The following is a 57,671-nucleotide window of genomic DNA, read 5'->3' on the forward strand; positions in this document are numbered from 1 at the left end:
GGGGTCGGCGTAGGGGAGGAACCGCCAGGAGTCCAGGGCGAGGACGTAGTCGCGGTAGGCGTCCTCGGGGTCCAGTGTCCCGAGGTCCGGTGTCCCGGATTCCGGTGTCCCGGATTCCGGTGTCCCGGATTCCGGCGCGCCGCCGCCCGTCCAGCGCTCCAGCACCGGCTCCCGGGCGTCGAGGAAGGCGCGGTGCAGCGTCGCCAGCTCGTCCAGGTCCCACCAGCGGCGCACCGACCGCGCCGTCGGCTCGAAGCCCGCGTGGGCGCCGCGGAAGAGGTCGACGTACGAGGAGAGTTCGAGGCGGGCCAGGGTGTGCCGGGTCTCCTCGTAGAGGTGGTCGGGGGCGATCCACACCCCGGGCGCGGCGGTGCCGAAGCCCAGCCGGGCCAGCCGCGAGCGCAGCAGATGCCGCTTGTTGCGCTCCTGTTCCGGGACGGAGAAGACGGCGAGCAGCCAGCCCCCCGCGGCCTGTCCCGTGCCGTGACCCGCCCCCGGGCGGCCGTAGATGCGGCGGTCGCCGTCGTCGAGCAACTGGCGCGCGTCCTCGGAGAGGGCGTATCCGGCGGCTCCGGCGTCCGTGCGGTCGGGGACCAGCAGCCCGCGCCGCTTGAGGCGGGAGACGGCGGAGCGCACGGAGGGCGCGTCCACGCCCACCGCGCCCAGCAGCCGGATCAGCGCGGCGATGGGGACGGGGCCGGCCGGGCGGCCGGCGCCGCCGCGGCCGTAGGCGCCGTAGAAGGTGACGATCAGGGAGCGAGGGGTGTGCTGGCCGGTCACGCGCTTACTCTAGGGCGCCGCTCGTGCCCAGCTCACCGCGCTGCGCCTCCCCGTTCCGCAGCAGATAGCGCTGGAGCTTGCCGGTGGCGGTGCGGGGCAGGGCGTCCAGGAAGACGAACTCGCGCGGGCACTTGTACGGGGCCAGCTCCGCGGCGGTGAACTCCCGCAGCGCGGCCACGGCTTCGTCCGTGCGCGAGGCGCCCGGCCGCAGCACCACATGCGCCACCACGACCGTGCCCCGCCGCTCGTCCGGCCGCCCGGTCACCGCGGCCTCCACCACATCCGGGTGGCGCAGCAGCGTTTCCTCGACCTCCGGGCCCGCGATGTTGTACCCGGCCGAGATGATCATGTCGTCGGCGCGTGCCACATACCGGAAGTAGCCGTCCGGGTCGCGGATGAAGGTGTCCCCGGTGAGGTTCCAGCCGTCCCGGACGTACTCGCGCTGCCGCTCGTCCGCCAGATAGCGGCAGCCCGTGGGCCCGCGCACCGCCAGCAGCCCGGGGCGGCCGTCCGGGACCGGCCGCGGCCAGGCGGCCATGTCCGTGTCCGAGAACTCCACCACCCGCGCCTCGTAGCCGGGCACCGGGACCCCGGTCGTGCCCGGCCGGATCGCGTCGTCGGCGGCGGAGATGAAGATGTGCAGCAACTCGGTCGCCCCGATGCCGTTGATGATCCGCAGCCCGGTGGCCCGGTGCCACGCGTGCCAGATGCCCGCGGGCAGGTGTTCGCCGGCCGATACGCAGCGGCGCAGCGAGGAGATGTCGTACGCGCCGCCGTCCGGCGCCGCGCCGTCCAGCCGCGCCAGCATCGCCCGGTACGCGGTCGGCGCGGTGAACAGCACGGAGACGCGGTGGCGCGCGATGTCGGCCAGCAGCCGTTCGGGGCCGCCCCAGTCGCCCAGCAGCGCGGAGGCGCCCGCGCGCAGCGGGAAGACGACCAACCCGCCGAGGCCGAAGGTGAAGCCCAGGGGCGGGCTGCCCGCGAACACGTCCTCGGGGCGCGGCCGGAGCACCTGCGCGGAGAAGGTGTCGGCGATGGCCAGCACATCGCGGTGGAAGTGCATACACCCCTTGGGCCGCCCGGTCGTCCCCGAGGTGAAGGCGATCAGCGCCACGTCGTCGGCTGAGGTCGCGACGGCCTCGTACGACGCGGGCGCGGTGGCCGCGAGCCGCAGCAGGTCGCCGGGCCCGTCGCCGCCGTAGTACGTCGTCCGCAGCCCCGGCACCCCGGCCCGCACCAGGTCGTCCACGCAGCGGATGTCGCACAGGGCGTGCCGTATCCGGGCCAGTTCGCAGATCGTCGCCAACTCCCGGGCCCGGTGGGCGGCCAGCACGGTCACGGCGACCGCCCCCGCCTTCATCACCGCCAGCCAGCAGGCGGCCAGCCATGGCGAGGTGGCGCCGCGCAGCAGCACCCGGTTGCCGGGCACCACGCCGAGCGGGCCGGTGAGCGTGTGCGCGATCCGGTCGACGTGGGCGCGCAGTTCGCCGTACGTCCATGTCTCGCCCGTGGCGGCGCGCACCGCGACCCGGTCCGCGCCGTACCGCTCGACGGTGCGGTCCAGCAGCTCGGCGCCGCAGTTGAGGCGGTCGGGGCGGGGCGGCCCGGGCAGGTCGAGGAGGAAGTCGGGCCACTGCCCGGCGGGCGGCAGATGGTCCCGGGCGAAGGTGTCGGTGTGCGCCGAAGGCCTGAGCTCCATCGAGGACGCGCCCCCTATGCCTGCACATGCCGTGCCTGAAGTCGCCCTGTCAGCGTAACGTGATGGTGACGACAGTCAACAGATCGCGATAAACGCCCGATCGGAGAGTGGCCGGTGCCGTCGTTCGCACTCGATCCGAAGCAGCGGCGCTGGTGCGCCGAAGTGCGGTCCCTCGCCCGCGACCTGCTGCGCCCGCTCGCCGACAGCGGCCCGCCCGGCCGGGTCAACCGGCCGCTGACCGAGGCCCTCGGCGAACTCGGCCTGCTGCGGCGGCTGTTCCCCGACGACGGGCCGGTGCGCGCCCTCGACCTGTGCCTGCTGCGCGAATCGCTCGCCCGCGAGTGCACGGAGGCCGAGACCGCGCTCGCCCTCCAAGGCCTCGGCGGCTACCCGATCGTGCTGTCCGGCAGCCCCGAGCAGTACGCGCGCTGGCTGCCCGAGGTCCGGGCGGGCCGCGCGGTCGCCGCCTTCGCGCTCAGCGAGCCCCAGGCCGGCTCCGACGCCGCCGCGCTCGCCCTGCGGGCCGACCCGGACGGGGCCGGCGGCTGGCGGCTGGAGGGCGAAAAGCGCTGGATCTCCAACGCCCCCGAGGCCGACTTCACCGTCGTCTTCGCCCGCACCACCCAGGGCGCGGGCTCGCGCGGGATCACCGCCTTCCTCATCCCCGCCGACCGGCCCGGACTCACCGGCGAGCGGCTTGAGATGCTCAGCCCGCACCCCATCGGCAGCCTCGCCTTCGACGGCGTCCCGGTCACCCGCGAGGACGTCCTGGGCACGCCCGACAAGGGGTTCGGCGTCGCCATGCGCACCCTCAACCTGCTGCGGCCGAGCGTCGGCGCGTTCGCCGTCGGCATGGCCCAGGCCGCGCTCGACGCCTCCGTGGCCCACGCCGGGGAGCGCACCGCCTTCGGCGGGCCGCTGAAGGACCTCCAGGCCGTTTCCCACCAGTTGGCCGAGATGGCCACCCGGACCGAGGCCGCCCGCCTCCTGGTCTACGCGGCCGCCACCGCGTACGACGAGGGCGCGTCCGGTGTCGCGGGGAGCTCGGCGATGGCCAAGCTCCTGGCCACCGAGACCGCCCAGTACGTCGTGGACGCCGCCGTGCAGATCCACGGCGCGCGGGCGCTGCGCCGCGGCCATCTCCTGGAGCACCTCTACCGCGAGGTCCGCGCGCCCCGGATCTACGAGGGGGCGACCGAGGTCCAGCGCACCATCATCGCGAAGGAGCTGTACCGGTGACCGAGCTGCCCGAGCTGCCCGAGCTGCCCGAGCCCCCCGAGCCGTCGGAGCGCTCCGGCGCCGCCTCCCGCCCGTCCCTGTCGCGTGTCAACCCGCCCGAGCTCTCCCCGCCCACCGGCTTCAGCCACGCCGTCACGGCCACCGGCGGCCGCCTGGTCTTCCTGGCAGGCCAGACCGCGCTCGACGGCACGGGCGCGGTCGTCGGCGCCACCCTCCCCGCCCAGTTCCGCCGCGCGCTCGTCAATCTGCTCACCGCCCTGGCCGCCGTCGGCGGCGCCCCCGCGGACCTGGCCCGGCTCACCGTGCACACCACCGACGTCGCGGCCTACCGTGCCGCGGCGCCCGAACTCGGGCGGATCTGGCGGGAGCTGGCGGGGCGCGACTACCCCGCGATGGCGGTCATCGGCGTCGTACGGCTGTGGGACGAGGCGGCGCTGGTCGAGCTGGACGGCATCGCGGTGCTCCCGTAGGGGCGTGGGCGCTGTTCTTTCGTGCGTGCCCCAGCCCTACCTGGTTCGGTAGGCCCGGAGAAAGGTCCGCACTCCCTCGACGACGAGTGGCCGGACGCGGGCGTCCTCCGCGGCATTCGCGGAGCCGAGCCTGTCCAGCGCGACGCCGAAGGTCAGCGCGATGAACTGGTCGGCCGCGAGCCGGGGGTCGGGGACGTGGAGCAGCCCGGCCGCGGCGAAGGCGGCGAACCGCTCGGCGAGTGCCTCTTCGGGGGTGTCGGCCAGGGAGTTGTAGCCCCGGTGCGGCAGGTGGCCGGATTCCGCCCGGACCAGTCGTCGCAGCGTTGCGTACTCCGCCGAGTCGAGCATGTCGGTCGCGATGCGCATCGAGAACGTGACCAGGGCGTCCTCGAGGTCGGTGGCCTCGGTGGCCTCGGTGAGGGTGTCGTCGAGGGTGTGCCGGATCGTGCTGATCAGTGACTCGCCGATGGCGTCGACGACTGCTTGCAGCAGCGTCTGCTTGTCGCCGAAGTAGTCGTAGACCGTCCGCTTGGACACCTCGGCCCGGGCGGCGACCGCGTCGACGCTGGACCGGTCGAAGCCGTCGGCGAGGAACAGTTCCCGGGCTGCCGAGAGGATCGCGGCCCGCTTCCGCGTGGACCCCTCGCGCAGTGTCTTCGTGGTCGGCATGGGCACATCCTAACTCTCCTACACTGCACGGTGTAGTGTAATCTCGAGTCGAGTGAACGGCCGCTGTGCCCGCGCCGGGCCCGGCACGGCGGCAGCGCTCCGCGTACGGCCGACCCCTTCCTCGCCCGGCAATGACGGAAAGGACGTCCATGACCGCAACTCTGGCTCCCCCGGTTCGCATCGGGAAGGCCGCTGTCGCAGCCCTCGGCATGCTGGCAGTCGCCACCGGTGCCCTGGAGTCGGTGGTGACGCCGACGCTCCCGCTCCTGCAACGCGAACTGGATATGAGTCCCGCCGAAGGGGCGTTGCTCAGCATCGTGCTCCTCATCACCGGCGCGCTCGTCACACCGGTCGCAGGCAAGTTAGGCGACCGCTACGGCGGGAAACGGGTCCTGATCCGGCTGATGGCGGTGGTCTGTGCCGGTGGTCTGGTGTCCGCCCTGGCGTCGAACCTGCCGGTGCTGCTGCTCGGTCAGGTCCTGCAAGGGGCGATGGTGGGCGCGCTGCCCCTGTCGTTCATCCTGGTGCGCAAACACCTCCCCGCGGGAGAGTCGAAGGTGGCCATCGGGACGGTCAGCGGGTTGTTCGTGGGCGGCGGGATGGCGGGAACGCTGTCGGCCGGGCCCGTGGCGGAAGGGCTGTCCCGACACTGGATGTTCGCGCTGCCGACGTTCGCGGTCATCGGGGCCACCCTGCTGGTGAACAGGCTGATGCCGGATGATCCGCCGGGCCGGCCGGACGACGGCGGGATCGACTGGCCCGGCCTGGTTCTCCTGAGCGGGACGCTGGTCACGCTCATGCTCGTACTCGCGCTGGCGCCCGACATCGGCTCACAGCCACTCGTGCTCGGCGCCCTCATCGTGGTGCTGGCCGCCTTCGTGACCGGATGGACAGCCGTTGAGCGCCGTGCGGCCTCGCCGATGGTCGATCTGCGCATGCTGGCACGGCCCGCGGTGTGGAAGTCGTGTGTGCTGACGTTCGTGATCTGCGCCGGTACCTCGATGGCGGTCTATCTCGTCCCACAGCTGTTCGCGGTGGACGCCGACGAGTACGGGTTCGGGGCCAGCGCCACCAAGATCGGCTTCTTCCTGCTGCCCGGCGCCGTGGCCGCGTCGCTGGCCGGGCCGATCAGTGGCATCGGGGCGCGGCGTTTCGGCTCGCGTGCCGTGGTCACCACCGGGATCGTCATCATGGTCACCGCCCTGACCGCCCTGGCGGCCGTGCACAGCGAGGTCTGGCACCTCATCATCGGCAAGGCGATGATCGCGCTCGCCAACGGCCTGTGCGTCACGGCGATGGTGACCAGCACCGCCACCTCCGTCGACCAAGGTGACACCGGCATCGCCACCAGCCTGGTCCTGGTGACTCGCGTGCTCGGCTACGCCGTGGGTGCGCAGGTCAGCGGAGCGATGCTCACCGCCGCGACCCCTTCCGGCTCGGATGTCCCGGCCGAATCGGCCTTCGTCACCGGCTTCGTCATAGCCGGCGCCGTCACGGCGCTGTCCCTCCTCGTCACCCGGACCATGAGCAAAGGAGTCAAGGAATGACCCGCACCGAACCGCTGAGAGATATCCGCACCACGCCGAGGCGCAAGGTTCTGATATCCGGGGCCAGCATCGCGGGGCCCGCCCTCGCGTTCTGGCTGAACCGCTACGGGTTCGCCGTCACGGTAGTCGAGAAGGCGGGCACCATTCGTGACGGTGGCTATCCCATCGACGTGCGGGGCACCGCACTCGAGGTCGTCCGGAGGATGGGAATCCTGCCGCGACTGCGGGACGCGCACATCGACCTGGGCCGGCTGACCTTCCTCGACGAGGACGGCGGCAAGGTGGCCTCGGTCAATCCGCACACCCTCACCGGCGGTGTCGCGGGACAGGACCTGGAGGTGCGGCGCGGGGATCTGGCCGGCGCCCTCTACACGGCGGTCCGTGACGACGTGGAGTTCCTGTTCAACGACTCCATCGACACCCTCGACCAGTCCGGCCACGGGGTCGACGTCACCTTCCGCGGGGGTGGCAGGCGTACGTTCGACATGGTGTTCGGCGCGGACGGACTGCACTCACGCACCCGCGAGTTCCTGTTCGGCCCCGAAGAGCAGTTCCACCGGTACCTCGGCTACTGCTTCGCCGGGTTCACCATGCGCAACACCTTCGGGCTCTCCCACGAGGTCATGATGTGGAACGCCCCGGGCACGGCCGCGGCACTCTACGCCGTGGGGGACAACGACGAGGTGCACGCCTTCCTGCCCTTCGCCCACCCGGAACCGCCGTACGACGCGTTCCGGAACCCGGAGGCCCAACGGGACTTGGTCGCCGCGGTCTTCGCCGACGCGAAATGGGAGGTCCCCGGCATGCTTTCCGCCATGCGCGACGCGGATGACCTGTTCTTCGACGCGGTCAGCCAGATCCGCATGCCCCGCTGGTCCAGCGGCAGGGTCGCACTGGTGGGCGACGCCGCGTACGCGCCCTCGTTCCTCACCGGACAGGGCTCCAGCCTCGCGCTCGTCGGCGCGTACATGCTCGCCGTTTCCCTGGCCGACCGGGACCACGCCGCGGGCTTCGCCGCCTACGAACACAACACCCGTGAGTTTGTGACCCTGAATCAGGACCTGGTCGGCGACGGCGACGCCACACTCTTCCCGACCACCGCCCGGGCCCTGAAGCAGCGCAACGACATGCTGCGCAATCTCACCGCCATGCCCCCCGCGGAGGGACGACCGGCCCATTCGGCCCTCACCCTGCCCGAATTCATGCCCATGACGGGAGGAGTCGGCGGTCGGGAAGCCGGTGGCGCAGCTTGGCCCACATCCGGCCTTCGGACCACTCGGTGAAGCGCCGGAAGGCGGTGACGCCCGAGGGGCCGCCCCGCCGGCCGGCGTTCCGGCCGGCGGGGAGGGGCGCGGGCGCGCTCCCCGGTCGGCCGGTCAGATGTCGCGGAAGGTCTCGATCTGCGCGCCGATCGAGTTCAGCCGCTCCGCAAGGTCCTCGTAACCGCGGTTGATCACATACACATTGCGCAGCACCGACGTCCCCGGGGCCGCCATCATCGCCAGCAGCACCACGACCGCGGGCCGCAGCGCCGGCGGGCACATCATCTCGGCCGCCCGCCACCGGGTCGGGCCCTCGACCAGCACCCGGTGCGGGTCGAGGAGCTTGACGTGGGCGCCGAGCCGGTTCAACTCGGTCAGGTAGATGGCCCGGTTGTCGTAGACCCAGTCGTGGATCAGCGTGGAGCCCTGCGCGGACGCGGCGATGGCCGCGAAGAAGGGCACGTTGTCGATGTTGATCCCCGGGAACGGCATCGGGTGGATCTTGTCGATGGGGGCCTGGAGCTTGGAGGGCCGCACGGTCAGGTCCAGCAGCCTGGTGCGGCCGTTGTCCGCCCGGTACTCGGCGCTGCGCTCGTGGTCCAGGCCCATCTCCTCCAGCACGGCCAGCTCGATCTCCAGGAACTCCACCGGCACCCGCCGGATCGTCAGCTCCGACTCCGTCACCACCGCGGCGGCCAGCAGGCTCATCGCCTCCACCGGGTCCTCGGACGGGGCGAAGTCCACGTCACGGTTGATCTCGGCGAGGCCGTGCACGGTGAGCGTGGTGGTGCCCACCCCCTCGACCTTGACCCCCAACTCCTCCAGGAAGAAGCACAGATCCTGGACCATGTAGTTGGGGGAGGCGTTGCGGATCACGGTGACTCCGTCGTGCCGCGCCGCGGCCAGCAGCGCGTTCTCGGTGACGGTGTCGCCGCGCTCGGTCAGCACGATCGCGCGGGTGGGGGCCACCGCGCGGTCCACCCGGGCGTGGTACATCCCGTCCGTGGCGGTCACTTCGAGGCCGAAGTGGCGCAGCGCGGTCATATGCGGCTGCACGGTGCGGGTGCCGAGGTCGCAGCCGCCCGCGTACGGAATCCTGAACTGCCCCATGCGGTGCAGCAGCGGGCCCAGGAACATGATGACGCTGCGGGTCCGGCGGGCCGCCTCGGTGTCCATGGCGGCCAGGTCCAGCTCGGCGGGCGGCACGATCTCCAGATCCGCCCCGTCGTTGATCCAGCGGGTGCGGACGCCGATGCTGCCCAGCACCTCCAGGATCCGGTAGACCTCCTCGATCCGGGCGACCCTTCTCAGGGTCGTACGGCCCGAGTTGAGCAGCGTCGCGCACAGCAGGGCGACGCAGGCGTTCTTGCTCGTCTTGACGTCGATGGCGCCCGAGAGACGACGGCCGCCGACGACCCGCAGATGCATCGGACCCGCGTATCCGAGCGAGACGATCTCACTGTCGAGCGCCTCGCCAATCCTGGCGATCATCTCAAGACTGATGTTCTGGTTGCCTCGTTCAATACGGTTGACCGCGCTCTGGCTGGTCCCGAGCGCCTCCGCGAGCTGCGTCTGGGTCCAGCCACGATGCTGTCGCGCGTCGCGGATGAGCTTGCCGATGCGAGAGAGGTAGTCGTCAGTCATACGGCAGAGGCTATCTCAGATATGAGATGCACGCGCGACGGGAGCGGCGTTCGGGTGAGCGTGTCGGAAGCGGGCCACTCCCGGGAATATTGTTCTACTAGCATGCGAACAACTAATATGCAGGCAGTCGACGAATCGGAGGCAGCCGTGAATGACTCCCAGCGCCGCACCCTGGTGATCGGCCTCCCCTCCGCCCTCGCCTGCGCCGCCGTCCTCACGACCTACGCGGCCCTGCGCGACCGGCTCCCGGATCCGCTCGCCACCCACTTCCCGGCGAGCGGCAAGGCCGACGGCTTCGCCGGCGCGGGCTCGTTCCTCGCGGTGGCCATCACCCTCCTCGCGGTCCAGTGCGCGGTCTTCGCCGTCCTCGCCCATCGCTCGAGCCGGGGCCTCGGCTCGCTGCGCCTGATGGCCGCGTTCGCATACGGGGTGTCGGGGCTGCTGGGCTACGCGTTCCCCGCCACGCTCTTCGTCAATGCCGACGTCCCCGACGCCGCCGACGTCCGCTTCCCGATGTGGCAGCTGGCCGTGGCCCTGGCCTGCGCACTGACCGCCGGAGGGGTGGGCTGGCTGCTGGCCGGGGCGGACGCCGCGCCCGCGCCCGGCCCCGCAGGTGTGCCGCACCGCCTGCCGCTCGGCAACGGCGAGGCCGCCAGCTGGACGCGCACCGTCACCTCACGCGTGCTGCTCGCCGCGGGGCTGGGGCTCGCGGGCGTGGGCGCGGTGCTGGCGTTCACCGTGAACCCCAGGAGCGGGCTGCCGATGGCCGTCGTGGGGGCGATCGCCGTGCTGCTGTCCGGCTGCCGGGTCACCGTCGACCGGCGCGGCCTGACCGTGTCCCCGCCCGTCGTCCGGCTGCCCCGCCTGCGGGTGCCGCTCGGCCGCATAGAGGAGGCCACCAGCCGCCGGGTGGACGCGGTCGGCGACTTCGGCGGCTGGGGCTACCGGATCAGGCCAGGAAGGCGCGGCGTGGTGCTGCGCTCCGGGGACGCGCTGTGCCTGCGGCTGAGCACCGGCAAGGAGTTCGTGGTGACGGTGGACGACGCCCGCACCGCCGCGGCGCTGCTCAACACCCTCGTCGACCGCGCCCTCGCCGAGCGCGGCGGGGACCGTCCGGCGGCGGCGAGCTGACATGCTGTTCACGGTCGACCCCGGCTCCCCGGTCCCGCTCGGCGACCAGATCGCCGCCTCCGTACGCCGCGCCATCGCCGACGGCACGGTCCATCCCGGCGAGCGTCTCCCCGCCGCCCGTGCCCTCGCCGACTCCCTCGGCGTCAATGTGCACACCGTCCTCCGCGGCTACCAGCGCCTGCGCGAAGAGGGCCTGATCGAACTGCGCCGCGGCCGCGGCGCCGTGGTCACCGGAGCCGCCACCTCCGCCGGCCGCGCCCGCCTCGTCGAGGGCGTCCACGGCCTGGTCGGCCAGGCCCGCGCGATCGGGCTCTCCGACGACGAACTGCTGGCCCTGGTGCGGAACGGCCTCGCGGGCGGCGGCTGAGGGCGGGCGATCACTCGTACCGGTGACCGCCCGACCCCGACCCCGTCCCCGCCACGATGCCCGTCACCAGCTCCGCGAAGTCCGCCGCCGGGTCGTGCAGGGCCGCCGCGTGGAGCAGCTCCACGCGGTGCACCAGGCGCGGGGAGACCAGCGGGACCGCGACGAGGCCGGGGGCGCCCTCGGCGGCGGAGTGCGGCAGCAGGGCCAGGCCGTGGCCCGCGGCGGCCAGGGCGAGGAGCGCCCGTACGTCGGTGCCCTCGTACCGCAGCGCCGCGCGGAAGCCGTCGGTGCCGCTCGCGGCGCGCAGCCGGCGCAGCGGGACGGCGGCCTCGGGCGCGTCCAGCCAGCGCGCGTCGGCGAGGTCGGTCAGCCGCAGGCCGAGGCGGCGGGCCAGCGGATGGCCGAGGGGCAGCGGCACGACGAGCGAGCCCTCGGCGACGGCCAGTGCGGACAGCGGGCCGCCGGCAGGCAGCGGCAGCGGGTCGCCGGGCGCCGCAAGACCGTCGGTCAGCCCGAGGTCGAACTGCCCGGCGGCCACCGCCGCGGGGATCTCGCCGCGGCCCAGGACCCGTACGGCCGTCCGCACGCCCGGGTGGGCCCGGCGCGCCTCGGCCAGGGCCGCCGCGACCCGGACCGTCATGGCCAGGGGCGAGGCGCAGAGCGTCAGCCGGGCGGCGGTGGCGCCGGCGAGGCGCTCGACGTCCGCACGGGCCGCGTCCAGCCCGCGCAGCAGCGGGCCCGCGTGCTCCAGCAGCCGAGCGCCCGCCGCGGTCGGCGCCACCGGACGCCGGGTCAGCAGGGGGGTCCGCAGATCGGCTTCGAGCGTGGCGATGTGCTGCGACACGGCCGACGGAGTGAACCCCAGGTCGCGGGCGGCCTCCGAGAAGGACGCGCGGCGGGCCACGGACACGAAGGTGCGGAGCAGGTGCGGATCCATCGCCTCAGTATTCCGGCTCGCGCGGCACCCGATGGCCCGGTCGCCGGGTGGCTGACGCTCAGGGAGCGTCCTTGGCGCGAGCGTTCGAATCCGGGGTGTACGGCGGCCGGCCCACCAGCCGCGCGTACCAGGTGGAGGAGGCCACCAGACGGCCGATCACGAGTCCCGCCACCACGATCAGGAACGCCGCGATGAGCCAGGACAGCAGCGTGAAGACGGGGCCGAGCGGGCCGAAGTCGGCGAGACTGCGGTCCATGGCCCGCGGCATGACCAGACGGGAGGCATAGCCCAGCGCGACGGCGCCGGCGCCCGCGAGCACCGCGCCGGGCAGCAGCGGCAGCCACCCGACCCGGCCGCCCAGCAGCAGGTGCTGGGTCCACCACCACAGCAGGACGGACGACAGCAGGGACAGCACGAGTCCCGAGACGATCCCGGCGCCGAAGCCCCTGCGCAGCGGCGCCTGGACGAACAGCACCGCCAGCCAGACCAGCAGCCACAGCAGCCAGCGCCACGCCGTCACGCGCATCCGCGCCCTGGGCAGGCTCCAGCACCGCTCGCAGACCGTCTGGAGGGCCCGGCTGAAGGCGGTGGCCGCGATCAGCGCCACCACGAGGCCCGCGGCGCCCGAGGGCTTTCTGGTCGTGCCGGACGCGGCGAGGGTCCGGCGCAGCTCCGCCAGCGCCTTGCCGTGTACACCGACGACCGAGCGCACGGAGTCCGCCAGCAGGTTCTTCCATCCCGCCGGGGCGAAGGCCGCCACCGCCATCAGCAGCGGCAGGGCCGTCAGAAACGCCTGGGCGGCCAGCCGGGTGGCGGCCTCCAGGGTGTTGACGGCGAGCAGCCGCTCCATCAGCCGGGCGATCGCCGGTGCCGGGGCGCGCGCCGAGGCCAGGACACTCCGCGCTCTGCCGAACCGGGGTGGCCGGTGTTCGTCTCCGCCGGAACCGGAACTCACCGCCTGCCTCCTGCGTACCAGGCTGCCACCTCGGACGGCCGCGGGAACTCACCGCCGCCACCGCCACCGATAAGGGGCGCGCCACCGATAACGGATGCCGGTGACGCCCGTCCGCAGCCGCCGCGAGGACGCCCAGCAGCGCCAGGACCAAGACGACGATGCCCAGGACGAGCGCCACCGACGCCGGGGTGGGGTGGTTCCACAGGACGAGGGCGAGCGCGCCGCCGGAAATGACGACGCCCGTGGTCCAGCCCCGGTGGGCGTCCAGCCAGCGGCCGGCGCCGCCGGTACGCAGCCCCAAGCGGGCCAGGGACCGGCCGGTGGCGCCGGTGGCGAGCGCGGCCCCCGAGCGCACGGCGCGGGCGCCGCGCCCGGGGCCGTACAGATAGCCCGACACCACGGTGATCACCGCGACGACCAGGATGGTGCGCGTGCTCTCGCGCAGGAACCGCACGAACGTGTCGTAGATGACGGTGGCGGCGTCCGCGGGCAGCGTGGTGGGCGGCACGGAGTCCAGATAGACGCGGCGCAGGACGGCCAGGCCGACGAGCAGCACCAGCATCATCACCGCCACGCCGACGCCCACGCTCATCAGCGCCACCCGGTGCGCGGGGGCCGTCCACACGGCGAGGGCGGCGAGCACGATCGCCGTCACCGGCAGCCAGACGCCCAGGACGTCCAGCAGCCGCATGGCGCTCTGCGCCTTGTCGAGCTTCTGGGTCTTCAGCAGCGGGATCGTCCGCTCGACGGTGGGGATGTGGGCGGCCTTCTGGTAGCCCGCGGCGACCAGCCGGTGTTTGACGTTGTCGATGAGGGTGCCGAGGTCCAGGACGATGGTGTTCCCCCTGGCCTGGACGGCGCTGCTCCCCTCTCCGGTGAGCACCTTCACCACGGCGGCGTGCGCCCGGCGGTTGGCGGCGGTCCACACCTGGGCGAACTGCCGGCTGCGCACCACCTTGGCCACCACGTCGTGCACAGCCGTGGTCAGGGCGGTCCTCAGCGGCTCGGTCAGCAGCTTGGCGCTGTCGGCCACCCGGGGCGGGGCGCCGACCCGGTCCAGGGCTTTGGAGAGCGCGGCGGTGACGCCCGCCACATCGACGTTGGAGACCACGCGCTTGGTGAGCCGGTCGGTCACCGCGTTCTGTACGGCGGGGTCGGAGGCCAGCGGAGCCACGGTCTGGACGTACCGGTCGGTGTCGGTCACCTCCTCGTGCGTCCAGGTGGCGACCACGGCGAGCGGGGCGAGCAGCACGGCCAGCACCAGCAGCACCGACGCGCCGGCGTACCGGAGTCGGCGGTGGCGTACGGCGTGTGCCTTGCGCAGTCGCTCGTACTCCCGGCGCTCGGCGGCGCTCAGCGGAGGCTCGGCGGGGGAGCCGCCGGATGATGCGCCGGCAGATCCTTCGGGAGGTTCGGCCGGAGGGGTGCTCGAGGAGTCCATGCGGTCCTCCTTCGCATGACCCTCATGGTGCGCGGAGGCGCGGAAGATCGCCACGCGGGGCATGGCGGTGCAAGCCCCCCGTGCGGCGGTCCATGTATTAGGGTTATCTTGACATCGAGATATCTGCCAGAAGGCGCACCGCGGCCGCACTGGTAAGGCTTGCCTAAGTAAGCCTGACCTTACCTGATGGGCGAGGGCATGTGACGGCAGGATTGCGGTAGTACGCGCGAGATCATGCATGAAGGAGACAGTCGTGTCGGCGAACAGCTTCGACGCCCGCAGCACGCTCCAGGTGGGCGACGAGTCGTACGAGATCTTCAAGCTGGACAAGGTGGAGGGGTCCGCCCGTCTGCCGTACAGCCTGAAGGTGCTGCTGGAGAACCTGCTCCGCACCGAGGACGGCGCGAACATCACCGCCGACCACATCCGCGCGCTGGGCAACTGGGACCCGAGCGCCCAGCCCAGCCAGGAGATCCAGTTCACGCCGGCCCGCGTGATCATGCAGGACTTCACGGGTGTGCCGTGCGTCGTGGACCTCGCCACCATGCGCGAGGCCGTCAAGGAGCTGGGCGGCGACCCCGCCCGCATCAACCCGCTCGCCCCCGCCGAGCTGGTCATCGACCACTCGGTCATCGCCGACCGCTTCGGCACCCCCGAGGCGTTCACCCAGAACGTGGAGCTGGAGTACGGGCGCAACAAGGAGCGCTACCAGTTCCTGCGCTGGGGCCAGACGGCGTTCGACGAGTTCAAGGTCGTCCCGCCGGGCACCGGCATCGTCCACCAGGTCAACATCGAGCACCTGGCCCGCACCGTCATGGTCCGGGGCGGACAGGCCTACCCCGACACCCTGGTCGGCACCGACTCGCACACCACCATGGTCAACGGCCTGGGCGTGCTGGGCTGGGGCGTCGGCGGCATCGAGGCCGAGGCCGCGATGCTGGGCCAGCCGGTCTCGATGCTCATCCCGCGCGTCGTCGGCTTCAAGCTCACCGGCTCGCTGCCGACCGGCACCACCGCCACCGACCTGGTGCTCACGATCACCGAGATGCTGCGCAAGCACGGCGTGGTCGGCAAGTTCGTCGAGTTCTACGGCGAGGGCGTCTCCTCCATCCCGCTCGCGAACCGCGCCACCATCGGCAACATGTCGCCGGAGTTCGGCTCCACCGCCGCGATCTTCCCGATCGACGTCGAGACCATCAACTACCTGAAGCTCACCGGCCGCAGCGAGCAGCAGCTCGCGCTCGTCGAGGCGTACGCCAAGGTGCAGGGCCTGTGGCTGGACCCGGCCGCCGAGCCGGACTTCTCCGAGAAGCTGGAGCTCGACCTGTCGACGGTCGTCCCGTCGATCGCCGGCCCCAAGCGCCCGCAGGACCGGATCGTGCTGGCCGAGGCCGCGCAGCAGTTCGCCCAGGACATCCGCAACTACGTGGCCGAGGACGAGGAGGCGGGCAAGGAGTCCTTCCCGGCCTCCGACGCCCCCGCGCTCGACCACAACGGCGTGCCGACCAAGCCGACCCCGGTCATCGCCCCCGACGGCAGCCAGTACGAGATCGACCACGGCGCCGTCACCGTCGCCGCGATCACCTCCTGCACCAACACCTCCAACCCGTACGTCATGGTCGCCGCCGCCCTCGTGGCCAAGAAGGCCGTCGAGAAGGGCCTGACCCGCAAGCCGTGGGTCAAGACCACCCTGGCCCCCGGGTCCAAGGTCGTCATGGACTACTACGACCGCGCGGGCCTCACCCCGTACCTCGACAAGCTGGGCTTCAACCTGGTCGGCTACGGCTGCACCACCTGCATCGGCAACTCCGGCCCGCTGCCGGAGGAGGTCTCCAAGGCCGTCAACGAGGCCGACCTCGCCGTCACCTCCGTGCTGTCCGGCAACCGCAACTTCGAGGGCCGGATCAACCCGGACGTCAAGATGAACTACCTGGCGTCCCCGCCGCTGGTCGTCGCGTACGCCATCGCCGGCTCCATGAAGGTGGACATCACCAAGGACGCCCTCGGCACCGACCAGAGCGGCAACCCGGTCCACCTGGCCGACATCTGGCCCTCCGAGAAGGAGGTCGAGGAGGTCGTCGCCTCCGCGATCGGCCAGGAGATGTTCAACACCAGCTACGCCGACGTCTTCGCGGGCGACGCGCAGTGGCAGGCGCTGCCCATCCCGACCGGCAACACCTTCGAGTGGGACCCCGAGTCCACCTACGTCCGCAAGCCCCCGTACTTCGAGGGCATGGCCATGGACCCGGCGCCGGTCCAGAACGTCACCGGCGCCCGGGTGCTCGCCAAGCTCGGCGACTCGGTCACCACCGACCACATCTCCCCGGCCGGCGCCATCAAGGCCGACACCCCGGCCGGCAAGTACCTCACCGAGCACGGCGTCGAGCGCCGCGACTTCAACTCCTACGGCTCGCGCCGAGGCAACCACGAGGTCATGATCCGCGGCACCTTCGCCAACATCCGGCTGCGCAACCAGGTCGCGCCGGGCACCGAGGGCGGCTACACCCGCGACTTCACCCAGGACGGCGCCCCGGTCTCCTTCATCTACGACGCGTCGCAGAACTACCAGGCCGCGGGCGTCCCGCTGGTGATCCTGGCCGGCAAGGAGTACGGCTCCGGCTCCTCCCGCGACTGGGCCGCCAAGGGCACCGCGCTGCTGGGCGTCAAGGCCGTCATCGCCGAGTCGTACGAGCGCATCCACCGCTCGAACCTCATCGGCATGGGCGTGCTGCCGCTCCAGTTCCCGGAGGGCGCCTCGGCGCTCTCGTTGGGCCTGACCGGCGAGGAGACCTTCTCCGTCACGGGCGTCACCGAGCTGAACGACGGCACCACCCCGAGCACGGTGAAGGTCACCACCGACACAGGCGTCGAGTTCGACGCGGTCGTGCGCATCGACACCCCCGGTGAGGCGGACTACTACCGCAACGGCGGCATCATGCAGTACGTGCTGCGTTCGCTGCTCCGCAAGTAAGTCCCGGACGCGAGTCCTTACGGACGGGTCGACGGGCCGCACTCCCCTGCGCGGGGGTGCGGCCCGTTCGCTGTTCGCTGCCGGGATCAGGGGGTATCCGGCGGGGACCTCCGCCCCAGACCCCGGGGTCTATGGCGGAACCCCAGCTTCGGAAAGTCCCGATGTTCTTGAGTAAGAGTTCTGGAGCATATCGACTAGCACAGCCGAGGCATGGGCTTGCGGTGAGTTTGAGACGGCGACACGCCGAAGCGACGGCGTGTCGCCGTCTCATACTCACCACAAAGTCACTGGGCCGTGCGGCGTCATCAGCGGGTCAGCCGGTGTTCTGACCGGTCCCGATGAGGTAGCCGCCGAGTGCGGCGCCCAAGAAAAACGTGGTCAGGACCAGCGGCCCGGCGCATCGCCCCAGGCATGCCACGGTGCGACGCCAGCAGGTGCCCCAGCGTCTGGGGGCGCGGTGCGTGGCGGGCGTCCGGTTGGTGGCGCCGGCGCTGTGGGTCGGGGGCAGCGTGACCGTGCCGCGTGCGTTCGGGGTGCGCACGGGGTCCACACGCCAGTGACGCTCAACGGTCACGAGGAACTGACCATGATTCAGCCCCTGTTGCTGTGCGTGGAGGATGGCCCAGCGCGCGACGGGACCGGGGTTGCTGTCCACTCGCCCCGACGTGGCGGGGCACGCCATGCACTCGGCCAGATAGATCCCGTCCGGCGCTCCTTGTGCGCGTTCGGCGCTGAGTACCAGGTCCGAACCTCTCATGATGGTTCGCGTCACCGCCACGCTCCCGGTTCGAACCGGCAGGGGCGGGTAATGATCTCCCGATAGGTGTAGTGGTCCGGGTTCGCTTTCAGGTGGCCGGTCGCCCACGTGTGCGCGGTGGCCTGGTCGTCGCCGCGCTTCCCTGACTGCTCGCACACCGCGCACTGCATCACGTACGTGAGCGGTTCGGCGTCAGGCTCGGTGTCGGGGATGAGCTGGAACTCACGGAACCGGTAGACAACCCGAGTCATACCCGCCCCCTTCCAGCGCGAGCGCGCCTCTTGCTGTGGTCGGGATGGCGCCTCAGTAACACCGCACAGTCTGTGACCTTGCTCAGGTCTCCCGTTCGACGCGCCGCTTCTTTCTCGCGCTCCAGGCGGGCGCACTCCGCACAGTTCGCGCTCATGAAGCTCCCGCCGTACGCCGCGCCTCTTCCAGCCGTCGCGCTATGTCGCACGACTGGTCGGGCGTGCACGTCTGGCACTCGGCCCGGTGCATGAGGTACGCCGCTTGAAGTTGCTCAATGTCAGCGGCGCGGGGGTGTTCCGAGACTTCACGCTCAGGCACGGCAACCCCCTGCCGGGCAGCGAAGATCTTCCGGGCGTGCCTGCCATTCGCTGTCCCTGTAGACGCCGAAGTGATCGTGCTTGGCGTCGCGCACCAGGGCGCCGTTGTGGATGGCGGCCAGCGTCAGGGGGGCCAGGTCGAGTGACGGGAGGGTAATGCCGCGCATATCCAGCGCCGCACGCAGCTCATCCAGCGCGCGGTGTGTCGCTTGCCTGGGGGTAGGCGTCGGCGGGGGAGCGGTTTCGAAGGTCACGGGTGCCTCCCTGAGGGTCTGGGTAGCCCCAGGGTGACGAAATGCACTAATCATGTCACTGGTAGTTATGGCGCCCGCCAGTGCGAAGTACCAGCGAATGTGTGAGCTACAGGGGTAGACGGACCGCCGTAGCCAACTCGCGCATCTCCGGCGTCAGCGTCCGGCGCTTCTCAACAATTCTCCCGAGGATGTCACGTGCGTACCGCTGATTTGGCAACCACTGCGGGGACGCGACTCTGATTCGCGTCAGTGTGTCGATGGCTTCCGAGTATTCGCGCATCTGCGAGTGGGCGTCAGCGACATCTAGTAGATGCCGGTTACGGTTATTCGAGGTTGGGCTGAGCCGTTTGGCCGGATTGCTGCACGCAATCCGAAGGACCTCGTCCGGATGATCTGACACCATCGCATTTTCGGCACGTTTCAAGTCCACAGTCACAGGTCCAAATGCCCGGAGAAAATCCTCGCTAGGAACTGCTTCCTTTCCCATAGCTACGGCTGCTGACTTAGCCAACCGCAAAGCTGCCTTCGCCTCATCATCCCGGCCATCTCTGATACTGGCCGCTGATACCCGCAACAGAAGCCAACCCCAAGCGGACAACTCATCTGCGGTTGCTCGGGACATGCGTGGCTCAACATCATCGGCCCAACGAATCGCCAGTTCCCGAGCCTCAGTCAATCGCCCCCTCCGCAGGAGTAGCCAACATTGTGTGCTTACGGTGGTAGCTGCATGAAGTGCGTCGGGAGCTGCGTTGAACGCACGGCGTAGAGCGACTTCCGCAGCATCGAACTCGCGGGATTGCGTCAGCAACCAGCCGGTCAATTGCAACAGCCTGGCTCGAACCGACTGTCCAGCCGGTTCGAGTTCCGCAAGTCTGTCTGCGTCTCGCAGCAAGTGCGGGAGAATTGCACGAAGTTCGCTGAAGGCGTCATCCGAGAAGAGAGGGGTAGCGGCGGTCAGCGCGTCCCGCACACCTTCGACGGTTGGTGTTTGGGCAGGTTCCTCGGGGACGCTGAGCGGGTTCAGGACAGCAGCGCTTACGGGCTCCCACTGGTCAGCAGTCGCCGCGTCCGCCGGTTCTTCGGCGTGATCTGTTATCAGGGCCGTTGTGGGAACGCCAACGGCCGCCGCGATCTTGCGTGCGGTCTCCAGCCGGGTGTCCGTGTAGGCCCCCTGTTCCAGCGCTCGAATCCAGGACAGAGACACGCCCGACAGCCGCGCCAACTCCTTCTGTGTCAGTCCAGCGCGCTTCCGTGCCTCTCGGACTCGCCTTGCCAGGTCTGCACTCATGTGTCCAGCGTAGCCCTGGGATTGGGCCACACATGCCCCCGATGTTCCGAACGCTAGACCAGCGCGTAACCCGCAGGCTGCCGTGGTCAGTGGCCTCCTGCGAGTGGCGGCCTCCTCGGTGCCCGGCGGTCAGCGCGGCAACTCGACCTTCACCCGGCCGCAGCCCAGTCGCTCCGCCTCGGCGGCGGCGTAGCGGGGGAGGAGGTTGCGCGGAAGGTCGTCCATGCCGGTGCCGTCGTCCTGGACGAGGAAGATGACCAGACCGGTCTGGCACGAGGTCTGGTACAGAGCCAGGTCCGAGCGGTCGGAAGCGCTGCCTCTCTTGTCGTACTCGCGCCGTCCCATGGTGCTCGCCAGCTCGGAGAGGACCTGGGCGAGCCGCGGGTCCTCGACGGTGACCAGCCGCAGCCGCGCCCGGGTCGCGGCGACACCGAGACCGACGCCGCAGACGCGGGCCGTTCCGGGGCTGTGTGCGAGCAGCGTGCCGTCGAGCTGGTAGCGCTCGTCCTTGGAGAGGGCCAGGCTCAGCCCGTCGATGCCGCAGAGCCGTCGTGGCTCGGTGTTCTTCTGGCGCGGGGTTGCGGGAAGTCTGCCGGGGAGCGGGAGGGTGCCGTCGCAGTGCAGGGCACGCATGGCGCCGTTCGCCAGCCGGACGGTCGCCCGCGCCACCTCATCCCGCCAGCGGGGCTTGTCGCGGGAGCTCATCGGCAGCCTGCCCCAGGACGCGTCGACGACCGCGGGCCCGTCGGAGAGCCTCGCGTCGGCGCAACCGCGGGGGAGCGCCAGCCAGGTCCGGTTCTCCGAGGCCATCCCGACGAATCCCTTGCCGAACGGCACCGCCAGCGGGGAGAGGAAGTCCGCCAGCCAGCCCGTGGTCTGCGGGTCGTACTGCGGGTCGAGCTGGTGGAGCCGGAAGTCGATATGTGCGACGGGGCGGCCGTCGTCCAGCGCCAGGAGCCGGCAGGCGCCCTGGGCATCAGAGGAGCTGTCGTTCCCGTCGCTGGGGCGGATCTCCTCGGCGCGGACCGAGAGATCGTCGCGGAACAACATCTCCGCGTCCTTCTTGGGGAGCGTCCCCCAGCACACGGTCTGTTCCCCGTCCGACCACGAGAGGCCGGTCGTCTGCCAGGCGGTCAGCAGGCCGCCGAGGAGCGCGCCCACGACCCCCACGGAGATCAGCTGACCGGGCCGGGACCGCAGCAGGCCCCAGGCCCGGCGGCCACGCCGCGCCCACCGGCCCTTGCGCACTGCCTCGGTGGCGATGCGGATGTGCTCCTGTCGCCGCAGCTCATCAGGGGTGCTCATGTGGAGTCTCCATGCGGTGTGACGGCGGCGCAGCCGAGGCGCTTGGCCACGGCGGTGGCGTAGCCGGGGAAGACGCGCGACGGGGTGGCGAACGGGGTGGCCTTGGCGATGGCTGTCCTCTCCATGAACATCACCGTCGTACGGCCCGCGCACCCGGTCCGGACGAGCGCGCCATCCGTGTCCGCATAGCCCTGGCCGCGCCAGCCCCGGGCGAGCGGGGCGCCGCCGGTGAGGCCGTCGAAGAGCTTCACCAGCCGGGGCTGGGCGGTCATGGTGAACTGGGCGGCCATGTCCTCGTACCAGCGGACGACGCAGGTCTGCAGGTCGTCGCCGACCGGGCCCACGACGGAGTGCAGGCCCTCCTCGTCCTCCTCGCCACGGCGGGGTGCGGGGCCGAGCCCGTCGATCCGGCAGGCGCCCGGGGAGAAGCTGGTGGCGAAGGTGGTGTCAGGCGCGTGTCCCGGCACGATGGGCGCGGTGAAGCCCAGCGGCTTCTCCGGCGCGCAACCGGCCTTCTCCATACCACGGTTGGCGACCTTGATGAGCACCTGCCCCGCCTTCCACGGCTCGGACGAGACGTTCGGCAGACGGGCGGTGTCGCCTTTATTGTCGCTCTGCACGCCGCTGACGGTCACGACCGAGGGGCGGCCGTCGACATCGCACTTCTCGGGGAGCACCAGCGTGGCGGAGCCCTGGCTGACGAAGCCCGGCAGCCCCTCGGGAAGCTGATCCCTCGCACCGGCGAAGAGCCCGGCCAGCCATGCACGGCGCTTCTTCGCGTCCTTCGGGCCGGTGCCGTAACTGACGGAGATCTTCTCGGGGATGGTCTCGTCGGTGCCGTAAGTCCTGCTCGCGGTGATCGTGCACGAGCCGCGTGGGCGTTCGGGTGTCGGGGCCGTCTCCCGGAAGGCACGGTCGTCCCTCTCAAGGAGGAGCGACGGCTCGTCCTGCTCCGACCAGGCGCCCCAGCAGTATCTCTTCGCGGCGTCGGCGTCGTCGACGGCCCTGATGACCAGCCACCCCGCCACCAGCGCGACGGCGAGTCCGCCCGCCAGCGCCGCGCGTCCTCGCCGGCCCGTCAGGGCGCGGCGCAGCCGTCCGCCACCGGCGTCGGCTCCGGCATCGTCACCGTCGCCTGTCGTCCGTTCGTCCATCTGGTTTCCCCCGAAAGCATGTGTGCCGTAGATCGTATCGGGCGGCACTGACACGTACATCAGAGAAAAGTACTGGACGGGATGTACGGAGTCGGCGGCCGCATCCCGCGCAGGCACACATAGCCCTGGGTGGACAGCTCCAGCCCCGCCGCCAGCCCCACGTCGACCGCCCACTCCTGCTCGGCCGTCAGGCTCGGGACCCGGGCCTCGGCGCCCTCCGGCAGGCTGAGCAGCGCGGCGGTCAGCAGCCGCGTCGCCAGCCGCCGGGAGGTCGCGGCCAGCAGTTCGACCTTGCCGTCGTCGCCGACGTAGCAGTATCCGCTGCCCGCTAGGTCGTCCGAGACGAACAGCCGGCACTGGCGCAGCAGCAACTCGTGGTCGGGCCCGTGCGCCCCGCCCCGGGTGCGGCGGTCCACGGAGTCCATCATGTCCCGCTGCCTGGCGCCGCCCTCGAACACGCCCCCGTCCGGCGCCGGAAGCCGCTCCTTGTTGACGATTCCGCGCATGCGGATGGCAGGGTGCAGGGTGAAACCCGCCTGCCTGTACGTGGCGGCCGCCCGCGGGTCCTCGGAGCCGACGATGATCCCGCGCAGACACGCCCGCCCGTACGCGAGCGCCGCCGCCAGCAGCTCACGGCCGAGGCCGCGCCCCTGCGCCCTCGGCAGCACCGCGAACAGCGCCAGCCCCCAGGTGCCCTCCCGTCTGTGGGACAGCGCCGTGCCGACCGGCATCCCGTCGTCGTCCACGGCGAGCCAGCAGCCGCCGGGGTCGGTGCGGGCGAGGTGCCGGTTGCGGCCGTGGACGGAGGCGATGCGGCGCGGCGGCCACTCGTCGTCGGTCTCGCCGAGGAGGGCGCGGGAGGTGCCGAAGGCGGCGGCGGCCACGGTACGTACCGCCTCGGCGTCCTCCTCGGTGTCACGTAGCCGGCGGACAATCATGTGTCCATGATGGCGGTCCGCTTGGCGGGCGCGCGAAACCTCGTTGTCGGTCGTGTGGACGTGGCTTGGTCGACCCGGAAACGCGACAACGTTGTCAAAAGGGCTGTAGAGATCAGTACGCCGTCAACCGGCCCGGGCTGTCAAGTCCCTGTCCGCTGAAGGCTGTTGACGCGGCCAGGCGGCCCGAGGCGCCCTTACGCCCGCCGCGCCGAGTGAGGTACGGTCCCTGCGGCTTGCTCGACCTGGCGAACGCGGCCCTGTGCGAAGGATGGGACCGCGATGCCCTCAAGACCCCCGGCCGCCCTGGCGGCCGTGGCCCTGACCGCCGGATTGCTCGCGTCCGCGCTGACCGCCACCCCCGCGGCGGCCGAGCCGACCTCCACGACGGCCGCACTCGTCAAGGACCCCGCCGCCTACGTCGATCCGCTCATCGGCAGCCGCAACGGCGGCAACACCTACCCCGGAGCCGTCGTCCCGTTCGGCATGCTCTCCTGGAGCCCCGAGAACACTCGCGGCAACGCCACCCGCACCGCCGCCCCCGGCGGCTACCAGTACGACGCGACCCGCATCCGGGGCTTCAGCCTCACCCATATGTCCGGCACCGGCTGCGCGGGCGGCTCCGGCGACATCCCGTTCTTCCCCTTCCCGGGCGAGGTCACCTCGTCCCCCGCCGCGGACACCAAGGACGAGGTGTACGCGTCCGACTTCCGGCACGAGGACGAGACCGCGCGGCCCGGCCGGTACGGGGTCACCCTCGCCTCCGGCGCCGGAGCCGAGCTGACCGCCACCGCCCGCACCGGGTCCGCCCGCTTCAGCTACCCCGAGGGCAAGGCGGCCTCGCTGCTCATCCGCACCTCCGCGTCCGAGGTCGGCAGCACGGACGCGGACCTCACGATCGACCCGGCGCGCCGCACCGTCTCCGGCTCGGTCACCAGCGGCAACTTCTGCGGCTACCTCGACCCCGAGGGGCGCCGCAGCTACTACACGCTGCACTTCACCGCCACCTTCGACACCGCGTTCACCGCCCACGGCACCTGGCAGGACGACCGGCTGCGCCCCGGCACCACGACCGCCGAGGGCGGCACGGGCGGCTACGGCACCGACGGCCGCCCCGTCGCCGGGAAGGGCTCCGGCGGCTACCTCCGCTTCCCCGACGGCACCCGCCGGGTCGGGGTCAAGGTCGGCATCAGCTATGTCGGCCAGGCGGGCGCCAAGGCCAATCTGGCCGCCGAGAACCCGCCGGGGCGCGGCTTCGGGCAGGTGCGCGACGCCGCGTACGACGCCTGGCGCCGCCGGCTGGCCGACATCAGGGTCGGCGGCGGCTCGGACACGGACCGCACCACGTTCTACACCGCGCTCTACCACGCGCTGCTGCACCCCAACGTCATCAGCGACACCGACGGCCGCTACCGGGGCAGCGACGGCGAGGTCCACTCGGTGACCCCGGGCCACCGGGCCCAGTACGGCACCTTCTCCGGCTGGGACGTCTACCGCTCCCAGGTCCAGCTGCTCACCCTCCTCGACCCCGGCCGGGGCTCCGACATCGCGCAGTCGCTGCTGAACTTCGCGCGCCAGAACGGCGGCGTGTGGGACCGGTGGATCCACAACTCCTCCGGCACCCATGTCATGAACGGCGATCCGTCGGCCGCCGCCCTCGCCGGGATCCGGGCCTTCGGCGGCACCCGCTTCGACCTCGACGGAGCCCTCGACTCGCTGGTCCGGGCCGCGACCGTACCGACGGAGAAGGACACCAGCCCGGCCGGTAAGCCGATCATGTCGGTGGGCCAGCGGCCCTCCCTCGACAAGTATCTGAAGCTGCACTACATGCCGTCCGTCTCCAACGCCTGGGGCGGGGCGGCCGAGACCCTGGAGATGTCCGGCGCGGACTTCGCGATCTCGCAGCTCGCCGAGGCGGCGGGGGAGCCGGACACCGCCCGCGCCTTCACGGCCCGCGCCCAGTGGTGGCAGAACAACTTCAACGCGGCCGCCGATCCGGCCACCGGCGGCTACATGGCCAACCGCAAGGCGGACGGCAGCTGGGTCACCGGCTTCACCCCGGCCACCGGCAACGGCTTCGTCGAGGGCACCAGCGCCCAGTACACCTGGATGGTGCAGCACAACCCGGCGGGCCTGTTCGCCGCCCTGGGCGGCAGGGACGCCGCGGTGAAGCGCCTGGACTCCTTCTTCCACGACGCCGACGGCGGCTGGGCGCTCACCGGCGCGGGCGGCGAGAAGGCCGAACTGGACAACGAGCCGTCGATCAACGTGCCGTATCTGTACGACTACGCCGGAGCGCCGTACAAGACCCAGGAGACCGTCCGCGCGGCGATGCGGCAGCTGTGGAGCACCGAGCCCGGCGGCATCCCCGGCAACGACGACCTGGGCGAGATGTCGTCGTGGTACGTGTTCTCGGCCCTCGGCATGTATCCGCAGGTCCCCTCCCGCGGCGAACTGGTGCTGGCCTCCCCGCTGTTCCCGCGCGTGGAGATCGAGCGCGGCGGCCGTGACATCTCCATCCGGGCCCCGCAGGCCGCGCCGGACGCGCCGTACGTCCAGTCGCTGAAGGTCGACGGCCGGGCGAGCGGCCGGGCCTGGCTGCCGGAGTCGTTCGTCGGGCGCGGCGGCACGCTGGAGTACGTCCTGGGCACCGAGCCCAACCGCGCCTGGGGCTCGGCCGCGGCCGACGCGCCCCCGTCCTTCCGCGACGGCGAGCAGCCGTACCAGATCGGGGTCGGGCCCACCACCGGCACCGTCGCGCCCGGCGAGAGCCTGACGGTGAAGGTGGCCGCGGTCCCCGTCCGCGACGGGGACCGTCCCGAGGTGCGCTTCACCGCCGACGCCCCGGACGGGCTCACCGCCTCGCCCGCCTCCGGGGCGGTGGGGCCCGACGGCACGGCCGAGATCACGCTGCGCGCGGGGAAGGACACGGCCGAGGGCTTCTACGACGCGAAGGTGACGGTGACCGGCGGCGGCACGGAGGTCGTCCAGCCGGTCACGGTGACCGTCGCCGGGCCCGGCGGGCTGCTCGCCGCGTACAACAACGTCGGCGCCACCGACGACGCGGGTGAGCACGACGAGGGCGACTACGACGGCGGCGGCTGGAGCTACTCGCGCCAGGCACTGGCCGAGGCCGGTCTCGCGCCGGGCGCCCGGGGCACCGTCCAGGGCCTGGAGTTCACCTGGCCCGACTCGCCCGCCGGCCGCCCCGACAACGCCTCGGCCGACGGCCAGACCATCGACCTGCCGGCCTCCACCGCCCTGTCGTTCGTCGGCAGCGCGGTCAACGGCAACCAGCGGGCCACCGCCAAGGTCACCTACACCGACGGCAGTTCGGACAGCGCCGAGCTGGCCTTCACCGACTGGACGGTGGGCGGCGGCGGAGGGACCGTCCAGTACGGCAATGTGACCGTGGCCAGGACCCCGTACCGCAACATCAGCGGCGGGGACAAGGACGTCGTGGACGCCTACATCTTCGCGACCAAGGCGTTCCGGGCGCCGGACGGCAAGACGATCAAGAGCGTCACCCTGCCGGACAACGCGGATCTTCACGTCTTCGCGATCGCCCGCGGCTGACGGCCGGGCGCCCCGAGGAGACGTACGAGACTCATGGGGAGTTCGCCCGGCCGCCCCGCCGGGCGAACTCCCCAGTGCCGTCAACACCCTTGCGCCCCGCCGACGCCACGCCCTTTACTGATCGCTGCCCGGCGGCCGCGCGCGCGACGGCCGCCGCCCGTCACGCCGTACCGCCATACCGCCGCACCGCCTCCGCGCGCGCGGCGAGCCAGCACCGGAGGTGGACCACATCAGCACGCGGCCCCTGACGTTCGTCGTCGGCACCGGACGCAGCGGCTCGACCGCGCTGTCGCACGTCCTGAACCTGCATCCCGGCATCCTCAGCGTCAACGAGCTGTTCACCTCCCTCGGCATGGAGCCCCACCGGCATCCGCTGCCCGCGCGGACCGTGTCCGGCGCGGAGTTCTGGGAGCTGGTCACCCGGCCGAACGAGAGCTTCGACCGGATGATCCGCAGCGGCGCCCCGGCTCCGGAGTTCCTCTACAACCGGCGCCCCGGGCGCTTCTCGGCCGAGACCACCGGCATCCCCGCCCTGAGCATGATGGTCCTGCCGCACCTCACCGACGATCCGGACGGCCTCTTCGACGAGCTGGCGCCGCGGGTCTCGGCGTGGCCAGGCCGCCCGGTCGCCCGCCACTACACGGCACTGTTCGAGCTGCTGGCCGAGCGGTTCGGCCGCGGGGTGGTCGTCGAGCGCTCCGGCGGCTCCCTGGGCTGGGTGCCCTGGATGCGGGAGGCGTTCCCCGGGGCGCGGTTCGTCCATATGTTCCGGGACGGGCCGGACTGCGCGCTGTCGATGAGCCGCCACCCCGGCTTCCGGATGACCCTGCGCACCATGGACGCCAGGAGCGCCGCCGGGGCGGGCCTGCTGGCCCGGCTCACCGACGAGCACGTCCGCGCCCTGCCCCCCGACCTCGCGGGTCTGTTCGCCGAGCGGTTCGACCCCGCGCTGCTGATGGAGGCGCCGGTGCCGGTCGCCCGGTTCGGCGAGATGTGGTCGCACCTGATCACCCGGGGTCTGACGGCGCTGGCCCGGGTCCCGGAGGGCTCCCGTACGTCCCTGTCCTACGAGCAGCTGCTCGACGCGCCCCGGCGGGAGCTGGCCCGGCTGGCGGAGTTCATCGGCGTCGATCCGGCGGAGGAGTGGCTGACGGCGGCCGAGGCCACCCTCGACCACGGCCGGCGCGGCTCCGCCCTCCGCCTCCCCGCGGACGAGCTGTCCGCCCTGCGGGAGTCCTGCGCCCCGGGCACCGAGGCGCTGCGCGCGGTCATGGCGGGGGCGTAGCGCTACCGCTCCGCACCCGTCTTCCGCGCCCGGGTTCCGCTGACAGCGGATTCGCTCACAGCATGCGCCGATTCCGCCGGCCCCGCGCGGCGGGCAGAGTCACCGTCATGAGGCTTCTGCTGCTGGGCGGTACGGAATTCGTGGGGCGGGCCATCGCCGAGGAGGCGCTGGCGCGCGGCTGGCAGGTGACGGCGTTCAACCGCGGACGCCACGACCCGCCCCCGGGCGTGGCCGCCCTGCGGGGCGACCGCAGCGCCGCGGGCGGCCTGGCGGCCCTGGAGGGGGACGGCACGGGGGAGTGGGACGTCGTCGTCGACACCTGGACGGGCGCGCCGTCCGCCGTGCGCGACGCGGCCCGGCTGCTGGCCGGGCGGGCCGGGCATTACGTCTACATCTCCAGCCGGTCCGTCTACGCCTACCCCGCCCCGGCCGGGCTCGACGAGGACGGCCCGCTGGTGGAGGCGTCGCCGGACGCGGGAGCGGTCGAGTACGCCGAGGCCAAGCGGGGCGGGGAGCTGGCGGCGGAGGCGGCGTTCGGCGAGCGGGCGCTGCTGGCCCGGGCGGGGCTGATCCTGGGCCCGTACGAGAACGTCGGCCGGCTGCCGTGGTGGCTGACCCGCATCGCCCGGGGCGGCCCGGTCCTGGCGCCGGGGCCGCGCGAGCTGCCGCTCCGGTACATCGACGTCCGCGACCTGGCCGGCTGGGTGCTGGACGCCGCCGGGCGCGGGCTCGGCGGCCCGTACAACCTGGTCGGCCCGCCGGGTCAGACGACCTTCGGTGAGCTGCTGGAGGCGTGCGTGGCCGTCACCGGGGCGGACGCCGAGCTGCGCTGGACGGACCCGGAGGCGGTCCTGGCGGCCGGTGTCGAGCCGTGGACCGAGCTGCCGGTCTGGCTGCCGCCGGGGGAGCTGTACGACACGATGTACGGCGGGGACGTGTCCCGGGCGCTCGCCGCCGGCCTGCGCTGCCGTCCCGTCGCCGGGACCGTGGCCGCCACCTGGGAGTGGCTGCGACAGCTCGGCGGCCGCGCCCCCCACCGCCCGGACCGCCCGCCGGTGGGCCTTGCCCCGGAGCGGGAGGCGACGGTGCTGGGCACGGCCTAGGTGTGCTGACCGGACAGGTTGGTGACGCCTGCGGCGTGCTCACCCCCTACCCGCCCCTTCCCGGCCGCTGCCGTTATGAGGCTCCGCCGCGTGGGGGCTCCGCCCCGGACCCGGGGGCCAGGGGCGAAGCCCTTGCCACGCGGCGGAGCCCCGCGCGGCGGAGCCGCAAATCAGCAGGGGCTCGACACCGGGGGAAGGGGCGGGTAGGGGAACAGCACCGATATGCGGCTCCGCCGCGTGGCCGCCGGACACCCCCTAGGCGGAGGGCGTCTGCCGCGGCGCCGGGACCGGCCGTACGGGGTGCTTGCTCATGATCGAGACGCGGTTGAAGGCGTTGATGGCGATCGCCACCCAGATCACCGCCGAGATCTCGTCGTCGGTCAGCGCCTGGCGCGCGACCCCGTAGGCCGCCTCCTGCGCGGCGGCGTCCGCGGGGCTGGCGGTCGCCTCCGCGAGGGCGAGCGCGGCCCGCTCCCGCGGGGTGAACACCTCGGTGTCGCGCCACGCCGCCAGCACGCCCAGGCGCTGCGCCGTCTCGCCGGCCCGCAGGGCGGCCTTGGTGTGCAGGTTGAGGCAGAACGCGCAGCCGTTGATCTGGGACACCCGCAGGTTGACCAGCTCCACGAGCTGCCGGTCGAGCCCGGCCTCGGCGGCGGTCGCGCGGACCGCCTCGGCGGTCTGCACCATCGCGCTGTAGACCTGGGGGCTCTGCTTGTCGATGAAGACCCGCCTGCCCCGCCCCTCGGCGGAGGCCGTCTCGTCGATCGAGGTCGCTGCGGAGGCCGCTGCCGCGTCAGTCACCTGAACTCCTTCACCGGGCCGCTTCGGCCGCTTCCGGTATGTTGCGCACCTCACCGAGGTGTCGATCTATCATCGTGATTGTTGAGCGTACAACTATCACCCGCTTGGGAGGCGTCGCGCCATGAGCAACACCGAGACCCAGCCCGCCGTGCAGCGCTGCGGCGGCTCCCCGGACGAGGAGACCGGCCCGCGAGTGGAGATCCTGACCCCGCGCGACGTCCCGCTGGGCGGCCCGCGCGCGATGACGGTACGACGTACCCTGCCACAGCGGGCCCGGACGCTGATCGGCGCCTGGTGCTTCGCCGACCACTACGGGCCCGACGACGTCGCCGCCACCGGCGGGATGGACGTCGCCCCCCACCCGCACACCGGCCTCCAGACCGTGAGCTGGCTGTTCAGCGGCGAGATCGAGCACCGCGACAGCCTGGGCAGCCACGCCTTCGTACGGCCCGGCGAGCTCAACCTGATGACCGGCGGCCACGGCATCAGCCACTCCGAGGTCTCCACCGCCCGCACCACGATCCTGCACGGCGTACAGCTGTGGGTCGCGCTGCCCGAGGCGCACCGGGACACCGCCCCTGACTTCCGGCACTACGAGCCGCGCGCCATCCCCCTGACCGGGCAGGCCCCGGCCGGGGACGAGGCGGCCGGGGACGGGCCCGTGGGCGAGGCCAGGGTCTTCCTGGGGTCCCTCGCGGGCGACACCTCACCGGTCCCCACCTTCACCCCCCTGCTCGGCGCCGAACTCATCCTGGAGCCGCACGCCACGGTCACCCTGGACATCGACGCCCGCTTCGAGCACGGCCTCCTCCTCGACCGCGGGGAGGTCCGCATGGCCGACACCCTGCTGAGCCCCGCCGAGCTCGGCTATCTCGCCCCCGGAAACCGGACGCTGGAGCTGACCAACACCACGGACGCGGCCGCGCGGATGGTGCTGCTCGGCGGGCCGCCGTTCGGGGAGCAGATCGTGATGTGGTGGAACTTCATCGGCCGCAGCCACGAGGACATCACGCAGGCGCGCGAGGACTGGATGACGGGCTCGCGCTTCGGCGAGGTGAACGGCTACGACGGAGACCGCCTGCCCGCCCCCGAGCTGCCGAACCTGCCGTTGAAACCGCGCGGCGACGTGCGCTGACCTGCGGGGGTCCAAGGGAGCGGGCGCTCGGAAACAGACACAGCCCCATTGGTGGGGCTGTGTCGGTGGTGGGTGCGACGGGGCGCTCGGGCGCTGCTCTCATCCGGCGGAGCGGGCCCGGCGCCCGCTGTGCCGGCTCCCGGGATCGGGGGGCGGATCGACATCGATGACCTGCACGTCGCCTACGCCGGCCGTACGGTCGTGGCCGGCGCGCACCTGGTGGCGGCCGAAGGCGAGATCACTGGCCTGGTCGGGCCCGACGGCAGCGGCAAGTCCACCCTCCTGCGCACCGTCTACGGCCATCTGAAGCCAGTGGCGCCGGAGCCGTGCTCGCATCCGGCCGACCGCGTGACGTCCTCACGCCCGAGCTGATGGCCGAGGTGTTCGGCGTACGGGCGGCCGTGGTCGACCACCCGCTGACCGGCGACCCGCTGATCGCCTTCGACCACCAGGAGCCGACCGCCGCCGCGGCAACCGGGGCGTTGGAGCCACGCACCTGAGGATGACGAAGGGCAACGCCGCCCGCCCCGGCCGGGAACCGGCACCATCTCGCCGCTCCGAGAGAAGTAGGACATCTCCGGGAACTCGCCTGCTCTGTTTCCCGACTACTGCATCAGAGCACGCCGCCCCACGAGCATCCCGCAGCAAGGAACCAGCATGTCGAAGAAGCGTCCTGTCGACGTCGCCCTGGCCGCAGCCCTCTGTCTGGCCGCCACGGCATGCGCCGACTCCTCGACCGATGACGCCGGGGACAAGACATCCGCGGCAGCCGCGAAGCCCGGCTACCCGGTGACCGTCAAGAACTGCGGAATGGCCGAGACCTTCACCGAGACGCCCAGCAGAGTGGTCGTCATGAACGGGGCTTCCGTCGCCGAGGTCTCCACATTGCTCGCCCTCGGCCTCGGCGACCAGATCGTGGCCAACCAGCAGAGCTACGGGATGTCCGAGGTACCGGGCCGGGCCAAGGCCATCAAGGATCTGCCCACTGGGAACGTCAACCTCAACGATGCCTACGACATCCCCCGCGAGGCGATGCTGGGCCTGCGGCCCGACCTCGTGCTGTCCACGACCTCCTACGGCTTCGACGCCAAGAACGGCTTCACCACCCGGGAGCAGCTCAAGGGGGTGAACGCGAACAGCTATGTCTCCCCGCAGGGCTGCGACCAGGACACCTCCAGGATGACCATCGACGACAGCTACACGCTCCTGCGGGACATGGGCCGGATCTTCAACGTCGGCGACCGCGCGGAGAAGCTGATCGCCGCCTCGAAGAAGCACATCGACGAGGTGTCCGCCAAGGTCGACGGCGAGAAGAAACCGAAGGTCATGGTCCTCTTCTCCAACATGGTGATGGGCGGCAACGACTTCAGCTCCGTCGTCGCCAAGGGCATCTTCAACGACATCCTCGCCAAGTCCGGCGGCAGGAACGCCTTCCAGAACGCCTCGAAGACCTCCTTCGCCGACCTGAGCAAGGAGAAAGTGGCCGCCACGGACATCGACGCGCTCATCGTCATCGGCTACAACGACCCCGATCCGGCGGCCTACGCCAAGAAACTGCTCAAGGAGTTCCCTCAGTGGCCGGCGGCCAAGAACAACACATACGTGGTCCTGTCCGACTCGATGTACCTGGGCCCCAGCAACGACCTCGCCGTCGAGAAGATCGCCAGGATGCTGCACCCCGACAAGTTCTGAGCCACGTGCGGCAGTCGCTGGCGGTGGTCGGACTGCTGGCCGTACTCGTCGCCGCCATGGTGGTGGCGGTGAGCATAGGAGCGGTCAACGTCCCGCTGGCCGATGTGTGGCGGATCCTGCTGCGCCACATCACCGGCAGCGGAGCCACCGGCGACCCGGCGCTGGACCAGATCGTCTGGAACTTCCGGGCGCCCCGTGTCGCCCTGGCCGCCCTGGTCGGCGCGGGCCTGGCCGTCGCCGGGGCGGTGCTGCAGACCCTGGTCTCCAACCCGCTCGCCGACCCGACCGTCCTGGGCTTCTCCTACGGCGCGTCCCTCGGCGCCGTGCTGGTCATCACCCTCGGCGGCGCCGCGGTCGGCGGTCTCGGCGTGTCGGGCGCGGCGTTTGTCGGCGCCCTCGCGGCCGGAGCCCTGGTCTTCGCCCTCGGACAGCGGCGGGGCCGACTGGCCCCGACCCGGCTGGTGCTGGCCGGGGTGGCGGTCGGCTACGTCCTGCTGTCGGTGACCAGCTTCGTTCAGCTGCTGGCCACCCCCACCGAACTGCGAACCGTGATGTTCTGGATGCTGGGCAGCGTCGCCGGTGCCCAGTGGGACCAGTTGCCCACCGTCACGGTCGTGGTCCTCACCGGCACCGCCGTGCTGACCCTGTTCGGACGCAGGCTCAACGCCCTGCTGGCCGGCGACGAGTCCGCCACCGCGCTCGGTGTGGACGTCAACCGGCTGCGCGCCGTCCTGCTGGTGATCAGCGCGCTGCTCACCGGCACCGTCATCGCCGTCGCCGGGGGCATCGGCTTCGTCGGCCTCATGATCCCCCACCTCGTACGCCTCACCGTCGGTGCCGACCACCGCAGACTGCTGCCCCTGACCGCACTCCTGGGCGCCGTCTACCTCGTGATCGTCGACCTCCTCTCCCGCACCCTCACCCGCCCCAACGAGCTGCCACTGGGCATCCTCACCGCCTTGCTCGGCGCACCGTTCTTCCTGTGGCTGCTGCGCCGCAACAAGGGCCTGGACACCGTATGAAGCTGACCGTGGACCGGCTCCACGTCACCCTGGACCGCGACCCGATCCTCCGGGAGGTGAACCTGGAAGCCCGCGAGGGCGACATCGTCGGGCTCGTGGGCCCCAACGGCAGCGGCAAATCCACCCTGTTGCGCGCGGTCTACCGCTCGCTGCGCCCGGCCGGCGGCGTGGTCACGGTGGGCGGGGACGATGTGTGGTCCCTGCCCGTCCGCACGGCCGCCCGCCGCACCGCGGCTGTTCTCCAGGACTCCGGTCACACCACCGGCCTGTCCGTCACCGAGATCGTCGCTCTGGGGCGTACGCCGCACCATGGCCTGATGGGGCGGGACGGCGCCGAGGACCGCCGGGCCGTGGCCGAAGCGATCGACCGGTGCGGTGTCGGCCCGTTCGAGGACCGCGACTACGCGACCCTGTCCGGCGGCGAACGCCAGCGCGTCCTGCTGGCCCGCGCCCTCGCCCAGCGTCCGCAACTCCTCGTACTCGACGAACTCACCAACCACCTCGACATCCGGGCCCGGTTCGAACTCCTGGACCTGATCCGGGCCACCGGGATCACCACCCTGGCGGTCCTGCACGACCTGGACCTCGCCGCCCGGCTCTGCGACCACCTCGTGGTGCTCCACGACGGCACCGTGGTGGCGGCGGGACCAGTCCTGAACGTCCTGACTCCGGAGATCCTCCACGACGTCTTCGGCGTGCGGGCCACCACCGACCGGCACGCGGACGGCGTCGTCCGCATCACCTATGCCGCCCAGCCCCTCGCCCTCGGCGGGGACAGCGAGACTGCCGAGGCCGGCTGAGAAGGCCGCCCGGCACGCCGCGGGGATAGGGGATGGGCGCGCGCTACCCGCCCCGGGGCGCCCGGCCCGCGGCGCGCTCCGCGGCGGCGTGCCACCAGCCGGGCGGGGACGGTCCGTCGACCCTCGCGGTCGGCTGGTCGGGATGGAGCCCGAGGCGGCGCAGCGCGTCGGGGTGGACGTGGACGCGGATCCAGCCGTGGCGGCTGCCGTCGGGCCCGACGCCGCACATCACCTCGCAGCGGATCTCGTCCTCCGGCCGGAACGGCATCCAGTCGATGCCGCGGTCGCGCAGTCAAGCGCGCGCGGCCGCCAGGGGCCGGGGACGGCCGGGCAGGTTTTCGTAGGCCGCGACGGTGACCCAGGCGGCCGGGGTGCGAGAGCTCATACCGCCCATGGTGCCCGATGCGCCGGCGGCCCCGGTCACGCGGTTTCCGCGGTGCCCGGGGCCGTACGGGCTCAGTAGGCGTCCACCGTGGTGCCCTCGGGGACCCGGAAGCAGGCGGAGACGAGGTGGAACATGATCCCGGCCTCCGCGCCGCTCCTCTCGGCGTCCCTTGCGGTCGGGATCAGCAAGGTGGCTTTGAGGGTGAACTTCTTCCGGGTGGAGTCGGCCATCAGGAACGGGGACCGGGCGACGGTCGACTCCCGCCCCTCGTGGACGATCTCCCAGCCGTGCCGGGGGAGATCCTCGCTGAGGCCCTGCCAGCCGGCCTCGAGGTCCCCGGCCGGCACGCCGTACACCGACCACAGGTGGCGGATGACATAGAACGTCTCCGGGTCCAGGTCGCCGCACACGTCCACGCCCGGGCCGGGCGCGGTCGTCTTCCCCTTCACCCGCAGCAGGTCGTACAGCTCGCTGGAGAGCTGCCTGGCCTCCTCCCGGGGCGCGGAGACCTCCCGCTCCTCGGGGGTGTAGCCAAGACCGTGATCACCGGAGTCGGGCACGTCGGATGCATCGGATACGTCGGACATCGAAAACACCCCGCTACTTCAGCTGGACCTCGTCGTAGCGTCCCACCACGACTCTCGCCTGGTTCTCCAGGCTCTCCGAACCGGCCAGCCAGTAGTTTCCGTGCCCCTTGGTGTCGGTGGCCATCTGGTTGGCGCCGAAGATCGGGTCGCTGGGGGTGATGAACTGCGTCAGACCCTCGTGGTGGCCATGGGTGGGCGCCCCCCACTTGGGCACCCAGTCACCCTGCGCCTTCTGGTTCCACACATGTCCTGAGGGCACGTCCAGGTCCTCGGCCCGCCCCACCTGTACGCCGGGGCTGCCGCTGAGCATCACGTCGTCCGCGTCCAGAGTGCCCTGGCGGGCGGCGGAGCCCACCACCACGGTCCCGTAGCTCTGGGCCTGCACCGACAGGTGGTCGTTGACCGACGGGTCGTGCGAGGTGCGCAGCCCCGACAGGAAGTCGTTGAAGTCTCCCGCCGCCCGGTCCGCGTACTTGTCCTTCATGGCTTCCGGGAAAAAGTTCTGTGGAGCGTCGTAGCCGTGCCAGGTGATGGTCGACACCTTGGGGTCGCCCGGCATCGCGCTGGCGGCCTGCCACAGGTTCGTGCCCGCGATAACGGGTTTGTTGATGCCGCCGAGCGTGCCGTTGGTGCCACCGACCATCACCGCGGTGTGTTCGGCCGTGTCCGGGTTGCCGTTCGCGATGATCGCGCGGCCGTTTTTCTCGGGGTCGAAATCCAGCAGATACGCCGGCGGCAGCCCGTCGCCGGTCGGTTTGTAACCCTTGGGCCGGGTGTTGTCGAAGGCGTCGGCCTTCCCCGTGTCATCGAAACGCATCTGAATGCGTTTCATGCCGTTGAGGGAGGACTCCAATTGCTTCTTATGGTTGTTCCACTTGGTCCACTCAGGGTTGGTCATGGAAGTGCGACCGACCATGATGTTCCTGGGCTTGGGCTCGGGCGGGAGATTGGCCAGCTCGGTCTGGTACTTCGCCCGCTGCTCGTTGAACCAGACGCGGTTCGCCTCGTCGCGGTCCTCGACGGGAAGGCCGTCCAGCTTGCCCACGCTCGCCGGATACAGGGAGATGTACTCCGCCTGCTCCTCTTTGGACAGGCTCTTCCACCAGGCCGCGTTGTCCTTGGGCGACTTGTCCTTCGGGATATCCCGCAGATAGTCGCCGACGGTCTTCTTGACCGCCCCGCGGTCCGCGTCGGCGTCGGTCCAGTCCTCCTTGGTGACCGACAGATCCGCCACCGTGATCAGCTTGCCCAGCGTCTTCGCGTACTTGCCGTCCGCCTCGGCCGCGTCCTTCAGCGCGTCACCGATCCGGTCGGCGAACCCCTGCGCCCGTTCCTTCGGCGTCGTGGTGACGAACGGCGTCCGGCCGTTCCCCGCCGGCTCGTACTCCTGGCCGGGCAGCAACACCAGCGGGGGCGTGTACTGCACCGAACCGTCCTCCTTGACGGTCATCCCCGCGTCCCGGGCGTCCTGCACGGCGTTGTCCAGCTTCTTCTTCGCCGCCCGCAACTCCGCCGCCAGCCCGTTCAAGGCCGTGAGCACCAGCGCGCACTCCACCTGCATGTAGTGGAAGTTCTCGCTCAGCCGCTCCAGCCGGCCCAGCGCCGTACCGACCCCCTGGCCCTTCAGAGCCCCGCGGAGCTTCGCATTGATCTCATTGTCCAGCCGGTCCTTGGACGCGCTCGCATTGCTGCTGACCTTGTGCCAGCCGTCCGCCGCCTCCTCGAACTGGGCCGGGTCAAGCGCCCTCAACTGCGCGAAAGTAACCATGATGCCGGTCACCAACTCCCCGACGGGCCGCCCGGCGGGGGAATCGGCCTCGTATCCTGCGCCTTGAAGAGCGCCTCAATGGCGTCGTCCTGGTTGGCGAGGTCATTGCCCGCCTTCTTCAGCTTTCCCATGAGTTCGCCGCATTCATCGCGCAGGACCTCCAGCCGGGCCTCCCAGGAGTTGAAGACCCGCTGCTGCATGGAGGTGCTCTCCAGCCCCTCCACGCCTTTGCTGGCCGTTCCCGCGCCCTGCTGCCCGTGCTGAAGGTCGCCCAGCGCACGCACGGCATTCCGGCGCAGATCGTCCATGGATGTCGACGCGGTATTCCACGGCCCCTTCGACGATTTCAGATCGCCGTCGCCGCCGCCCTTGCCATCCCCTTTATTCCCGTCCGCACTGGCCAGCCTGGTTTGGACGCTTTTGCCGTCGGTATCCGTTCCGCCCGCCGCGTCGTAATACGCCTGCCAACGCTCAGACAGCCCTGAGTCCCCCATACTGCCTTCCTCCACCCGCTGAACCATGTTCTTCATGGCAGAACAAGGAAGGTAACAGAGCGCAATAACAGGGGGAAACTCTTCGGAGTTCCATCCCGGTGGCCCGCGGCGACGGCGGCTCGGTGGCCGTGCCGGGCGGCGGTCGAGCCCGGCGATGTCGTTTGTATGGGCTTTGCAACAGCCTGAGCTCCAGCGGCGATCACGGCGAGGCGCGACCGTATTGTGTCAAAGGTTGCACGTTGTGCAGGTGGGGACGGGGTCCCGGAGCAGGAGCGGGCCTGCGCCAGGGCCGGATCCGTCGAGGATTGAACGGCTGATCGGGGGATGAGCGTCCATGGGGCTTGGGGATTTCGTTCCGGACTCGTTGGAGGACTGGGTCGAGGACCGGGTGGAGGACGTCGGTGAGGCCATCGATGTCGCCGGTGACTGGACGGCGGACCGGCTGGACGATGTCGGCTGGGAGAGCGGTGCGGACTGGGTCCGGGACAAGACCGATTCGGCGGCGAACGCGCTGGGCGCGGATGTCGACGAGATGCAGTTGGGTGAGTCCGAGGATCCCAAGAAGTTGGTGCACGGCAGTCCGGACAAGCTCCGGACCACGGCAGGTCATCTGAGGGATTTCCAGACCGCGTTCGACAATGTGGGCAAGGGGTTGCAGGGGCTGGACGCCGCTCATCTCAAGGGCAAGTCGGCGGATGCTTTTCGGGAGAGTGTGTCGGTCGAGCCGAAGAAGTGGTTCACGGCCGCGGACGCGTGTGAGAAGGCGGCCGGGGCGCTGGAGAACTTCGCGGGGACGGTGGAGTGGGCGCAGAAGCAGGCCGAGACCGCGATCGCGCGTTATAAGAAGGGCAAGAAGGCGTCGGATGATGCGCGGTCGGCGCACAACGACAAGGTGTCGGCGTACAACACGGCGGTGGACGCGTACAACGCGAAGCCGTCGGACAAGCGTGACAAGTCGACGCTGCCGGAGAAGCCGGGGGAGTTCCATGACCCGGGGACGGCGGATGTCCAGGCCGCGCAGGACATTCTGAAGGAGGCGCGGCGGCAGCGGAACGAGGCGCAGACGACCTCGAAGGCGGCGGTGGAGACGGCGCGTGACAAGGCGCCGGCCAAGCCCTCGTACGCCAGGCAGCTGGCGGACGGCGTGGACGGGCTGAACCTGGACGCGTCGCATTTCGTGGGCGGCATCGTCAAGGGGACCGCCGGGATCGTCAACTTCGCCCGGCAGCTCAACCCCCTGGATCTGTACAACATCACCCACCCCGCGGAGTACGTCACCAACCTCAACAACACGGCCGCCGGCCTGGTCCGGATGTCCAATGACCCGTGGGGGACGTTGGGCACCATGTGGGACACCTTCCAGAAGGACCCCTCCGAGGGCCTCGGCCGGCTGGTGCCGGAGCTGATCGGCACCAAGGGTCTCGGCAGCATCAAGAAGGTCGCGACCACCGCCCGGCGCGTGGCCGAGGTGAAGCCGCCCGGCCGCGGCCTGCTGGACGAGGGCGGCCCGGCCTCGCGGGCCACGCGCGACGGTGCGAAGACCACCACGGGTTCGGACCCGATCGACTTCGCCACCGGCCGGATGTTCCTGCCCCAGACGGACGTGACGCTGCCGGGCGTGCTGCCGCTGGAGTTCCGGCGCCGGGTGGAGTCGGGCTACCGGGCGGGGCGGTGGTTCGGCCCGTCGTGGTCGAGCACGGCCGACCAGCACCTGGAGATCGGTCCGGAGGGCGTGGTCTTCGTCTGTGAGGACGGGCGCCTGCTTGACTACCCGCACCCGGCACCCGACCTGCCCACCTTCCCCACGGCAGGGTCCGCGCGTTGGCCGCTGGAGCGCACGTTCGACGGCGACTACACCGTCACCGACCCCACCACCGGCCTCACCTACTTCTTCACCGCCCCTCGGGACAGCGCCGACGGGATCGCGCCCATCGAGGAGATTCGCGACCGCAACGGCAACCGGATCGCCTTCCACCACGCCCCCGACGGCACCCCGACCGACATCGTGCACTCGGCGGGCTACCACCTGAAGCTGACGTCGGAGGACGGCCGGATCACCGCCCTCCACCTCGCCGGCGCCGCCCCCGACGGCAGCGACCAGCAGCTCGTCCGCTACGCCTACACCGACGGCAATCTCACGGAGGTATTCAACTCCTCCGGCCTGCCGCTGCGGTTCGAGTACGACGACGAGAAGCGCGTCATCGCCTGGACCGACACCAACGACCGCCGCTACGACTACATCTACGACAACCGCCACCGCTGCATCGCCGAGGGCGGCACCGCGGGCCATGTCTCCATCCGGCTGGACTACCACGGCGTCGACCAGCGCACCGGCCACCGGATCACCACCGTCACCACCGCCGCCGGCCACATCGCCAAGTACCTGATCAACGACGCCTGCCAGGTCGTCGGCGTGATCGACCAGCTGGGCGCGTACACCCGGACCGAATACGACCGCCACGGCCGCGTGCTGGCCCACACCGACGCCCTCGGGCACCGCACCGCGTACGCCTACGACGACCACGGCCGCCTGGTCTCCCTCACCCGCCCCGACGGCAAGCAGTCGCACGTGTCCTACGACGCCCTCGGCCTGCCGGCCGTCGTCACCGGCGTGGACGGGGCCACCTGGACCCATGAACACGACGCGCGCGGCAACCGCCTCGCCGACACCGACCCCGTCGGGGCCACCACCCGCTACATCTACGACGACCTGGGCCGGGTGACCTCGATCAGCGACGCCCTGGGCGAGACCAGCCGTGTGCGCTGTGACGCCGCGGGCCTGCCGATGGAGATCACCGATCCTCTCGGCGCGGTCACTGCCTACCGCCGCGACGCGTTCGGCCGCCCCGTCGCCATCGTCGACCCGCTCGGCGCCACGACCCGCCTGGAGTGGTCGGTCGAGGGAGACCTCCTGCGCCGGAGCAACCCGGACGGAACGCGCGAGACCTGGACCTACGACGGCGAGAGCAACTGCACCGACCACGTCGACGCTGCGGGCGGGGTGACCACGTACGAGTACACCCACTTCGACCTGCTCGCCGCGCAGACCGGCCCGGACGGGGCGCGCTACGCGTTCGAGCACGACGCCGAGCTGCGCATGACCAAGGTCACCAACCCCAAGGGGCTCACCTGGAGTTATGAGTACGACCCGGCGGGACGGCTGATATCCGAAACCGACTTCGACGACCGTACCATCCGCTACGAACACGACGCCGCCGGGCAGCTGATCGCGCGCACCACACCACTGGGCCGGACCATCGCCTTCGAGCGCGACGTGCTGGGCCGCGTCGTCGCCAAGGACGCCGACGGCCTGACCACCACCTACGCCTACGACCCGGCCGGACATCTGGTCTCGGCCACGGGCCCGGACACCGAGATCGTCCTCCAATGGGACCGGGCGGGCCGGGTGAAGTCCGAGCTGGTGGGCGGCCGCGTGCTGACGCACAGGTACGACGCCCTGGGCCGCCGCACCCGCCGCACCACCCCCGGCGGCGCCACCACCACCTACGCGTACGACGCGGCGGGCCACCGCACCACCCTCACCGCCTCCGGCCGCACGCTGGCGTCCGAATACGACGCCTCCGGCTGCGAGATCGCCCGCCACATCGGGGGCAGCCTGTCCCTGTCCCAGGCCTGGGACCCGTCGGGCCGCCTGGCCGAACAGGCCCTGACCAGCCCCTCGGCCGGAATGGTGCAGCGCCGCGCCTACACCTACCGGGCCGACGGCCATCTGGTCGGCGTCGAGGACCAGTTGCGCGGCCGCCGCTCCTTCGAGCTGGACGCGATGGGCCGGGTCACCGCGGTCCACGCCAGGAGGTGGAGCGAGACCTACGCCTATGACGAGGCGGGCAACCAGACCCACGCCACCTGGCCCGCCAGGCACCCCGGCGCGGAGGCGGCGGGCGAGCGCGCGTACACCGGCACGCGCATCACCCGCGCGGGCCGGGTCCGCTACGAACACGACGCGGCGGGCCGGGTCACCCTGCGGCAGAAGGACCGCCTGTCGAAGAAGCCCGACACCTGGCGCTACGCGTGGGACGCCGAGAACCGGCTGACCTCCGTCACCACCCCCGACGGCACGGTGTGGCGCTACCTCTACGACCCCCTCGGACGCCGCACCGCCAAGCAGCGACTGGCGGCGGACGGCGAAACGGTGGTCGAGCGGACCGACTTCACCTGGGACGGCGCGATCCTCGCCGAGCAGACCACCACGGTCCCCGGCCGCACCGACCTGGTCACCCTGACCTGGGACCACGACGGCCTTCAGCCGGTCGCCCAGTCCGAGCGCATCACCGACGCCACCAGTCAGCGCGAGATCGACCAGCGCTTCTTCGCCATCGTCACCGACGTCGTCGGCACCCCGACCGAACTCGTCGACGAGAGCGGCGAGATCGCCTGGCGCACCCGTACCACCCTGTGGGGCAGCACGACCTGGGCCCGCGGCAGCACCGCGTACACCCCCCTCCGCTTCCCCGGCCAGTACTACGACCCGGAGAGCGGCCTGCACTACAACGTGCACCGCTACTACGACCCCGAGACCGCCCGCTACGCCACCCCGGACCCCCTGGGGCTGGCCCCGGCCCCCAACCCGGCCACCTATGTGCACAACCCGCACACATGGGCCGATCCGCTCGGTCTCTCTCCGTACAAGCGGGCCAACAAAGCGGCCGACAAGGTCGTCAACAACGCGCAGAACGGTGTCAGGAAAGAACTCAAGCCGTACGAGGGGTCGCCTCGCGGCTACCACGGCCATCTGTCGCCCACCCGGGAGCTCGAGATCCTCTCGAACCCGGACGCGGTCTATCTGTCTCAAGGAAAGAGCGGGCGCATGCTCTTCCACCAGGGGGAGGACATCGTCATCACGGAAGGACCCGGCTCCCGCGCGGGGCAGATCGTCACCAGCTATGGGCCGAGTGGTCCTCGTATGGAGTCGGGGGTCAAGGCGTTCGGCGGCTCGCCCGAGGAACCCGGACTGCCGATCACGAGGGATCAAATCATCAATGGCAAGATTCCCTCCGGCGGCAACCCGATCGCCCCGGCCAAGGAGATCTGGCCGAACTTCCCGTCCGAGGGGTGACGCAGATGCTCAGGCTCGAACCCTCAGTCGTCGTCGAACTGTGCGGCCTTCCGGGAATCCCCGAACCGCCCAGGTACTTCCCAAGGGGCCTTTTCGTGGATGCCGGTCCGCGCATGGACGCGGCCGAGTACGAGCGGTATGTCATCCACGAGACCGTCGGAAGCGTCGACTGGGACTCACCGGAAGGCGTGGACGAATTTCGGTTCGACCGCGCGACCGGGCTTTTGTCCCGGGTCTCCCTGCGCATTCCGGAGTATCTGGAAGAGGACCGCGACCGGGCTTTGGGCTGGCTGTCGGCGGAGTCCACGCCGGGGAACCTTCGCCTGATCGAGCCGAAGGCGGACTTCCACGTCGAGCCCGCAGGGGCGCGATGGAGCACCGACCGCGAGCTGATCCTCCTGCGCGACGGCCCGGACGCGCCGACAGCGGAGCGCTTGCGCGTGCAGGTGGCGCCGGGGCTCCATCTGCTCTTCGCGGACGGACTGCTCACGGGCTGGATGCTGGACGCCCCGGAGTCGCGCATCTCCCCGTCGTCCGGTCAGCCGTCGTCCAGCCCTCCCGACCCCGTGCTGGCACGTGTCCTGGAGGACTACCTGCGGCTGATGGCGTTTCCGGCCCTCGACGACCTTATGGACGGCGAACCGGGCTTCCGGCGCTCGCTCGAGGAATTGGCCGCGCGCATCGACGTCGGCGGCGGAGCGGCCGACCGGAGGTCGGCTTTGCGTGACTGCATCGATGACGTGATCAAGGAGTGGTACGAGGAGTAACCGATCCCGCGCGCCCCCTGATACAGCCGGATCCCGTTTGTGCGGGATTTGCAACAGCGGACTTCTTGACCGCAACTTTGCCGTTCTTTGGCACTACCGTGTGGGGAGTTGCTCATACGGACGCTGATCGGGGGATAAGCGATCATGGGGTGGGGGGATTTCGTTCCGGACTCGCTGGAGGACTGGGTCGAGGACCGGGTGGAGGACGTCGGTGAGGCCATCGACGTCGCCGGTGACTGGACCGCGGACCGGCTGGACGACGTCGGCTGGGAGAGCGGTGCGGACTGGGTCCGGGAAACGTCGGATTCGGCGGCGAACGCGCTGGGCGCGAATGTCGACGAGATGCAGCTCGGCGAGACCGAGGACCCGAAGAAGCTGATCCACGGCAGCCCTGGAAAGCTGCGTTCCACGGCGGATCATCTGAGTGATTTCCAGACCGCGTTCGACAATGTGGGAAGGGGATTACGCGGGCTGGACGCCGACCATCTCAAGGGCGCGGCGGCGGACGCCTTCCGGGAGAGCGTGTCGGTCCAGCCGAGGAAGTGGTTCACGGCGGCTGACGCCTGTGAGAAGGCCGCCGGGGCGCTGGACAGCTTCGCGGGGACGGTGGAGTGGGCGCAAGGGCAGGCCGCGGAGGCCATCGCCCGCTACAAGCAGGGCAAGCAGGCGTCGGAGGAGGCCCGCTCGGCACACAACGAGCGGGTGTCGGCGTACAACACGGCGGTCGACGCGTACAACGCCGCACCCGCCGGCGAGCGTGACCGCTCGACGCTGCCGGACAAGCCGGGGGAGTTCCGCGACCCGGGCACCTCGCATCTCAATGTCGCCCAGGAGATCCTGGGCGAGGCGCGGCGACAGCGGAACGAGGCGCACACGACCGCGAAGGCGGCGGTGGAGACGGCGCGCGACGCGGCGCCCGACAAACCGTCGTACGCGGAGCAGGTGAACGACGGCTTTACGGGGCTGGCCCTGCACTATTCGCACTTCTACGGCGGCATCATCAGGGGCACCGCGGGCGTCGTCAGCTTCGCGCGGCAGATCAACCCCTTCGACCTCTACAACATCACGCACCCTGCGGAGTACGTCACCAATCTCAACAGCACGGCCGCCGGGCTGGTCCAGATGGCCAATGACCCGTGGGGCACGTTGGGCAGCATGTGGGACACCTTCCAGCAGGATCCCTCCGAGGGCCTCGGCCGACTCGTGCCCGAGCTGATCGGCACCAGGGGCCTGGGCGGCGCCAAGAGGGTCGCGACCACCGCGAGGCGTGTGGCCGAGACGAAGCCGCCCGCCCGCGGCCTGCTGGACGAGAACGGGCCGCATGGCCACGACACCCCCAACAGTGGGAAGAAGTCGGACGGCTCGGACCCGATCGACTTCGCCACCGGCCGGATGTTCCTGCCCCAGACGGACGTGACACTGCCGGGCATGCTCCCGCTGGTCTTCCGCCGCCAAGTCGAGTCCGGCTACACGGCGGGTCGGTGGTTCGGGCCTTCGTGGTCGAGCACGGCCGATCAGCACCTGGAGATCGGCCCGGAGGGTGTGGTGTTCGTCTGCGAGGACGGCCGTCTGCTGGACTACCCGCACCCCGCACCCGACCTCCCGACCCTGCCCACGGCGGGCATCGCGCGCTGGCCGCTGGAGCGCACGGTCGACGGCGACTACACCCTCACCGATGTCGACAACGGCCGCACGTACTCCTTCACCGCGCCCCGGAACGAACCCGATGGCATCGCGCCGATCGACGAGATCCGCGACCGCAACGGCAACCGGATCGCCTTCCATTACGCCCCCGACGGCACCCCGACCGACATCGTCCATTCGGCGGGCTACCACCTGAAGCTGACGGCCGAGGACGGCCGTATCACCGCGCTGCACCTCGCGGGCGCCGCCCCCGACGGCTCGGACCAGGAGATCGTCCGCTACGCCTACACCGACGGCAATCTCACGGAGGTGTTCAACTCCTCCGGTTTGCCGCTGCGGTTCGAGTACGACGACGAGAAGCGCGTCATCGCCTGGACCGACACCAACGACCGCCGCTACGACTACGTCTACGACAACCGCCACCGCTGCATATCGGAGGGCGGTACCGAAGGCCATGTCTCCATCCGGCTGGACTACCACGGCGTCGACCAGCGCACCGGCCACCGGATCACCACCGTCACCACGGCCGCCGGCCACACCGCCAAGTACCTGATCAACGACGCCTGCCAGGTCGTCGGCGTGATCGACCAGCTGGGCGCGTACACCCGGACCGAATACGACCGCCACGGCCGGCTACTGGCCCACATCGACGCCCTCGGGCGCCGCACCGAATGTCATTACGACGAGTGCGGCCGCTTGGCGGGTTTCGCCCGCCCCGATGGCAAGCGGGCCGGCGTCGCCTACAACGACTCGGGACTGCCCGTCACGTTGACCGGGGCGGACGGGGCCACTTGGACCCGGGAGTACGACGAGCGCGGCAACCGCATCGCCGTCACAGACCCCGCCGGGGCCACCACTCGCTATGCCTATGACGACTTCGGCCGGCTCACCGCGGTCACCAACGCCATTGGCGAAACGACACAGTTGCGCTGCGACGCCGCCGGTCTGCCCGTGGAGGTCACCGACCCTCTCGGCGCGGTCACCATCTACCGCCGTGATGGGTTCGGCCGTCCCGTCGCCATCGTCGACCCGCTCGGTGCGACGACTGCCTTGGACTGGTCGGTCGAGGGCAAGCTCCTGCGTCGAACCCGGCCGGGTGGGGCACAGGAGTCGTGGACGTACGACGGTGAAGGTAACCGCACCAACCACGTCGACGCCGCAGGCAGGGTGACCTCGTACGAGTACACCCACTTCGATCGGCTTGCCGCGCGGACCGGCCCGGATGGGGTGCGTTACGAGTTCGAGCACGACGCCGAGCTGCGTCTGGCCAAGGTCACCAACCCGCAGGGGCTGACCTGGTCCTACGAGTACGACCCGGCAGGCAGACTGATATCCGAGACCGACTTCGATGACCGTACGGTCCGCTACGGGCACGACGCCACCGGGGATCTGATCTCACGCACCACCCCGATGGGGGAATCCGTTTCCTTCGCACGTGATGTGCTCGGCCGCGTCGTCGCCAGAGACGTCTCCGGACAGACCACCACCTTTGGCTACGACACCGCCGGACGGCTGGTCTCGGCCGTCGGCCCGGACGCAGAGGTGATCTTCCAGCGGGATCGGATGGGCCGCGTGGTGTCCGAGACGGTGGCCGACCGTGTGACGACGCACCGCTACGACGCCCTGGGGCGCCGCACCTGCCGCACCACCCCCGGTGGAGCCACCACCGTCTACACCTACGATGCCGGAGGCCGCCGCACGACTCTGACCGCCACCGGCCACACCCTCGGCTTCGAGCACGATGCCGCGGGCCGTGAGGTTGTCCGCCACATCGGCCGCGATCTGTCCATGTCCCAACTATGGGACCCGGCGGGCCGTCTGGCCGAACAGTCCCTGGCGGGAGAGGTCGCCGGGATGGTCCAGCGCCGCGCTTACACCTACCGGGTCGACGGTCACCTCACCGCGACTGACGACCAATTCACCGGCCACCGCACCTTTGATCTGGACGCGGCGGGCCGGGTCACAGCGGTCCAGGGAGAGGGCTGGAGCGAGACGTACGCCTATGACGAGTCGGGTAACCAGACCCACGCCACCTGGCCCGCCAAGCACCCGGGCGCGGAGGCAACGGGCGAGCGCGCGTACACCGGCACCCGCATCACCCGCGCGGGCCGGGTCCGCTACGAGCACGATGCCGCAGGGCGGGTCACGCTGCGGCAGAAGAACCGGCTGTCGAAGAAGCCGGACACCTGGCGCTACGCGTGGGACAGCGAGGACCGGTTGACCTCCGTCACCACCCCCGACGGCACGGTGTGGCGCTACCTCTACGACCCTCTCGGCCGACGGATCGCCAAGCTGCGATTGGCTGAGGACGGTGAAACCGTCCTGGAACGGGCCGACTTCACCTGGGACGACAACACCCTCGTCGAGCAGACCACGACCGTTCCGGGCCGCTCAGACCTGGTGACGGTTACCTGGGACCACGCCCATCTCCATCCCGTCGCCCAGACCGAGCGCATCACTGATTCCACAGGTCAACACGAAGTCGATCGACGCTTCTTCGCCATCGTCACCGACCTGGTCGGCACCCCCACGGAACTCATCGACGAGCGCGGCGAAATCGTCTGGCGCACCCGTACCACGTTGTGGGGCCGTACGACCTGGGCGCGAGGCAGCACCGCGTACACTCCGCTGCGCTTCCCGGGTCAGTACTACGACCCCGAAAGCGGTCTGCACTACAACGTGCACCGGTACTACGACCCAGAGGCTGCCCGGTATCTTTCGAGCGACCCGTTAGGGCTCGCGCCCGCTCCCAATCCCGTTGCCTACGTCCGGAATCCCCATGTGCTGGTCGACCCGTTGGGTCTCTCTCCGTGCACTCCTGAAGCACCTGATGAGAGGGGTGCGCGAGGGACCAGGCAAGGAGAGGTGGAGCGGACACTCGACAACGCCCTGGACAAGGACACGTACCTCAGAGATGTAGCCGAAAAGTACGGTATCAATCTGAGGGGTTCTGGCCAGGACATCCGGGTGATCTACGATCCGGATCTCCCTCCGGGACAGGCCGGTGTTACGCGAGCCGCGGAAGGAGGCCGGGTCATTCGCATCGGTCCGAGTGGAATCATCGATGACGCCACTGCGGCGAATACCATTGCCCATGAGCTCAGTCACGCGCGATATTATCTAAAGCATCAGAGCTTCCATGGGGAAGTTCACGGTGACGAAGGCTCGTTGGCCGATGGCACTCCCTATGGGTCTGGAAATGCTTTGCAGGATTGGATCGAGGGCAACAGGTGAGCGAATCGACCGAGTGGCGTGAGCTCGGCACAGCCGTATACAAGGAGTGGCGTCGGATCTTCAACGAGGACTGGAGCGGTTCTCGGATTTCGTCTCCGTGCCCAGTATGTTCGGCGAGGACGCTGCACAGGTGGTACATCCTGGAAGGTGGCGAGCCGAAAGTTCTTGGCGGACAGAGTTTCACCGGCCGCGGAAGGCTGTGGGAGTGGTGCAGTACGTGCCGAAGTTTTGAGCACTACCCAGATGGCTATGTGCCTGACTGGTGGGCCGCCCCGTACGAGGTCGACCCCTCGGAACTTCGGTACGATCCCGGGCCGATTGAAAAGGCGCGCACGGCTTCGGGGTCCCCCGGTCGGTGATTCTGGAGCTGCGGCACAAGGTCGAGCTCCACCGGATGACCGGCCGGGTGGTCGCGTGCCCGATCGACGAGATGAACCGGCCGCGCGGCTCGGAGGACACCCAGCTGCGGATCCCGGCGGCCGGACCGGCGGCAACCGGTACCTGGTGATCGGCCTCGGCACGGGACAGGCCGCCGACCTCGCGGTGCCGCCCGACCGGAACGAGCTGATCGCCTACGGGCCGCTGCCGTCCGACGACGGCGCCACCTGGCTGGGTACCGCGGTGCTGGTCCGGGCGCCGGACCCGGGCACGGCACGCGCCATCCTGACCCCGGACCGGTACGCCGACATTGAGGTGCACAACTGGCAGTTCGGCGGGCGCCCGTCATAGCCGAGGATGTCCGCTGACATCGCCGCCGAAGTCTGTGGATCGCTCAGCATCCTCGTGTTCCACCCGAACTCACCGACGTGTCAGCCTGACACACACCGCTGGACCCCTGGGTTCGCGCTGAAGAACCTTCAGTTCCGCGAACGCGCGGGTCTCCCCCCGGCGGTCCGGAGGGGACAGCACGTCGTCAACCCCCGGTAGACCCCACGACCGGCCCCGAAGCCAACCCCCGAAGGACTTTCGGAGCCGATACTTTAGGCTGCGGGCGTGAAGTACAGCGAACTTGAGGCGGACGTTCTCCGGCTCATCGTCGAAGCCACCGAGGGCAGTGTTCGTGCCTTCGGAGAGCAGACGGTCACCCGTCTGGTGCGGCCGGAGCTGCTGCGCGGTGCGGCCGAGGACGAACTCACCGAAGACGCCCGGGCGGCACTCACCACCGCCTGCGCGAACGTCCTGACGATCAGCGCCGCCGAGCTGCACGACCAGCTTGCGGCGATCTATGGCGGCATCCTGGTCGATGACGATCTGGACACGGGAGTTCTCACCGCCATCAGCGCGTTGGCGCACTGGAAGAGCTACCTGGAGCAGAACCGGCGCGGCGAGCTCTACGAACTCGCCATCCGTTCCATCGAGGACGTCGACCACGAGGTGTCCGCCGATCTCGACGATTTCCTCGCCACGCCCGAGATGGCGGCCGAGTACGAGCGCATCCGCCGACTGCTGGACCCCGGCGCGAAGTAGGGGCGCCGAATCCACTGTGTGCGGTCCAGGAATCCAGCCCGTGGTCTTCCCCACCCGCTCTGGACTTGGTGCGCGGTATGACCTGTCACACGCTCACCACAACGATGCGGGCCACCAGGCGGGAGGCCCATCCCCGCTCAGTCCCCGACCCGTACCAGCCCGCTCTCGTAGGCGAAGATCACCGCGTGGATACGGTCCCGGAGGCCGAGTTTGGTCAGGATCCGGCCGAGGTGGGTCTTGACGGTCGTCTCCCCGACGAAGAGGCGCTCCGCGATCTCGCCGTTGGCCAGTCCCCGGGCGACCAGGGCGAGGACTTCCCGTTCCCGCTCGGTGAGAGCCGCCAGGCGGCTGCGCTGGGCGGGCGCGGACGCGGGGGCGTGCAGGACGAAGCGTTCGACCAGGCGCCGGGTCAGCGAGGGCGCCACCATGACCTCGCCCCGCAGCACCGCGCGGACGGTCACCAGGATCTCCTCGGCGGGGGCGTCCTTGACGAGGAAGCCGTTGGCGCCGGCACGCAGGGCCGCGTAGGCGTACTCGTCGAGGTCGAAGGTGGTGACGACGAGGATGCGGGGCCCATGGGGCCGCGCGCAGAGGTGTTCGGTCGCGGCGAGCCCGTCCAGACCGGGCATGCGTACGTCCATGAGGACGAGGTCCGGCTCCAGGGCGGCCACGCCCGCGATCGCCGCGTCGCCGTCGGCGGCCTCGCCCACCACGGTGAGGTCGGGCTGGCTGTCGACGACCATGCGCAGCCCCATCCGGATCAGCTCCTGGTCGTCGCAGATCAGCACCCGGGACGATGACGCGGTGCGAGTCGGGGTCGGGGTCGGGTCGGTCATGGGGTCGCCCTGGTGGGCTCGGGCTCGGCGGGGCGCAGGGTTGCGGCGACGCGGTAGCCGCCGTCGGGTGTGGGCCCGGCGTCGACGCGCCCGCCGTACAGGGCGGTGCGCTCGCGCATGCCGGTGAGTCCGCGACCGGACGGGAGCAGCGGGGCGGGACGCTCGCCCGCCGCTCCGGCTTCCGTCCCGGCTCCCGCTCCGGCCGAGTTCTCCACCTTGACGCGGACCAGCCGCCCGGGCCCCTGCCTGCCGGTGTCGACCCGTACATGGACCGTGGTGTCCGGCGGCGCGTGCTTGACGACGTTGGTGAGCGCCTCCTGCACGATGCGGTACGTCTGCACGGTGAGATCCGCCGGAAGGCCGTCCCGCTCTCCGTGAAGGTCCAGCAGGGCGCGCCTGCCGCTCGTGTTGAGGCGTCCGACCAGCCGCCGCAGATCGGCCGAGAGGTGTTCGGCGGCCCCATCGGGACCGGAGCCGGAGTCGTCGGCCAAGGCGTCCGCGTCGGGGGTGCGCAGCACCTCCAGCAGCCGGCGCAGTTCGCCGAGGGCCTCGCGGCCGGTCGCGCTGATGACGCCAAGGGTGCGATCGACGACGGCGGGGTCGACCTGCCGCATCAGCCTGCCGCCCTCGGCGTTCAGCACCATCACGCTCACGCTGTGCGCGAGGACATCGTGGATCTCGCGGGCGATGCGCGCCCGCTCCTCGGCGACGGCGACCCGGGCCAGGGCGAGGCGTTCCGACTCGGCGAGCGCGGCCCGCCGCTCGAACTCGGCGACATAGGCGCGCCGGGCACGGACGTACTCGCCGAACACCCAGGCCCCGGCCAGCAGGAGCCCCACCGCGAGCGGAGTGAGCCAGGCCCCCCGGGCACCCGGGCCCCCGTAGTCCCGCTGCCACGCGGGAATCCACAGCAGAACGCAGCCGGCGGCACAGACCACCGTCGCCGCGGCGGCGCGGCGCAGGCCACGCACAGTGAGGGTGGCCAGGACCGCGGCCAGGGCGATGGCGCCGCGTCCCGGTTCCTGTCCCCACACCTGTCCGAGATACTGCGCCCAGAACGCCGCCGTCACCAGGGCCGCGACGAGCACCGGCCGACGGCGGCGCCACAGCAGGGGCAGCACCAGGGCGACGTACACGCCCGCCTGTACCCAGACCGGCCGCCAGCCCGGCTGCGGGCGGATCACCGGCGGCACCGCCACGAGCACGACCAGCAGGACGTCCGTCAGCCACGGGTGGCCCCGCCGCAAGCGGGGCAGGGTCTCCATCAGCCGATGCACCACCTCACGCTACGGCCGGGGCCGCTCCCCCACATCGTCCCGACGGGCGCCATGGAGTCCTCCCACGGTCGTACACGTACCGGCCGGGGATACGACGTGCAGCCACCCGGCGTGCTTCCACCATGGCCGCCATGTCGATCACCGCCGAGTTCCTCAGACGGCCCCTCATGACCGGGGCCATAGCGGCCAGTTCACGACGGCTGGCGTACGCGATGACCGAGGGCATCGGCCTGGAGGGGGCTCGGCTCGTTGTCGAACTCGGCCCGGGAACCGGGGTGTTCACCGACGCTGTCCTCGCCCGGCTCGCGCCCGACGCACGACTCGTCGCGATCGAGCTCAACCCGGTGCTCGCGGCACGGCTGTCGGCCACCCGGCACGACACACGGCTGACCGTGATACGGGGTTCGGCCGCCGAGCTGGCCGCCGCGGTGGGCGAATCGGTCGACGCGGTGATCTCCGGGCTGCCGTGGACGGTCATGCCACGGGAACAGCGCGGGCACATCCTGGACGCCGTGACCGAAGTCCTCAAGCCCGGCGGCCGGTTCACCACCTTCGCCTATCTGCACGCGGCCTGGACTCCGCCCGCCCGTCACTTCACCGCCGAACTTTCCCGCCGTTTCAGCCGGTTGGAACGCTCGACCGTGGTGTGGCCAAACCTCCCACCCGCCTTCGTGCACCGGGCCACCCAGAAGCCGTGACCGCGAGGGCGAGGGCCGCGGCCGGGAAGGCCCAGGCCCTGACCTGGCCCGTACGCTCCAGGCACTCGGACGCAGAACACGGAGTAGAGAGCCAGCCGAGATACGGCCGAAAGGGATAGCGGGACTCCTCCCCGGCCGATCGCCGCCGGTCAGCACGCTGGGGTGGCCGCTCTTCTGCGCCGACTGCCGGTCAGGTTCCCGGCGTCGCGAGGCCGTCGGCCGGTGTCGCCATATCCACCAGCGTGCCGCCCGCCGGGTCTGCCGCACTGTGGACTTGACCGGCGCCCACGAATTTTCGCGCCCCCACCGTGTTCCGCCGGTCTCCGGCCTCCCCGCCCGGTGGGGGAGTCCGGCACCTTCAGCCGCCTCCACCCCTCCAGGGCGCAGTCCACCGCGATCATCTCGCCCGCTGGCAGCCTCTCGACGGCAACCCAGCGATCCCGGCACAGCGCAAGGCCCGGCGGGAGTACGAGAGCCGCGTCAGCTCCCTCGTGACCGACGCTCGGCGCTGAAGGGACCTCACGCGCTATCGGTCATCCAAGATCAAGTGCTTGGCGTTACTGGCTGTCCCGTTGGTCTCCAAGGCCGGATGCCGCCCCGTGACCTTGGCGGTCGCGGGGCAGCACGAGCGGTCACCCCTGACGGGCCGGCGGCAGAGCCGCCCCGTGCTCCCGCGCCCACTCCTCGAAGCCCGTCACGCTCAGGCCGAGCGCCAGCGCGTACCGCGGCGACGCGGGCTGTCCCACGACGTTCAGCCGGTCGTACGAGACACCGAAAACGGGCGGCATGCCCGCGGCGATGGCCTCCTCCACCGTCATGTCCGGCGCGGCCAGTTCGGTTCCGCTGGCGCGGGAGAGCACGGCGGCGACCTCGGTCATGGTGAGCTCGTCGCTCGCGAGTTCCAGCTCCACGCCGTGGAATCGCTCGGGGTCGGCGAAGGCGGCCGCCGCGGCATGGCCGATGTCCTGGACGGCGATCAGCTTCAGCACGGTGTCGGGCTTGAGGACGGTTACCAGTCGGCGGCCATCGGAGCCGAACATGAAGCCGGGTTCGAGGAAGTTCTCCATGAAGAAGCCGGGCTTGAGGAGCGTCCAGTACCGGAATCCCGCGTCCCGCCCCCGGTCCTGGAGCGCGGTCTTGGTCTCGTAGTAGTGCTCCACCGCCTTCCAGCGCCCCTCGGCCCAGCCGGGTTCCTCACGGTGTTGTCCGGCGCCGGAGACGGAGGTGTGCACAAGCTGCTCGACACCCGCTTCGGCCGCCGCGTCGATCAGGTTGCGCCCGCACACCCACTCCGCGTCGCCCTGGAGGTCGGCCAGGTCCGGCATCTGCACCGAGAAGACGGCGCGCACCCCGTCCACGGCCCGCGCCACGGCGTCGCGATCCCGCAGATCGCCGGTGACGAGCTGGGCGCCGAGCTCAGCCAGGGCGCGGGCCCGTTCACTGCCCGGGTCGCGTACGAGGGCGCGTACCGGGATGCCCTGCGCGAGCAGGGCCCGGGCGGTGGCGCCGCCCTGTTTGCCGGTGGCGCCGGTGACGAGTACGGGCGCGTGTGCGGATGCGGTGGTCATGCCGCAGCCTCCTAAACGGTGGGGTCCGCCATTTATCTACCGCGTACAATACGGAGGGGTCCGCCATTTAGCAAAGGTCGAAGGTGACGAAGGTGTCCGACGTCCAATCCCGCACACAGCGCGCCGATGCCCGCCGCAACCACGCGCGCCTGCTCGCCGCCGCGGCGGAGGAGGTCGCCGTCCACGGCGCGAACGTCTCGCTGGAGCAGGTCGCCCGCACCGCCCAGGTGGGATCGGCGACCCTGCGCAGGCACTTCCCGAACCGTGGCGCCCTGCTCGCCGCCGTCTTTGAGCAGCGGTACGAGGCCCTGTGCGACCTCGCCGCGGACCTGACCGCGCGGGACGACCCCCAAGCGGCGCTGCTGGAATGGCTGCGCGCCATCGGTCACTACGTCGCCTGCGCGCGCGGCATGGCGGCAGCCCTGACCGGCCACACCCCCGTCGAAGGCGAACACTGCGCCACCCAACTCGCCACCGCCGCCACCCCCTTGGTGCGCCGCGCCGTCGCCGCGGGCGCCATACGGGCGGACGCCACCGCCGCCGACCTGCTGACCGTGGTCGCGGGCATCGCCCTCGCCACGGAACACCACCCCAACGGCGCGGCCGAAATGGACAGGCTGCTGACACTGGTGACGGAGGGGCTGGCGCCGCGCGGCGCCGGCGGCTGACCGGCGTGCACGGGGGGCGCGGTGGTCAGCCGCCGACGTCGAGCTGGTGCGCGACGAGAGCGACGTGGAGCAGCTGCGTTTCCGCCGCAACGGCGAGCCGGTCCGGTGGCACGTCTGTACGATGACCCTTCGCCGCCGGGGCGGTTGGGTATGTGGGCGAGACGCTGTTCCGGACGATCGACGCCCGGAGGAATCAGGCGCTGTCCGATGGGTCGCGTGACCGGTGGCGGACACTCATCGTTTCAGGCGATATGGGCCGGGGCGGGCGTTGGAAGAATCACCGCACCGTCACCGTTGCCGTGATCCGGCTCTGGCTCCGCCCATAACTGGCCGCACAGTTCGTAGGACATGTCCGGTGGGCCGAGGGTGATGCGGGCGCCCGCCGCCAGGCATCGCCACCTGCACGACAACGACCCCGATGTGGCAGCCGAACTGCTCCAGGACCCGGTCGTACGGCGCCGCGACGTGGGCGGCTCGGGTCGACCCGATCGGCCGGCCTGGCAGTCGCCGTACGGTCGTTTCCCTTCGGCGGGCAGGCGAACAAAGTGCGCACGGATCATGTCACCTAATGACAAGTCAGTCCTGCTAATCTCGCATTCCCCCAGGGTGTTCGACTGTGATCCGTTTAAGTGGTGACGGCTCTCTCGGGCGATGTCGGCCTTTGGGTTTCCATCCGACGTATGGCGGCAGCACAAGGAGCCGGCCGGACAATGTCCCGAATCAAGAAGCCCCTCACTGCAGGGGGAGTGATCGCTGCGGCAGCCGCCGCTCCGACCCTCGCAGTCCCGACACCTGTATTCGCAATCCACAGGATGGACGCAGGAGCGGAAGGCGAGTAAAACCGCTTTCCGCTGGAGCCGATCGCGCATTATCCGCGCCTTCCGTGAATGCCCCGTTCAGCCCGTTCGGCCCGTTCGGCCCGATCGGGCGATCTCGCGAGAATTCCGGAATGCCTGACCTCAGGCATCGAAAAGAGTGGAGAGAAAGTGAATTCCGTTTCCCGTAAGGCCACGCTTGTCGTCGGCGCCATGGCAGCGGCCGTGGGCCTGTCCATGTTCGGCGCCGGGACGGCCTCGGCCAGCCCGCTCCTGCCGTACCAGGGGACCGTGTACAGCAGCCTGGGCAAGTGCCTGACCGTGGGGAACACTCTGGCCCAGAAGGGTGCAATAACCACGTTCACCTGTCAGCCGCGCGGCAAGGACGGCTACGCCTTCTACTACACGACCTGAGCGGCGGTACCGGTCAGACCTGAAGCGGGTCGATACGAAGGAGGCCGGTTTGGAGCGCGTTGAGGAACTCAACGTGCGGAGTATCGCGGCCTCCTGAGCATGGCGTACGAAGGGGCGGTGCACACCCGTATCGGTTCGTGCACCGCCTCTTCGCGCGTGCTGGCAGGGCAAGGAGGCCGGCGCCGTCGCGGCGGCCCGCGCCTTGGCCGCCACATCTTCCTGGATGTGCTGGTAGATGTGGCGTGAAGGGCCGGGCGCGGTTCCAGGTTGTTCTCGCGTGCAGCGATGAAGGTTTCTTGCGCATGCAGAGAATCGCCGCAAATCTGTGTTGAGCTGGTGATGGATACGAGTTGGCGGGACCACCCACCCGCCGCGCCACCGGGAGGCCTGACGGCAACGGCGGCTCCTTGCCCCCTTTCCTCCCCTCTGCCGGCCGTTCTGCGCTGAGAGTGCGACACGCACCCAGTCAGAGCGGCCGCAACCACCGCACTGAGCCCGTGACACGCCCGCAAATGGCGGTGACACTCCGTTGTCTGTCGAATACCGTTGCGTAGCACGGGGGTTCGACCATGAAGGGTGAGGGGGCGTGATGAGCCTGCCGGGGCAGATCGCGATACGACGGGGTGGCTGCTGTGAACTCGCTACGCGTGTAGTGGAGGAGCTCAGACGTGCCCTGGGCATCGCGCTGTCCGGGGAGGGCGCCCGGTGAGCGGTGGCGGTGGCAAGGAGCCGGATCTCGCGCTGGACAAGGAAGCGTTAGAGGACATCACGAAGGGCTTGCGGGCGGCGATAGCCGAGTTGAAGGACATCGGGTCGGCCACGGGCGCGGTGCAGGGGGCGGGGTTCGAGGAGTTGTCGCTGACGTCGATGGAGGCGGGGCACAACGGCCTCGCCAAGGACTTCGAGGACTTCTGTGAGTGCTGGGAGTGGGGGGTGCGCGGCCTGATCCAGGACGCGAACAAGCTGGCCAAGAAGGTGGGCCTCGCGGCGGGGATGCAGTGGGAGGAGGACCGGTACATCGAGGGCACGTACAAGGTCGTGGCGAACTCGGTGGCCGGAAACCCGCATCTGAGCGAGGAGGAAGTCACCCAGAAGGAGTGGGGCGAGCTGTTCTCGGGGGATACCTGGCGTCCGGACTACAGCAAGGAGTCGTACGAGAAGGCGGGCGAGGAGATCCGGGGGACCTG

The 57,671-nt window shown here is 70.8% G+C and carries 44 protein-coding genes and 2 pseudogenes (2 of these 46 running past the window's edge); 25 read left to right on the forward strand and 21 right to left on the reverse strand.

What is annotated here, in order from left to right; genetic code table 11:
• On the reverse strand, positions 1-780 hold the 5' portion of the coding sequence (locus ACH4S9_RS22960; protein WP_398373704.1) for a PaaX family transcriptional regulator C-terminal domain-containing protein. Its footprint begins 135 nt before the window's first position; the window shows 780 of its 915 coding nt (coding positions 1-780); it begins with the start codon at positions 778-780; its stop codon lies off the left edge, out of view.
• Positions 781-784: 4 nt separating this feature from the next.
• A complete protein-coding gene (locus tag ACH4S9_RS22965; protein WP_398373705.1) occupies positions 785-2,479 on the reverse strand; it encodes an AMP-binding protein in 1,695 nt (564 codons plus the stop codon).
• A gap of 114 nt (positions 2,480-2,593) precedes the next feature.
• Here ACH4S9_RS22965 and ACH4S9_RS22970 point away from each other — a divergent pair, with 114 nt between their 5' ends.
• Together ACH4S9_RS22970 and ACH4S9_RS22975 are read left to right on the forward strand one after the other, a co-directional pair.
• Positions 2,594-3,718 carry an acyl-CoA dehydrogenase gene (locus ACH4S9_RS22970; protein WP_311723710.1) on the forward strand — a complete coding sequence of 375 codons (1,125 nt, stop codon included), beginning with the start codon at positions 2,594-2,596 and terminating at the stop codon, positions 3,716-3,718.
• A gap of 77 nt (positions 3,719-3,795) precedes the next feature.
• Positions 3,796-4,188 (forward strand): RidA family protein, encoded by a 393-nt coding sequence (locus tag ACH4S9_RS22975; protein WP_358847333.1) that lies wholly within the window; start codon positions 3,796-3,798, stop codon positions 4,186-4,188.
• A 36-nt stretch (positions 4,189-4,224) separates the two neighbouring features.
• On the opposite strand, the gene ACH4S9_RS22980 is transcribed toward ACH4S9_RS22975, so the two are convergent.
• A complete protein-coding gene (locus ACH4S9_RS22980; RefSeq protein WP_398373706.1) occupies positions 4,225-4,857 on the reverse strand; it encodes a TetR/AcrR family transcriptional regulator in 633 nt (210 codons plus the stop codon).
• A 149-nt stretch (positions 4,858-5,006) separates the two neighbouring features.
• On the opposite strand from ACH4S9_RS22980, the gene ACH4S9_RS22985 reads away from it, so the two are divergent.
• On the forward strand, positions 5,007-6,404 hold the full coding sequence (locus ACH4S9_RS22985) for an MFS transporter (protein WP_398373707.1): 1,398 nt from the start codon (positions 5,007-5,009) through the stop codon (positions 6,402-6,404).
• Positions 6,401-7,606 (forward strand): annotated as a pseudogene (locus ACH4S9_RS22990) (FAD-dependent monooxygenase); the annotation flags it as partial. The gene ACH4S9_RS22985 and the pseudogene ACH4S9_RS22990, both read left to right, overlap by 4 nt.
• A gap of 174 nt (positions 7,607-7,780) precedes the next feature.
• Here the strand turns inward: ACH4S9_RS22990 and ACH4S9_RS22995 are convergent.
• Positions 7,781-9,310 (reverse strand): UDP-N-acetylglucosamine 1-carboxyvinyltransferase, encoded by a 1,530-nt coding sequence (locus ACH4S9_RS22995; RefSeq protein ID WP_311723707.1) that lies wholly within the window; start codon positions 9,308-9,310, stop codon positions 7,781-7,783.
• Positions 9,311-9,457: 147 nt separating this feature from the next.
• Here ACH4S9_RS22995 and ACH4S9_RS23000 point away from each other — a divergent pair, with 147 nt between their 5' ends.
• Both ACH4S9_RS23000 and ACH4S9_RS23005 read left to right on the forward strand, forming a co-directional pair.
• Positions 9,458-10,441 carry a hypothetical protein gene (locus tag ACH4S9_RS23000; protein ID WP_398373708.1) on the forward strand — a complete coding sequence of 328 codons (984 nt, stop codon included), beginning with the start codon at positions 9,458-9,460 and terminating at the stop codon, positions 10,439-10,441.
• A 1-nt stretch (position 10,442) separates the two neighbouring features.
• Positions 10,443-10,808: a GntR family transcriptional regulator gene (locus ACH4S9_RS23005; RefSeq protein ID WP_398373709.1), complete on the forward strand. Its 366-nt coding sequence runs from the start codon at positions 10,443-10,445 to the stop codon at positions 10,806-10,808.
• Between the two features lie 10 nt (positions 10,809-10,818).
• Here ACH4S9_RS23005 and ACH4S9_RS23010 read toward each other — a convergent pair whose 3' ends face one another.
• Positions 10,819-11,745 carry a LysR family transcriptional regulator gene (locus ACH4S9_RS23010; RefSeq protein ID WP_398373710.1) on the reverse strand — a complete coding sequence of 309 codons (927 nt, stop codon included), beginning with the start codon at positions 11,743-11,745 and terminating at the stop codon, positions 10,819-10,821.
• A gap of 58 nt (positions 11,746-11,803) precedes the next feature.
• A complete protein-coding gene (locus ACH4S9_RS23015; protein WP_385346153.1) occupies positions 11,804-12,700 on the reverse strand; it encodes a ribonuclease BN in 897 nt (298 codons plus the stop codon).
• 94 nt (positions 12,701-12,794) lie between these two features.
• Between ACH4S9_RS23015 and ACH4S9_RS23020 the strand changes: the two genes are divergently transcribed.
• Both ACH4S9_RS23020 and acnA read left to right on the forward strand, forming a co-directional pair.
• Positions 12,795-14,087, forward strand: a complete 1,293-nt coding sequence (locus tag ACH4S9_RS23020; protein ID WP_398373711.1) for a hypothetical protein — start codon at positions 12,795-12,797, stop codon at positions 14,085-14,087.
• A gap of 307 nt (positions 14,088-14,394) precedes the next feature.
• Entirely contained in the window at positions 14,395-17,112 is a 2,718-nt protein-coding gene (gene acnA / locus ACH4S9_RS23025; RefSeq protein WP_398373712.1) for an aconitate hydratase AcnA, read from the forward strand.
• Positions 17,113-17,425: 313 nt separating this feature from the next.
• Here the strand turns inward: acnA and ACH4S9_RS23030 are convergent, their stop codons facing one another.
• The 7 genes from ACH4S9_RS23030 to ACH4S9_RS23060 all read right to left on the reverse strand — a co-directional run bounded on the left by ACH4S9_RS23030 (position 17,426) and on the right by ACH4S9_RS23060 (position 23,374).
• On the reverse strand, positions 17,426-17,884 hold the full coding sequence (locus ACH4S9_RS23030; RefSeq protein WP_311723699.1) for a hypothetical protein: 459 nt from the start codon (positions 17,882-17,884) through the stop codon (positions 17,426-17,428).
• The gene (locus ACH4S9_RS23035; protein WP_385346145.1) at positions 17,881-18,120 is read right to left on the reverse strand and encodes a hypothetical protein; all 240 of its coding nucleotides are present in this window, start codon (positions 18,118-18,120) and stop codon (positions 17,881-17,883) included. The genes ACH4S9_RS23030 and ACH4S9_RS23035 overlap by 4 nt, the downstream gene beginning before the upstream one ends.
• A gap of 308 nt (positions 18,121-18,428) precedes the next feature.
• Entirely contained in the window at positions 18,429-18,689 is a 261-nt protein-coding gene (locus ACH4S9_RS23040) for a hypothetical protein (protein ID WP_311723697.1), read from the reverse strand.
• 106 nt (positions 18,690-18,795) lie between these two features.
• Positions 18,796-19,977: a helix-turn-helix transcriptional regulator gene (locus ACH4S9_RS23045; RefSeq protein ID WP_311723696.1), complete on the reverse strand. Its 1,182-nt coding sequence runs from the start codon at positions 19,975-19,977 to the stop codon at positions 18,796-18,798.
• Positions 19,978-20,106: 129 nt separating this feature from the next.
• Positions 20,107-21,282 (reverse strand): hypothetical protein, encoded by a 1,176-nt coding sequence (locus tag ACH4S9_RS23050; RefSeq protein ID WP_398373713.1) that lies wholly within the window; start codon positions 21,280-21,282, stop codon positions 20,107-20,109.
• The gene (locus ACH4S9_RS23055; RefSeq protein WP_361186226.1) at positions 21,279-22,436 is read right to left on the reverse strand and encodes a hypothetical protein; all 1,158 of its coding nucleotides are present in this window, start codon (positions 22,434-22,436) and stop codon (positions 21,279-21,281) included. Before ACH4S9_RS23055 ends, ACH4S9_RS23050 begins: the two co-directional genes overlap by 4 nt.
• A 59-nt stretch (positions 22,437-22,495) precedes the next feature.
• Positions 22,496-23,374: a GNAT family N-acetyltransferase gene (locus tag ACH4S9_RS23060; RefSeq protein WP_398373714.1), complete on the reverse strand. Its 879-nt coding sequence runs from the start codon at positions 23,372-23,374 to the stop codon at positions 22,496-22,498.
• Between the two features lie 279 nt (positions 23,375-23,653).
• Here ACH4S9_RS23060 and ACH4S9_RS23065 point away from each other — a divergent pair, with 279 nt between their 5' ends.
• From ACH4S9_RS23065 to ACH4S9_RS23075, 3 genes are all read left to right on the forward strand, one after another.
• Positions 23,654-26,947: a GH92 family glycosyl hydrolase gene (locus ACH4S9_RS23065; RefSeq protein WP_398373715.1), complete on the forward strand. Its 3,294-nt coding sequence runs from the start codon at positions 23,654-23,656 to the stop codon at positions 26,945-26,947.
• A 220-nt stretch (positions 26,948-27,167) separates the two neighbouring features.
• A complete protein-coding gene (locus ACH4S9_RS23070) occupies positions 27,168-28,232 on the forward strand; it encodes a sulfotransferase (RefSeq protein WP_385346134.1) in 1,065 nt (354 codons plus the stop codon).
• Positions 28,233-28,339: 107 nt separating this feature from the next.
• Positions 28,340-29,335, forward strand: coding sequence for an NAD-dependent epimerase/dehydratase family protein (locus tag ACH4S9_RS23075; protein WP_398373716.1), 996 nt, complete (start codon positions 28,340-28,342; stop codon positions 29,333-29,335).
• Positions 29,336-29,590: 255 nt separating this feature from the next.
• Here the strand turns inward: ACH4S9_RS23075 and ACH4S9_RS23080 are convergent, their stop codons facing one another.
• The gene (locus ACH4S9_RS23080; protein WP_398373999.1) at positions 29,591-30,100 is read right to left on the reverse strand and encodes a carboxymuconolactone decarboxylase family protein; all 510 of its coding nucleotides are present in this window, start codon (positions 30,098-30,100) and stop codon (positions 29,591-29,593) included.
• 157 nt (positions 30,101-30,257) lie between these two features.
• Between ACH4S9_RS23080 and ACH4S9_RS23085 the strand changes: the two genes are divergently transcribed.
• From ACH4S9_RS23085 to ACH4S9_RS23105, 5 genes and pseudogenes are all read left to right on the forward strand, one after another.
• Positions 30,258-31,271 carry a pirin family protein gene (locus ACH4S9_RS23085; protein ID WP_385346130.1) on the forward strand — a complete coding sequence of 338 codons (1,014 nt, stop codon included), beginning with the start codon at positions 30,258-30,260 and terminating at the stop codon, positions 31,269-31,271.
• 144 nt (positions 31,272-31,415) lie between these two features.
• Positions 31,416-31,771: pseudogene (locus ACH4S9_RS23090) on the forward strand (ATP-binding cassette domain-containing protein).
• 157 nt (positions 31,772-31,928) lie between these two features.
• A complete protein-coding gene (locus ACH4S9_RS23095; RefSeq protein WP_358847296.1) occupies positions 31,929-32,963 on the forward strand; it encodes an ABC transporter substrate-binding protein in 1,035 nt (344 codons plus the stop codon).
• A gap of 56 nt (positions 32,964-33,019) precedes the next feature.
• Positions 33,020-33,985, forward strand: a complete 966-nt coding sequence (locus ACH4S9_RS23100; RefSeq protein ID WP_361186260.1) for an iron ABC transporter permease — start codon at positions 33,020-33,022, stop codon at positions 33,983-33,985.
• On the forward strand, positions 33,982-34,785 hold the full coding sequence (locus ACH4S9_RS23105; protein WP_398373717.1) for an ABC transporter ATP-binding protein: 804 nt from the start codon (positions 33,982-33,984) through the stop codon (positions 34,783-34,785). The genes ACH4S9_RS23100 and ACH4S9_RS23105 overlap by 4 nt, the downstream gene beginning before the upstream one ends.
• Before the next feature lie 43 nt (positions 34,786-34,828).
• Here the strand turns inward: ACH4S9_RS23105 and ACH4S9_RS23110 are convergent, their stop codons facing one another.
• From ACH4S9_RS23110 to ACH4S9_RS23125, 4 genes are all read right to left on the reverse strand, one after another.
• Positions 34,829-35,053 carry a hypothetical protein gene (locus ACH4S9_RS23110; RefSeq protein WP_385346123.1) on the reverse strand — a complete coding sequence of 75 codons (225 nt, stop codon included), beginning with the start codon at positions 35,051-35,053 and terminating at the stop codon, positions 34,829-34,831.
• A 188-nt stretch (positions 35,054-35,241) separates the two neighbouring features.
• Positions 35,242-35,757: a hypothetical protein gene (locus ACH4S9_RS23115; protein WP_385346121.1), complete on the reverse strand. Its 516-nt coding sequence runs from the start codon at positions 35,755-35,757 to the stop codon at positions 35,242-35,244.
• Positions 35,758-35,770: 13 nt separating this feature from the next.
• Complete coding sequence (locus ACH4S9_RS23120; RefSeq protein ID WP_398373719.1) at positions 35,771-37,537, reverse strand: alpha/beta hydrolase; 1,767 nt, start codon at positions 37,535-37,537, stop codon at positions 35,771-35,773.
• Positions 37,534-38,055 (reverse strand): hypothetical protein, encoded by a 522-nt coding sequence (locus ACH4S9_RS23125; RefSeq protein ID WP_311723683.1) that lies wholly within the window; start codon positions 38,053-38,055, stop codon positions 37,534-37,536. Before ACH4S9_RS23125 ends, ACH4S9_RS23120 begins: the two co-directional genes overlap by 4 nt.
• 298 nt (positions 38,056-38,353) lie before the next feature.
• Between ACH4S9_RS23125 and ACH4S9_RS23130 the strand changes: the two genes are divergently transcribed.
• From ACH4S9_RS23130 to ACH4S9_RS23150, 5 genes are all read left to right on the forward strand, one after another.
• A complete protein-coding gene (locus ACH4S9_RS23130; RefSeq protein ID WP_398373720.1) occupies positions 38,354-43,096 on the forward strand; it encodes a putative T7SS-secreted protein in 4,743 nt (1,580 codons plus the stop codon).
• Between the two features lie 95 nt (positions 43,097-43,191).
• The gene (locus ACH4S9_RS23135) at positions 43,192-43,863 is read left to right on the forward strand and encodes a hypothetical protein (protein ID WP_398373721.1); all 672 of its coding nucleotides are present in this window, start codon (positions 43,192-43,194) and stop codon (positions 43,861-43,863) included.
• Between the two features lie 144 nt (positions 43,864-44,007).
• Positions 44,008-48,741: a putative T7SS-secreted protein gene (locus ACH4S9_RS23140; protein ID WP_398373722.1), complete on the forward strand. Its 4,734-nt coding sequence runs from the start codon at positions 44,008-44,010 to the stop codon at positions 48,739-48,741.
• 243 nt (positions 48,742-48,984) lie between these two features.
• Entirely contained in the window at positions 48,985-49,470 is a 486-nt protein-coding gene (locus ACH4S9_RS23145; protein WP_394816729.1) for a hypothetical protein, read from the forward strand.
• A gap of 264 nt (positions 49,471-49,734) precedes the next feature.
• On the forward strand, positions 49,735-50,208 hold the full coding sequence (locus tag ACH4S9_RS23150; RefSeq protein ID WP_311723678.1) for a hypothetical protein: 474 nt from the start codon (positions 49,735-49,737) through the stop codon (positions 50,206-50,208).
• Positions 50,209-50,345: 137 nt separating this feature from the next.
• On the opposite strand, the gene ACH4S9_RS23155 is transcribed toward ACH4S9_RS23150, so the two are convergent.
• Positions 50,346-51,044, reverse strand: a complete 699-nt coding sequence (locus ACH4S9_RS23155; protein WP_311723677.1) for a response regulator transcription factor — start codon at positions 51,042-51,044, stop codon at positions 50,346-50,348.
• Entirely contained in the window at positions 51,041-52,321 is a 1,281-nt protein-coding gene (locus ACH4S9_RS23160) for a histidine kinase (RefSeq protein ID WP_358847750.1), read from the reverse strand. Before ACH4S9_RS23160 ends, ACH4S9_RS23155 begins: the two co-directional genes overlap by 4 nt.
• Positions 52,322-52,452: 131 nt before the next feature.
• Here ACH4S9_RS23160 and ACH4S9_RS23165 point away from each other — a divergent pair, with 131 nt between their 5' ends.
• Positions 52,453-53,019, forward strand: coding sequence for a methyltransferase domain-containing protein (locus ACH4S9_RS23165; RefSeq protein ID WP_311723675.1), 567 nt, complete (start codon positions 52,453-52,455; stop codon positions 53,017-53,019).
• Between the two features lie 632 nt (positions 53,020-53,651).
• Here ACH4S9_RS23165 and ACH4S9_RS23170 read toward each other — a convergent pair.
• On the reverse strand, positions 53,652-54,587 hold the full coding sequence (locus ACH4S9_RS23170; RefSeq protein WP_398373723.1) for an NmrA/HSCARG family protein: 936 nt from the start codon (positions 54,585-54,587) through the stop codon (positions 53,652-53,654).
• A 92-nt stretch (positions 54,588-54,679) separates the two neighbouring features.
• Between ACH4S9_RS23170 and ACH4S9_RS23175 the strand changes: the two genes are divergently transcribed.
• From ACH4S9_RS23175 to ACH4S9_RS23185, 3 genes are all read left to right on the forward strand, one after another.
• Complete coding sequence (locus ACH4S9_RS23175; RefSeq protein ID WP_398373724.1) at positions 54,680-55,255, forward strand: TetR/AcrR family transcriptional regulator; 576 nt, start codon at positions 54,680-54,682, stop codon at positions 55,253-55,255.
• A 986-nt stretch (positions 55,256-56,241) separates the two neighbouring features.
• The gene (locus tag ACH4S9_RS23180; RefSeq protein WP_398373725.1) at positions 56,242-56,484 is read left to right on the forward strand and encodes a hypothetical protein; all 243 of its coding nucleotides are present in this window, start codon (positions 56,242-56,244) and stop codon (positions 56,482-56,484) included.
• A gap of 705 nt (positions 56,485-57,189) precedes the next feature.
• On the forward strand, positions 57,190-57,671 hold the 5' portion of the coding sequence (locus tag ACH4S9_RS23185; RefSeq protein ID WP_398373726.1) for a hypothetical protein. The gene runs 100 nt beyond the window's last position; only the first 482 of its 582 coding nucleotides appear in the window; it begins with the start codon at positions 57,190-57,192; its stop codon lies beyond the right edge, outside the window.

This window comes from Streptomyces sp. NPDC021225 (assembly GCF_044332865.1).
GTDB lineage: Bacteria > Actinomycetota > Actinomycetes > Streptomycetales > Streptomycetaceae > Streptomyces.

Bases quoted from the DNA above. Each gene is read 5' to 3' on its own strand.
- ACH4S9_RS23085 (WP_385346130.1), top strand. From the start codon at position 30,258: ATGAGCAACACCGAGACCCAGCCCGCCGTGCAGCGCTGCGGCGGCTCC.
- ACH4S9_RS23155 (WP_311723677.1), bottom strand. From the start codon at position 51,044: ATGACCGACCCGACCCCGACCCCGACTCGCACCGCGTCATCGTCCCGG.
- ACH4S9_RS23130 (WP_398373720.1), top strand. From the start codon at position 38,354: ATGGGGCTTGGGGATTTCGTTCCGGACTCGTTGGAGGACTGGGTCGAG.
- ACH4S9_RS23125 (WP_311723683.1), bottom strand. From the start codon at position 38,055: ATGAAGAACATGGTTCAGCGGGTGGAGGAAGGCAGTATGGGGGACTCA.
- ACH4S9_RS23095 (WP_358847296.1), top strand. From the start codon at position 31,929: ATGTCGAAGAAGCGTCCTGTCGACGTCGCCCTGGCCGCAGCCCTCTGT.
- ACH4S9_RS23075 (WP_398373716.1), top strand. From the start codon at position 28,340: ATGAGGCTTCTGCTGCTGGGCGGTACGGAATTCGTGGGGCGGGCCATC.
- ACH4S9_RS23065 (WP_398373715.1), top strand. From the start codon at position 23,654: ATGCCCTCAAGACCCCCGGCCGCCCTGGCGGCCGTGGCCCTGACCGCC.
- ACH4S9_RS23060 (WP_398373714.1), bottom strand. From the start codon at position 23,374: ATGATTGTCCGCCGGCTACGTGACACCGAGGAGGACGCCGAGGCGGTA.
- ACH4S9_RS23170 (WP_398373723.1), bottom strand. From the start codon at position 54,587: ATGACCACCGCATCCGCACACGCGCCCGTACTCGTCACCGGCGCCACC.
- ACH4S9_RS23045 (WP_311723696.1), bottom strand. From the start codon at position 19,977: ATGAGTGCAGACCTGGCAAGGCGAGTCCGAGAGGCACGGAAGCGCGCT.
- ACH4S9_RS23110 (WP_385346123.1), bottom strand. From the start codon at position 35,053: ATGCCGTTCCGGCCGGAGGACGAGATCCGCTGCGAGGTGATGTGCGGC.
- ACH4S9_RS23105 (WP_398373717.1), top strand. From the start codon at position 33,982: ATGAAGCTGACCGTGGACCGGCTCCACGTCACCCTGGACCGCGACCCG.
- ACH4S9_RS23165 (WP_311723675.1), top strand. From the start codon at position 52,453: ATGTCGATCACCGCCGAGTTCCTCAGACGGCCCCTCATGACCGGGGCC.
- ACH4S9_RS22980 (WP_398373706.1), bottom strand. From the start codon at position 4,857: ATGCCGACCACGAAGACACTGCGCGAGGGGTCCACGCGGAAGCGGGCC.
- ACH4S9_RS23010 (WP_398373710.1), bottom strand. From the start codon at position 11,745: ATGGATCCGCACCTGCTCCGCACCTTCGTGTCCGTGGCCCGCCGCGCG.
- ACH4S9_RS22985 (WP_398373707.1), top strand. From the start codon at position 5,007: ATGACCGCAACTCTGGCTCCCCCGGTTCGCATCGGGAAGGCCGCTGTC.
- ACH4S9_RS22965 (WP_398373705.1), bottom strand. From the start codon at position 2,479: ATGGAGCTCAGGCCTTCGGCGCACACCGACACCTTCGCCCGGGACCAT.
- ACH4S9_RS23145 (WP_394816729.1), top strand. From the start codon at position 48,985: ATGGCTATGTGCCTGACTGGTGGGCCGCCCCGTACGAGGTCGACCCCT.
- ACH4S9_RS23100 (WP_361186260.1), top strand. From the start codon at position 33,020: ATGGTGGTGGCGGTGAGCATAGGAGCGGTCAACGTCCCGCTGGCCGAT.
- ACH4S9_RS23005 (WP_398373709.1), top strand. From the start codon at position 10,443: ATGCTGTTCACGGTCGACCCCGGCTCCCCGGTCCCGCTCGGCGACCAG.
- ACH4S9_RS23115 (WP_385346121.1), bottom strand. From the start codon at position 35,757: ATGTCCGACGTATCCGATGCATCCGACGTGCCCGACTCCGGTGATCAC.
- ACH4S9_RS23020 (WP_398373711.1), top strand. From the start codon at position 12,795: ATGCCGGTGACGCCCGTCCGCAGCCGCCGCGAGGACGCCCAGCAGCGC.
- ACH4S9_RS22995 (WP_311723707.1), bottom strand. From the start codon at position 9,310: ATGACTGACGACTACCTCTCTCGCATCGGCAAGCTCATCCGCGACGCG.
- ACH4S9_RS23050 (WP_398373713.1), bottom strand. From the start codon at position 21,282: ATGAGCACCCCTGATGAGCTGCGGCGACAGGAGCACATCCGCATCGCC.
- ACH4S9_RS23140 (WP_398373722.1), top strand. From the start codon at position 44,008: ATGGGGTGGGGGGATTTCGTTCCGGACTCGCTGGAGGACTGGGTCGAG.
- ACH4S9_RS23035 (WP_385346145.1), bottom strand. From the start codon at position 18,120: ATGACTCGGGTTGTCTACCGGTTCCGTGAGTTCCAGCTCATCCCCGAC.
- ACH4S9_RS23055 (WP_361186226.1), bottom strand. From the start codon at position 22,436: ATGGACGAACGGACGACAGGCGACGGTGACGATGCCGGAGCCGACGCC.